Source organism: Niveispirillum sp. SYP-B3756 (assembly GCF_009495745.1).
Classification (GTDB): domain Bacteria; phylum Pseudomonadota; class Alphaproteobacteria; order Azospirillales; family Azospirillaceae; genus Niveispirillum.
In genome coordinates this window covers 1-57,671 of the sequence record NZ_WIDQ01000010.1, presented here as the reverse complement: position 1 = coordinate 57,671, position 57,671 = coordinate 1, and the positions used below count along the sequence as shown (strand labels likewise).

The following is a 57,671-nucleotide window of genomic DNA, read 5'->3' as shown; positions in this document are numbered from 1 at the left end:
ATGGAGATGCGGCGGCGTACCGGGCGGCATCAGCTTCTGCTGGGCAGCGGCATTGCCACCCGGCCGGCCGGGACGGAAAACCAGCTGGGCCATTTCGTCAATCTGCTGCCGCTGCCGCTGGCCGTGCCGGTGGGGCAGCGGCTCTGCGACATGCTGCAGGATGCCCAAGCCATATTGACCGGCGCTGTGAAGCATGGGCTCTACCCGGCCGGATCGATCATCCGCGATCTGCGCCAGCAGCAAAAGGCCCTGCGGCCGGCCGGGCGGATGGGGCTGATGGATGTGGCGCTGACCGCCAATCCCGGCCGCAGCACCGGCGACACCGGCAGCGGCGGCAGCCTGACCCCGCTGACATTGGCGGGGGACGGATCTGTCCCCGCCGCCGGGCTGGATCTCTCCTTCTCCCATGAACCAACAACCGATGGCGGCGTGCTGCTGTCCCTGGTCTGGAATGCCAGCCTGTTCCAGCCGACAACGGCAGAGGCTTGGCTGACCGCCCTGGCCGGCTGGGCCGAATGGCTGGCGGCGGATACCGCCCGGCTGGATGCCCCCCTGCCCGACCTGCTGCCGGCCGAGCGCCAATGGCTGAACGGGGTGGAACCAGGGTCGGCGCAGGCCCGCGCGCCCCTACCGGCCCACCGGCTGGTGGAAGCGATTATCGACCGGATACCGGACCAGCCCGCCATCATCACCCGTGCCGGCAGCACCAGCTATGCCCTGCTGGAGGCACAGGCCAACCGCATCGCCCAGGCCCTGCTGGCAACCGGGCTGGGTCTGGAACAGCCGGTCGGCGTGCTGGCCGATAATGGCCCCTGGCTGCCCGCGGCCACGCTTGGCATCTGGAAGGCAGGCGGGGTGCATCTGCCGCTGGCACTGGAAATGCCCGCCGAACGGGTCGCCTTCATCCTGGCCGACGCCGGCGCCCGGCATCTGCTGTTATTGCCCGGTGCTGAGGTGCCGGCCGGCCTGCCGGACGGGGTGACCCTGATCCGCCCGGCTGACCTGACGGGGGAAGCATCCCGCCCCGCCGTGCCGCTGGCCCCGACCGCCACCGCCTATATCATCTATACCTCCGGCACCACCGGTGCGCCCAAGGGAACCAAGGTGCGGCATGACGGCATGATCAATGCCATCCTGTCGACACTGGAAGCCGCAGGATGTGAGCCAGGCGACCGGGTGGCCCTGGTCGCCACCCCGGCCTTTGATGCCTCCCTGTGGGAAATGGGGCTGGGCCTGCTGCACGGGTTGCCGCTGGTGCCGGTCAGCCGGATCGAACGCGAAGATCCCTGGGGCGTGAAGGATTTATACCGCGACCTGGGCGTCACCATCGCCTTCCACGCCCCGTCATATCTGCGCGTCAGCCAGGACAAGCCCTATGCCCCCGGTATGCGCCTGCTGCTGGTGGGCGGGGAAGCCCCCAGCCATGAGGATGTCATCCACCATCCCGGCATCGCGTTCTGGAACTGCTATGGACCGACGGAAACCAGCATCATCGTTTCCCTGGGCCGGATCGCCCCGGACCATCCGGCCGATCGCCCCCTGCCGGTCGGCCGCCCGCTGCCCGGCGACGTGATCAGCATCCGCAACGCCGATGGCGCGCGGGTACCGCCCGGCTGCGCGGGGGAGGTCTGGCTGGGTGGTGTGGGTGTCGGTAGCGGTTATCTGAACAACCCGCAGCAGCAGGCCAAGGCCTTCATCGATACGGATGAAGGGCGTTTCTATCGCTCCGGCGATCTGGGGCGCTGGTCGGCGGACGGGCTGCTGGAACTGGCCGGCCGCATCGACCATCAGGTGAAGCTGCATGGGCAGCGGGTGGAACCGGCGGAAATCGAACAGCATCTGCTGGCCCATGCCGCCATCCGCCAGGCGGCTGTGATCGTGGATAAGGGGGCCGGGGACACCAAGCTGCTGCGCGGCTTCGTGCATCTGCATCCGGGGGCCACCCCGCTCAGCAACGAGGAATGGCGCGGCTTTCTGGCCGGGCGGCTGCCGCCGCACATGGTGCCGGCCACCATCATTGATGTGCCGGGCATCCCGGTAACCCCCAATGGCAAGGTGGACCGGCTGCGCCTGCTGGCCATCCTGCGGGAACGCCGACCCGAACAGGCCGGTGCCGCCAGCCGCACAGCCCCGCAAGGGGCGCTGGAACAGCGCATCGCCAGCGCCTGGGCCCGCCTGCTGAACCTGGGCAGTGACGGCCTGCCCGTGGCGCGGGAAGATAATTTCTTCGCCCTGGGCGGCACCAGCCTGCTGGCGGTCAGCCTGGCCCATCAGCTGGCCCCGGCGCTGGGCTGGCCGGTGACCCCGCGCGACCTGTTCGCCGCCCCGGTACTGGCCGATTTCGCCGCCCGGCTGACGGCGGGCAAAGGGGCCCCCCCCCTGCTGGCCGCGATGCTGGATGACCGCGCCACGGAAGGGGAGCGGGAATTCTGGGTGGCGCAGCAGGCCGGGCTGGACACGTCCGGCCATATTATTCCGGCCATCCGCCGGGTGACGGGGCCAATGCCCGACCGGGCACGCTGGGAGGCGGCATGGCAGGCCCTGGTTCAGCACCAGCCCGGTCTGCGCCTGGGTTTCAGCCCGGTCGAGGACGGGGCGCTGCGCCGGGTTTTCGCCACGGCAGCGGATTTCGGCAAGGCTGCCGGCCTGCAATGGGCCGAAGCATCGGATCTGGATGCCGCCCGAACCCACATCCGGGAACGCCAGCTGCTTGCCTTCGACATGGCAAAACCGCCTTTGTGGCGGGCGGGTCTGGTGCAGGTTAGCCAGGATGGCGGCTGGCTGTTCTGGCTGTCGCTGCACCATGCCGTTGGCGATGGCCGTTCCCTGGGCCTTATTTTCTCTGAATTGCAGGCCCTGTTGCAGGGGCAGGCGCTGACACCGCTGACGGCCGATCCGGCCATCAGTGCGGCGCGCGAACTGGCCTATCTGTCCGGGCCTGATCTGGCAGCCGATGCCGCCTGGTGGTCCGATCAGCTGGCCGCCGTTCCGGATGAGGCTTTCCTGCCCCTGCCGCTGGATTTCCCGCGCCGCCTGGGGGCCGACATCGCCACCCACCGCTTCCAGCGGGTGCTGGAACCGACTCTGGCAGAAGGCTTGCGCGGGCTGGCCCGCCAACACGCGGTCAGCCTTTATGCCCTGCTGGTCTCCCTGCTGGCGGTCGAAATGGCGCGCCGCACGGGCCGACAGCATCTGATGCTGGGCACCAGCGTCTCCACCCCTGAAAGTGCGGCCGAGGCGGCCCTGGTGCAATATGGGGTGAACATGCTGCCCCTGCCGCTGAGGCTGGACCCGGCGGCACCGCTGGCAACCCTGTTGCGCGGGGCACAGCAGGTGCTGGCCGGCGGGTTGCTGCACGCGCGCTATCCCTTCGCCCGGCTCTATGCAGATTTCTGGCGCCAGCGGCCGGCCCTGCGCGACCCGCTGCGCTTCCCGCTGTTCGATGTGGCGGTGACGGAGAACCCGCCGGCCCCCGTAACGGCTGATGGGGTGCGGCTGGAGCGGCTGGGCATCGGCGCGGATGGCTATGAACTGACGCACAGCGCCCATGGTCAGGATTTACTCCTGATCCATGAGGCGCTGGCCGATGGCGGCATCGCCCTGGAATGGCATGTCAATGCCAGCCTGTTCAGCCGTGACAGCGCCGCCGCCTGGCTGGGCGGGCTGGTGGAGCGGTTGACCCTGCTGGCCACCCGACCCGACCTGCCGGCCCTGCCGCTGGCGGGGCTGCTGGAAGGGGCGGCCCCGCCGCCGCCAGCCCCGATGGTGACGGCGACGGGCACGAAGAACCCGGCATTGCCGGGCCTGGAACAGGAGATTGCCGGACTGTGGGCGAGTTTGCTGGGCATCGCCCCGCCAGCACGGGAAGATAATTTCTTCGCCCTGGGCGGCAACAGCCTGCTGGCTATCGGCATGGCGCACAAGCTGGCCGGCCGGCTGGGCCGACCGGTCTCCGCCCGCGACCTGTTCAGCGCCCCGGTGCTGGCCGATTTCGCCGCCCGCCTGCAGCAGGGTGCCGATACGGATCGTGGCACCACCGATTTTGACGGCCGCCGTGCCACGGTGGGCGAACGGGAATTCTGGACCGCACAGCAGGCCGGGCTGGACACGGCCGGCTTCACCATGCCCCTGGTGCGCCGGGTGCGCGGGCCGGTGCCGGATATCGCCCGCTGGCGCGCCGCCTGGGTCCAGCTGGTGGCCCGCCACCCGGCCCTGCGCTGCCGCCTGCGCGAAGGGGAAGATGGTACGCTCTACCGCGACATCCTGCCGGCTCTGCCGGTTGATGCCGCGCTGGAACTGGCCGAACAGGCAGACCATGCCCAGGCCATGGCCCATATCCGCGCCCGCATCGCCGCCCCCCTGGATCTGGCGCAGGCCCCGCTATGGCGGGTGGGGCTGGTGCATGTGGCGGATAATGGCGACTGGCTGTTCTGGCTGGCCCAGCACCATGCCACCGGCGATGGCCGTTCGCTCGGCCTGTTGATGGCCGAACTGCTGGCCCTGCTGCGGGATGAGCCCTTGCCTTCCCTGACCGCCACGCCGGAAACAATCTCCAGCCGCGAACAGGCCTATCTGGCGGGCGAGGCGGCCAGCGATGCCGGCTGGTGGCGTGACCTTCTGTCCGCCCTGCCCGCTGCGGCCTTTGATGATTGGGCGCTGGACCTGCCGCGCGGCACGGCCATCACCGGCAGCCATCGTCACACCACCCGGCTGGACGCGGCCGAAACCGCCAGTCTGCTGGCCTTGGCCCGGCAGCATGGCACCAGCCTGCACGCGCTGGTGACGGCCTTGCTGGCCCAGCTTGTGCGCCAGCGCACCGGCCGGGGCGACTTCCTGATCGGCACCACCGCCACCCTGCCGGAAACCGCAGCGGAAGCAGCGGTCGTGCATTATGGCGTCAACATGCTGCCCCTGGCCTTCCGCGCCACGGGGGATGCCGGTGATTTCGCGTCCCTGTTGCGCCATACGGCGCAGGAACTGACGGCGGCTTTGGCCCATGGCCGCTATCCCTTTGCCCGGATGTATCATGATTTCTGGGCGGCCCATCCCGGCCAGCGGCAGCCGGACCGCTACCCGCTGTTCGATATCGCCATCACCGAAAACCCGGTCAGCCCGCGCCCGGTGGCGGATGACGAATTGCGGCTGGAACGGCTGCTGACCCTGCCGGCCGACGGCATCGGCTATGAGCGGATGCATAACCCGCCCGGCCAGGACATGGTGCTGACCCATGAAAGGCTGGCCGATGGCGGCCTGATGCTGGATTGGCAGACCAATGCCGCGCTTTATCACGCCGATATTTCCCGCTTCTGGCTGGAAGGGCTGGTGGAAGCTGCGCGCTGGCTGGCGGCCCATGGGGCGCAGGCGGCCATCCCCTCCCTGCCGCCGGCCCAGCAGCGGCAATTGGCCGGCTGGGAACAGGGGCCGGCGCGGCCGCGCCCGCCGCTGACCTTTGCCCGCTGGTTTGAAATGCTGGTGGACCAGCCGGGACAGGCCGAACGCCCCGCCCTGCTGACCGCTGACGGCCCGGTCAGCTATGGCCTGCTGGAACGCCAGGCCAACCGGCTGGCCCATCGGCTGATCGCCGCCGGCGTGCAGCCGGGGCAGGTGGTGGCCGCGCTGACCCGCCGGTCGGCGCAACTGCCCGCCACCCTGTTGGCCATCGGGAAGGTGGGGGCCGTCTACCTGCCGCTGACCGCCGATCTACCGGCCGACCGGCTCGGCTTCATGGCGGCCGATGCAGGGGCTGTGGCCGTGCTGGCGCTGGATGGCATTACCCCGCCACCGGGCCTTGATCTGCCGCTGGTGGAGATCACCGAACCCGCCCCGGACGACCGGCCGGCCATTGCCGGCGGGCCGGATGATCCAGCCTATATCCTCTATACCTCCGGTTCGACCGGGCAGCCCAAGGGCGTGGTGGTCAGCCATGGCAGCTATCTGAACCTGCTGCTGGGGGCGGTAGAAACCTATGGGCTGACGCCCGAAGATCGGTGCCTGGGCTTTGCCGCCCCCTCCTTTGATGTCTCGCTCTCCGATATCGGCATTCCGCTGGCCGCCGGTGCCGCCCTGTGCCCGGTTCCGGCCGACCGGATCGACCAGCCGGCCGCTGTCGCCGCCCTGATCCGGGAACAGCGGATCAGCGTCGCCGACCTGACGCCCACCTATCTGCGCCTGCTGGATACGGACAGCCTGTCGGGCCTGCGCCTGCTGGTGACCGGTGGGGAGGCGCCGCTGCCGGCCGATGTGGCCCGGCTGGCGGGGCGGGTGCGTTACCTCAACGCCTATGGCCCGACGGAAAATGCCATCACCTCCACCATGGGGCACCTGTCGGCGGCACAGCCGGACCGGCTGGATTGCGGCCGCCCGCTGCCCAATACGGGTGTGGAAATCCGCGATCCCGTCAGCGGCACCCGCCTGCCGCCGGGATCGACGGGGGAAATCTGGCTGGCGGGGGCGGGTCTGGCCCAGACCTATCTGAACCAGCCGGACCTGACGGAAAAAGCCTTTGTCCAGACCCCCGAAGGCCGCCGCTACCGCACCGGCGATCTGGGGCGCTGGCGTGGGGATGGCGGGCTGGAAGTGCTGGGCCGCATCGATCAGCAGGTGAAGCTGAACGGCATCCGCATTGAACTGGGGGAAATCGAAGCCGCGATCACCCGCCATCCCGGCATCATCCAGGCAGTTGCCGCCGTGGATGGCACGGCCGGGGAGCGTCAAAGCCTGTGGGCCTTCATCCATGCGGCCCCGGATGCGCCCTTGCCCGACAGCGCCGGCTGGCGGCTTTTCCTGGGCGACATCCTGCCAGCCTATATGATCCCGGCAGCGATCCAGCCGGTCAGCGCCATTCCCGTCACCGCGTCGGGCAAGGTGGACCGTACCGCCCTGCTGGCTGGCCTGTCGATGCAAGAGCGCCCGGCGGGCGGCACCCCACCGCAACCCGGCCTGGAACAGACCATCGCCACGCTGTGGGCCGAACTGTTGCGCAGTGGCCCGGTGCGGCGGGAGGATGATTTCTTCGGCCTGGGCGGGCACAGCCTGCTGGCCATCGCGCTTTGCCACCGGCTGGAAGGGCTGGTGTCCCGCCCGGTGCCGGCGCGGTTGCTGTTCGCCGATCCGGTGCTGGCCGGCTTTGCTGCCCGTGTGGCCGCCTATCTGGCCGAGCCTGTCCCGGTCATCCAGGCCCAGCCAAGCGACATCGCCACGGAGGGGGAGCGGGAATTCTGGACCGCCCAGCAGGCCGGACTGGAAACGCGCGGCTTCACCATCACCCTGACCCTGGCGGTGGATGGCCCCGCCCCCGCCGCCGACAAGTGGGAAGCCGCCTGGACGGGCTTGACCGCCCGTCACCCAGCCCTGCGCACCCGCTATGAACTGGATGAAGAGACGGACATCCTGAAACGGATCGTGGCGACGGACAGCCCCGGTCGCTTCACGATCAGCCGGGCGGCGGATGCCGCCACGGCACTGGCCGAAATCAGGGAGGAACAAGGCCGGCCCTTCGACATGGCCACCGGCCCGCTCTGGCGGGCGGGCTTGGCGCAGGTAACGGGGGAAAAGCCGATTTTCTGGCTGGCCCTGCATCATGCGGTGGGTGATGGCGCGTCGTTGGGGCTGCTGCTGGCGGACCTGACGGCCCTGTTGGCGGGGCAAAGCCTGCCAGCGCCCGGCGGCAGCTTTGCCGACAGTGCCGGGCGTGAACGCGCCCATCTGCTGGGCCTGGGCGGACAGGCCGATGCCGATTGGTGGCGGCAGAAACTGGCAGCGGTGGCCGCCAGCGGGGAGGATGGTTTTGCCGACTGGCCGACCGACCGCCCCCGGCCGCCGGCCCGCACCGCCGGCACCGGCCGGGGCAGCCACACGCTGCGCCTGTGCCTGACGGCGGATCAGGCCCAGGGGCTGCGCCGTCTGGCCCGCAGCCAGGGTGCCAGCCTGCACGCCCTGTTGCTGTCCCTGCTGGGGCTGGAGGTGCGGCGCCGCACCGGGCGGCAGGATTTCCTGCTGGGCACCGCCGCCAGCACCCGCGCCAGCGCAGCAGAGGCGGGCATTGTCGGCTATTACGTCACCCTGCTGCCCCTGGCCTTCCACCTGTCGGGTGTGGCGGATGTGACGGCGGCGCTGGCCGCCACCCGGTCCATGCTGGCCGATGCGCTGGCCCACAGCGCCTATCCGTTCGCCCGCATCGCCCGCGATTTCCGACAGGATCATCCGGGTCTGGTCCAGTCCGCCCGCTATCCGCTGTTCGATATGGCGGTGACGGAAAACCCCGCCGTCACCGCAACGGACAACACCCCGGATACACTGCATTTCCTGCCAGCGGAGGGTAGCACCCTGCCAGCGGCGGGCCGGATCGCCTATGATCTGCGCCACAATGCGCCCGCCCAGGATATGGTGCTGGTGCATGAAGGGTTGGCCGATGGCGGCCTCTCCCTCTCCTGGTTCGTCAAGGCCGACCTTTATGACCGGGAAACGGCGGAAGCGTGGCTGACCGGGCTGGTCGGCCAGATGCTGGCGCTGCTGGACCAGCCGCTTGATCAGCCCCTGCCCCGGCTGTTGCCGGCGGAACTGGCGCGGCTGGCGCCCTGGGAACAGGGGGAACAGCTGGTGGCCCCGGCCGACAGCGTGGCCGCCCGCTTCAGCCAGTTGGCCCGCCAGCAGCCGGACCGCCCGGCCCTGATCACCCAGGCCGGCGCCACCAGCTATGCCGCCATGGAAGGCCGCGCCAATGCGCTGGCCCACCGGCTGATCGAACAGGGATTGCGCCCCGGCCAGACGGTGGGCGTCTATACGGAGCGTTCCGCCACCCTGCCACTGGTGGTGCTGGCCATCTGGAAGGCCGGCGGCTGCTATATGCCGCTGACCCATGGGATGCCGGCGGACCGGCTGCGCTTCATGGCGGACAATGCGGGGATCGCCCTGCTGCTGGCACTGGACGGGCTGACGCCACCGCCGGCCCTGCTGGAAACCGCCCCCCTGCTGTTACGGCCGGAAGCCATGGCGCTGACGGACAGCGCCAGCCCGCCGGCCCTGGAAACGGCGCCGGACAGTCCCGCTTATATCCTGCACACATCCGGTTCCACCGGCGTGCCCAAGGGGGTGGTGCTGTCGCAGGGCGGGCTGGTCAATCTGGCCCTGGGGCTGGTGCGGATGACCGGGGCAACCCCGGATGACCGCGCCCTGCTGATCGCCTCCCCCTCCTTCGATCTGTGGATTTCCGATCTGCTGATGGTCTGGGGCGCGGGTGGCGCCATCGTGCCGGTGACCAAGGCAGAGATGGACGACATCACCGGCATGAAGGCGATGCTGGGCGGGCTGGGCATCACCATGGCCACCATGGCCCCCTCCTATCTGCGCCTGTTCGAACAGGCGGAATTCCCCGCCCTGCGCTTCCTGATGACGGTGGGTGAACCGCCGGTGGCGGCCGATGCCCGCTTCTATGCGGCGCGTCTGGCCTATTTCAACGGCTATGGCCCGACGGAAACCACCGCCGCCGCTGCCATTGGCCGGATCAATCCGGATGATGATCCGCTGCCGGCCGGGCGGCCGCTGCCCAACAGCTTCATCCTGATCCTGGATGCGCAGGGGGAACGGGTGCCCCCCGGTTCGGTGGGGGAAATCTGGGTTGGCGGGGCCGGCCTGGGCATCGGCTATCTGAACCGGCCCGACCTGACCGACCTGGCCTTCCAACAGACGCCGCACGGCCGGATGTATCGCACCGGCGATCTGGGCCGCTGGCGCCAGGATGGTCAGCTGCTGGTGCTGGGCCGGATGGATGGTCAGGTGAAGCTGCGTGGCCAGCGGGTGGAGCTGGGTGAGATTGAGCAGGCGCTGGCCGCCCATCCCGCCGTGCGCCATGCCGCCGTGCTGGTGCGCAAGGCGGCGGACGGGGCGCAAAGCCTGTGGGGCTTCGTCGTCCCCGGCCCATCGGCAGAGACGCTGCCCGACGCTGCCGGCTGGCAGGATTTCCTGGGCCGGGGGCTGCCCGGTTACATGATCCCGTCCGGCATCCTGGCCCTGCCCGCCCTGCCGGTGAATCTGGCCGGCAAGATCGACCGCAAGGCCCTGCTGGCCACGCTGGAAGAACGGCTGGCCGCCGGCGAGCTGGTCAGTAGCGGAGCCGCAGCGGCCGAACCGCCACAGGGAACGGTGGAAACGGCGGTGGCCGCCGTCTGGGCCGATATTCTGGGCCGGGCCTCCCCGTCGCGGACGGATGATTTCTTCACTCTGGGGGGCGACAGCCTGCGGGCCATCGCCACCATCACCCGGCTGCGCAAACATTACAGCGTGCGGATCAATGATCTTTACGAACATCCGGTACTGGCCGATTTCGCCCGCCAGTGCCGGCCGCGCGCCGATCACCTGCGTGACCTGATCGGGGCGGCCGGGCAGCATTGGCGGGATTATCGGGATCAACTTCCCGCCTATGAGGCGGCGCGGGACGCCGCGCTGGCGCAGGCCCGCGCCGATTATGACCGGCATAACAGCCGCTTCGCCGGCTTTGATCCGGGGCAGCGGGCCGATTACGGGCATGTGCTGCTGACCGGGGCCACCGGCTATCTCGGCACCTATCTGTTGCGCGAACTGCTGCAACGCCCCGACCGGGCGGTGACGGTGCTGGTACGGGCCGCCGACGATGGGGCGGCCCGCCAGCGGCTGCTAAACGCCGTGGCGCATTATTTCGGCCCCGATGGTGCGGCCGCCCTGCTGGGCCATGGGGGCCTGTCGGTGCGGGCGGGCAATCTGCGCCATCCTGATCTGGGTCTGGGTGAGGCCGGCTTTGCCGGGCTGGCAGCATCGGTGGATGCCATCCTGCATTCCGCCGCCAATGTCAGCCATATCGGTCATTACAGCGACTTCCAGGCCGATAATGTGGCAGCCACGGCGCATCTGGTAGAGCTTGCCGAACGGCATGGCCGCACCAGCGGCGGGCGGACGGCCGACCTGCACCTGATCTCCACCCTGTCGGTCTGCGGCCGGCCACCGGAGGACGGGTTCCGCCTGTTCAGCGAATATGACCCGGCGCCCGACGGGGAAGAGGAAAATTACTATGTCCGCAGCAAGCAGGAGGCCGAACGGCTGGTGCTGCGGGCGCGTGACCGGCTGGCCAATGCCAGCATCCACCGGGTGGGCAATGTGGTGTTCGCCGCCGATGGCGGTCCCTTGCAGCGCAATATCAAGGAAAATGCCTTCTTCCGTCTGATGGGGGCGTTGGCGCGGCTGGGGGCCGCACCCGATGACAGCCATCTCTGGCTCTGCCATGTGGATATGGTGGCAAAGGCCGTGCTGGCGCTGGCGGAAAGCCCGGCCCTGGCCAACCTGACCCACCATGTCGAACATGCCAGGCGCGATACGCTGGCGGATTTCATCACCGGGGCCGACGGCGTCGGCGAGCGGGTGGCAGCCATGGATTTCGGCCGCTTCCTGGACAAGGTGGCGGCAGCGGTCGACGAGCCCGCCCTGGAAACCGCCCTGGCCGAAATCCTTGAAGGGTTCGGTCTGCATCGCGGGATTTCCCCCCAGGCGCGCGGTCGCCGGCTGGAACTGGCCAGCGACCGCACACAGCAGTTTTTACGCCGGCTGGGGGTCGTCTGGCCCGCCGTGCCACGCGATGGCCAGGCCGCCATGGTGGCGGCCGCCCACACTCTTTTCACCGAACCAGCCGGATATCGAAGGTGATAACCATGTCGATGCCACATAACCTGCTGAGCCACTGCCGCGATCTGGGACCGGGTACGGGGGAATTCACCCTGCGTCCCTTCGCCCGCGAGCAGATTGACGCGGCCCTGGCCGTGCTGGCCGACCATTATGGTGGGGAGATCGATCCCGGCCGGTTGGTGCCGCCAGAACGGGAAACCGAATTGCGGGCCGATCTGGCCATGCAGGCCCCGGTTCTGGTCGATCTTGCGAACAGCTTTCAGGAACTGCTGGAAGGCGATTACAGCGCCCTGGTGCTGCCCCGCCTGGGGCTGGAGGGGCTGCCGCTGCCAGTGCGCTCCGCCCTGCTGTTTGCCTTGTCGGTCAGCCTGGGCCAACCCACCGCCACCGACAAGGTGGATCGCCGGGTCGTCTGGGATGTAAAGGTACGCGAGGCGAAGATGGCGACCAACAGCGTCTCCACCTTCTCCGAACATCCGTTCGAGGCGGACCTGCATACCGATACACAGTATTTCACCAACCCTGAACGCTATATGATGCTGTACTTCATCACCCCGGCGGCCTGCGGGGGTGGCATTTCCACAATGCGCGACCTGCGCTGCCTGCGCCAATCGCTGGCGGCCACATCGGAGGGACGCTGGGCGATGGACTATCTGACTGACCGCCCCCTGCCCTTCCGCATCCCGGCGGTTTTCACCGAAACCGGCACCGCCGACACGGTGGAAGTCACCTTTGCCCCGATCTTCGGCGAACGGCCGGCTGTGCGTTACCGCACCGACACGCTGCGCAAGGGGCTGGCGCTTCACCCGGAACTGGACACGCCCGAGCTGCGCTGCGCGCTGGATATCCTGAATGCGGAGGTGGCGCGGCAGGACAAGCTGGTGGCTCTGCAGATGCCAGCCGACAGTCTGCAGGTGCTGAACAACCATCAGGCCCTGCATGGCCGCACGCCCTTCAGCGATTACAACCGGCATGTGCTGCGCATCCGGGTGGCCGAAAGCGGCCAGACCGAAGCCGCCGCCCTGGTCCGGGCGGCCTGACACAATGAATCTGCTGCGCCTTCTGGGTCGATTGGGATCGCAGCCGCTGCGCCGGCTGTTGCTGGCGGCGGGTGGCTCCGCCTTGAGCAGCACCATCGTGCTGGCCATCATCAATGCCGCCGCGCAGAATATCGCCAAGGAAAAGGCGGATTTTCTGGATGCGGTCCTGGCCTTGCTGTTCCTGGCGTCGCTGGCGGGATTCTGGTTCTCCCAGGTCTGGCTGGTGCGCCGCATGGCCAGCGACCTGGAAGAGGTGGTGGATGGCCTGCGTCTGCGCCTGTTGACCCATATCCGCCATGCCGACCTGCTGAAGCTGGAGAAATTCGGCCAGACACCCCTGTTTGAAAGTATCAGCCAGGCCAGCCAGACGATTTCGCAGAATTCCCAATTTCTGGCGCTGGCCCTGCAATCCTGTCTGCTGACCCTGGCCATCCTGGTCTATATCGCGTTGAGCAATGCGCTGGCCTTCCTGCTGATCGGCGGGCTGCTGGCATTGGGCACCTGGGGTTACATGCGCCTGGGGCGGGAGCTGCAGGCCCAGCAGCAAAAATTGATGCAGCAGGAAGCCGTCCTGTTCGAGGGCGTGTCCGACCTGTTCGACGGGTTCAAGGAACAGCGGCTGAACAGCGCCCGCAGCGCTGCGCTGGGTCAGAGCTTCGCAGAAGCGTCCGAACGCACCGTGGCCGCCCGCAACATCGTGCATATGCATAGCTGGCAGCAATTCATCTTCGGCGAGATGGCCTTCAACCTGATGCTGGGTCTGGTGATCTTCGTCGCCCCCGCCTATGCCAAGGGCTTCAGTGCCCAAATGGCGCAGGTGGCGACGGCGGTGCTGTTCATGTCAGCACCCGTCTTCGGGCTGATGCAGTCCCTGGCCATCATGACGGCGGCGGAGGCTGCGGCCGGGCGGATGCTGGAACTGGAACCGGAACTGGCGGCCCTGGCCGAAGAGGGCAGCGACCAGCCGGGTGAGCCGCTACCCGCCGATTTCCAGCAACTGCAACTGGATGCCATCAGCTTCAGCTTCCCCGGCCGCGACGGGGAAAGGGGCTTTTCCGTCGGACCCTTTGATCTGACGCTGCGGCGGGGCGAGGTGGTGTTCGTCACTGGCGGCAACGGCTCCGGCAAGTCCACCTTCATCAAACTGCTGACCGGGCTCTACCGGCCAACATCGGGCCGGTTGCTGCTGGATGGCATCCCCGTCGGGCCGGACAGGCTGGCGGCATGGCGGGACAACATGGCCACCGTTTTTGCCGATTTCCACCTGTTCAGCCGGCTCTATGGCACGCCCTCGCCCGACAGGACAGAGGCCGCCCGCCTGATGGCCTGGCTGGAAATGGACAAGGTGACGGCGTTGAAGGATGACCGGTTCGACCGGCGCGACCTGTCCGCCGGGCAACGTAAACGGCTGGGGCTGGTGGCAGCCTTGCTGGAGGAAAAGCCCATCCTGATCCTGGATGAATGGGCCGCCGACCAGGATCCGCATTTTCGGCACAAATTCTACCGCGAGATCGTGCCCGCCCTGAAAGCCCGTGGATTGACCCTGATCGCCGTCACCCATGATGATCATTATTTCGATGTGGCCGACCGCCACCTGCATATGGAAGAAGGCCGGATGAGCGAAATGCCGGTCCCCCCCCCACCCGCAGGACAGGGGGACATGGCCGCATGACCCGCCCCCCCTTCAATTCCAACCTGGCCCGCGTGATTGTGCGGGAGATACCGGAAAATCTGCGGCTGGTATCCTGGATGAACGTGCTGTCGGCCATCGCCACCGCCACCTTGCTGTGGCTGGTGCAGGCCGCCACCGAGGCCACGCAGAACGATGGCCAGCCGGGCTTGCGGCTGGTGCTGATGTATGTCGTCACCATCACCCTGTTCGGGATCAGCCATAATGTCACCCTGGTAACGGCATCGCACGATGCCGAACGGCTGATCCACGGCTTCCGGCTGCGCCTGTTCGACGCCGTGCGCCGGTCCGATCTGGTGACGGTGGAAAAGATCGGCCGCGCCGCGCTGAATGGCGTGCTGGTGCAGGATACCCAGGCGCTGGGCAGCATTCTGCCGCTGCTGGTGATCGGGGCCCAGCAGGCGGTGATGCTGGTCTTTCTGGCGCTTTATCTGGCCTGGCTGTCACCCATCGCCTGCGTCATGGCCTTCGGCTTCGCCGGGCTGGCCGTGGCCGTGCGTTACGCCCGGATGCATGGCTTCCGTAAACAGCTTATGGAAACCGTCGCGGCGGAAGCCGATGTGTTTGACGGGCTGACCGACATGCTGCGCGGCTTCAAGGAAGTGCGGATGAGCCGGACGCGCGCCGATGCGCTGACCCAGGCCATCGGCAAGGCCTCGGCCCGGGCCTGCAGCGTCAATATCGCCACCAAAACCCAATGGGGGCGCAATTTCTCCCTGATTGAGGTGATGTTCTATACCCTGATCGGGCTGATGGTCTTTGTGGTCCCCCTGCTGACCACCGATTTTCATACGGTTGCCGTGCCCGTCACCACGGCAGCCCTGTTCATCGTTGGCCCCGTCAGCACCGTTTCCTTTGTCACGCCCATGCTGACCCAGGCGGAAATGTCGCTGGCCAATATCGAGGCGATGGAAAAGCGGCTGCGGGAGGCCGCTGGCCCGGCGGTGACAGAGGCGGAAGCGGAGGCGCAACAGGAGGGGGGCTTCGACAATCCCACCACCATCGCGCTGTCGGGGGCCCGCTTCGCCTATCGTGACGCGCGGGACAATCCCATTTTCAGCGTCGGCCCACTGGATGCCAGCTTCCATGCCGGGGAGATCACCTTCATCACTGGCGGCAATGGTTCGGGTAAATCCACCATGCTGCGGCTGCTGACCGGGTTGATGCCGCTGGATGAAGGGGCGCTGCAGGTTGATGGCAGGCCGGTGCCGCCGGCGGCGATGCAGCAATGGCGGGACAATATCTCCGCCATCTTTTCCGACTATCACCTGTCGCGCCGCCTCTATGGCGTGGGGCCGGTGACGGATGCGGACGCCGCCCCCCTGCTGAAGCGGCTGGAAATGCAGGACAAAGTTTCCATTGACGAGGGCTGTTTCAGTACAACCAGCCTTTCCACCGGCCAGCGCAAACGGCTGGCCCTGGTGGTGGCGCGGCTGGAGGATAAGAAGGTCATCGTGCTGGATGAGTGGGCCGCCGACCAGGATCCGCATTTCCGCAAGATATTCTATGAGGAGTTGCTGCCGGAGCTGCGGGCAATGGGCAAGATCGTCATCTGCGTCACCCATGATGACCGTTGGTTCCATCTGGCAGACCGCGCCTATCACATGAATGAAGGCCGGTTGGAGAAAATGGACCATGCCGCGCCGAACCACGCCTCGGCATATTAAGTCATCCTGTATTCATCATATGATTGGCCTATGAAAATGAGGAAAATTTTAACTATGACCCAATCATTGGTTAGCCCATTGTACGGTGTCGCTGGCCGCGAGAGCCTGCCATCCAGCGTTGACCGTCGATCAGGGGCAGGAAATCCCCGTAGCCATCCCGGATACGGGTCCGCCATCCTCACTTCTACTGGAGCGCACTGACATGGTAACCAAGAAGGATCAGACCGAGGGCATCGCTCCGGCTGCCGACGCGGCCGCTGCGGATGCTTCCGCTGCCGCCGAAACCACCGCAACGGTCGAAAACACTGCGACGGCTGAAAACACTGCGACGGCCGAAACCGCCGAAGCCACGGCGTCCAGCGATTTGGATACGGCCCGTTCAGCCCATGCCGCCACCATCATCCGCAACCATGTGCTGGCGTCTGCCGCCACGGTGGTGGTGCCGGTCTATCTGCTGGACAGCATCGCCCTGGCCGGGGTGCAGCTGAATCTGGTACGCGAACTGGCCAAGGTTTATGGTCAGGAGTTCCGCGCTGATCTGGTGCGCCCGGCCCTGGCCACGCTGCTGGCCACCATTGCACCCAAGACTGTCGCCAATTCCGGCCTCAGCGCTCTGGTCGCTACCCTGCCGGTGGTGGGTACCGCCTATCGCTGGCTGGCCCTGCCGGGCTTCAACGCTGCCTTCACCTATGCCGTCGGCCGGGTGTTCGAACAGCATTTTGCCTCTGGCGGCACCTTCCTGACCTTCGATCCGACGAAGGTGAAGGAATATTTCATGTCCCAGTACAATAAGGTGCGCGGCAAGAAGGCGGAGGAAACGGCCGAGGCCGCCGCCCCGGTCGCCGCCTGAGCCTGCTGGTGGGGGGCAGTGATGTTCCCCACCTCCTCCTTTTAGCAAAACGCCAACCCGGTGACAAAGGTTCTGGCCTCATGTTGATCATGGTCATTCTGCTTTATGGCTTGTCCTGTGGCGTCTGCGGCTTCATGGGTCGCAAGACGACCTTCGGATTCATTGGTCATTTCCTGTTGGCGATTTTCATTACCCCGCTTTTATCCTTTATCATCCAGGCCATTACCCGGCCCGGGGTCCATTTTAATATTCAGACGCGGGACTGAACGCGAATGAAACAGGTCGCGATGTCCGCCGCCCCGTCCGCCCGCGTGCGCTACTGGAATCGCGCACAGGCCTGGGTGAAAGAACATACCGTCTCCCTTTATGCCCTGACGCTGACAGTGCTGCTGGGGCTGCTGGCCATTGCCCCTCGCATGGTGGTTGAGGTGCCCGCCGGTTCTGTCGGTGTGCTGTGGAAGCGGTTTGCCGGTGGTACCGTTACAGAAGAGGTGATGCCGGAAGGCACCCATTTCATCTTCCCCTGGGATGAAAGCACACTTTACGATACCCGCCTGCGCAGCTTTACCCGCGAATATGAGGCGGTGGCCGCCAATGGTCTGGCCATCAAGGTGGAAGTCGCACTCCGCTATCGGGTCAATCCGAAAGCAGCAGGTCTGCTGCACAAGCTTGCGGGAAAAGAATATCTGGAAACCCTGGTCCAGCCAGAAATCGCCAGCCTGCTGTATAAATTTGTCTCCAAACACACGCCGGCGAATTTCTATTCGGTGAAGCGCGATGAAATTCAGGATTTCCTGGAAGAGCAGGCCAAGATCGATTTTCCCATCGGCAACGACAAAGATACTTCCGGTAATCCATTGCGCCTGGCGATGATCCATATTGATGAAGTGCTGGTCTCCAACGTCACCCTGCCCCTGACGGTGCGTCAGGCCATTGAACGTAAGGCTGAGCAGGAACAGATGATGCAGGAATATGATTTCCGCATCGCGCGGGAGGAAAAGGAAAAGGAACGCAAGCGGATCGAAGCCGAGGGCATCCGCCAATTCCAGGACATCGTCGCCCGTACCATCACGCCGGAATATCTGCGCCTGCGCGGGATTGAGGCGACGCAGAGCTTCGCCACCTCCAGCAATGCCAAGACCATCATCATTGGCGGCCGTGATGGCCTGCCCGTCATTTTGAATACGGGGGACGACGCAAAGCCGGCGGAACAGCCCGCGGCAAGCGGCGCCGAAGCGAAGCCAAACTGAAAGGATGGCTGATTTCACCGTTTGTTTAGCGGTATCTGCACTGTAGTTTATCCATCAGCACATATCAGCCGCGTGAATTGGATGCTGGCCGCGCAATGGCGCACGGGGCAGATTATTGACCCATGCGCCGTTCATCCGGCGCCGCGGCAAGTTGAGGGCAGCTTGGCACCGCGTCACCAAAGGCTTAAAGCGCCATAGCGGGAACTGCCCGCCGCCATGGCCCCGTAAGTTGGTGTGAAGACGGCGTCGATGGCAAGCACAGGGGCAGTCCCTCCGAATACAGAATTTGCCGATCCAGCAATCCCGGCCATGGTCCGGCTGACCGGCCTGCGCAAGGTTTTCGGCGGCAAGGGCAAACCTGCCGTCACCGCCCTGGACGGGGTGGACCTGGTCGCCCCCACCGGCAGCATCACCGCCATCATCGGCCCCAGCGGGGCCGGTAAAAGCAGCCTGCTGCGCGCCGTCAACCTGCTGGAACGGCCGGACAGTGGCAGCGTGATCGTCGGCGGGCAGGATCTGACCGCCCTGACGGAAGCGGATTTGCGCCGCGCCCGGCAATCCATCGGCATGATCTTCCAGCATTTCAACCTGCTGGCCAACCGCACCGTGGCGGGCAATGTGGCCCTGGCGCTGGAGCTGGCCGGCTGGCCGCGCGACCGGATCGGCCCGCGTGTGGCCGAACTGCTGGATCTGGTGGGGCTGACCGACAAGGCGGGACAATATCCGGCCGCCCTGTCCGGCGGGCAGAAACAGCGGGTGGGCATTGCCCGCGCGCTGGCCCCCAACCCGCAATTGCTGCTGTGTGACGAGGCGACCAGCGCGCTGGACCCGGAAACCACCCGGCAAATCCTCGACCTGCTGCGCCGCATCAACCGGCAGCTTGGGTTGACCGTGCTGTTGATCACCCATGAAATGTCGGTGGTGCGGGAAGTGGCCGACCATGTGGTGGTGCTGGAGGCCGGGCGCATCATCGAACAGGGTGATGTGACGCGCATCTTCACCCATCCCCAGCACCCCACCACCCGCGATTTCCTGGCTGGGGAGACGGGGACGAGGTTGCCGGCGGCACTGGCCGCCCGCCTGTCCCCCACCGCCCGGCCCGGCGATGTGGCGCTGGTGCGGCTGCACGCGCTGGGGCCGGTGGCGGCGGGGCCCGTACTGGCCGGTTTCGCCCTGGCCGGTGTCGCCGCCAGTCTGGTGGCCGGGCGGGTGCAGGCCCTGAAGGATATTCCCTTTGCTGCCCTGGTGCTGGCCCTGAAGGGCGATGCGGCAGCCATTGCGGCGGAAATCACCCATCTGCGCGCCCAGGGGGCGGATATTGAGGAGCTGGGCCATGTCGCCGCAGATGCTGTCGCTTTTAACTGACGCCACGCTGCAAACCCTGTCCATGGTGCTGGTGGCGGGGGCGCTGGCTTGTCTGGGTGGCATTCCGTTGGGCCTGTTCCTGGCGCTGTGCGGGCCGGGCGACCTGTTGCCGCGCCCGGCCCTGCATCGGTTGCTGGGGCTGGTGGTGAATGCCGCCCGCTCCACCCCCTTCATCATTCTGGTGGTGGCCATCGTGCCGCTGACCCGCGCGCTGACCGGCACCTCCATCGGCACGGCGGCAGCCACGGTACCGCTGACACTGGCCGCTATTCCCTTCATCGCGCGGGTGGTGGAAGCCGCTGTGCGGGAAGTGGACCATGGGCTGCTGGATGCCGCCCGCGCCATGGGCGCGCGGCCTGGCCAGATCATCCGCCTAGTGCTGCTGCCCGAAGCCCGCGCCGGCATTCTGCGCGGGTTGACCCTGGCCGCCGTCAATCTGGTGGGCTATTCCGCTATGGTCGGGGCTGTGGGCGGCGGCGGGCTGGGCGATCTGGGTATCCGCTATGGTTATCAGCGTTTCATGCCGGAAATGATGCTGGCCGTTGTGCTGATCCTGATCGTTCTCGTGCAAATTCTGCAATCGGGCGGCGAGGCGCTGGCCCGCAAACTTGATAAACGCCATCTGAAAGGCTGACATCCATGCGCATCCTGGCCCTGCTGGCGCTTGCCGCCACCTTCGCCCTGCCCGCCCAGGCGGAGAAAATCCGCGTCGGCGTCACCCCCGGCCCGCACGCCCAGATCATGGAAAAGGTGCGCGATCAGGCCAAGGCGACGGGGCTGGAGATCGAGATTCTGGAATTCAGCGACTATGTGGTGCCAAACGAGGCGCTGGCCAGCGGCGACCTGGATGCCAACAGCTTTCAGCACCAGCCCTATCTGGACAACCAGATTGCCGACCGGGGTTACAAGCTGGTCTCCGTCGCCAAGACGGTGACCTTCCCGCTGGGCCTGTTCTCCGCCAAGCTGAAAAGCCTGGAGGCACTGCCGACCAAGGCCAAGGTCGCCATCCCCAACGACCCGACCAATGGCGGCCGTGCCCTGATCCTGCTGGCGCACCAGGGCTTGATCAAGCTGCGCGAGGGGGCCGGTCTGGCCGCCACCCCGCTGGATATCACCGATAATCCGAAGAACCTCCGCATTGTGGAGCTGGACGCCGCCCAGCTGCCGCGCAGCCTGAATGATGTGGATATCGCCGCCATCAATGGCAATTACGCGCTGGAGGCCGGGCTGGACCCGACCAAGGATGCGCTGGCGCGTGAAGCCGCCGATGGCCCCTATGCCAATGTCATTGCCGTGAAGGCGGTGGACAAAGACAAGCCCTGGGTGAAATCCCTGATTGCAGCCTATCAGAGCCCGGCAGTGAAACAATTCGTGGTTGATACATTCAAAGGTGCTCTGGTCCCCGCCTGGTGACGCGAAGATTTAACACTTCCAACCTCACCTTAAGGATATTGTCGCCCCGGTGAATTCCCGTCCCCTGCAACATAAGGTAGGAGGATTGGGAATGGCAGAATGATCGGGCGACTGTGGCCTCTGGAACGCTCAAAAGCCTGACGATGCGTCAGGCACTGCTGATCTTGTTGAGCGCGGTCTGCATCGGTGTGGTGCTGACCGCGGCAGAGGTCGCCTTTACCGTTCACCGCAAGCAGACAGCGGCACAGAGCCAGCTGGTTCAGATCATGAACCTGCTGGAAGGGCCCAGCCGCAACGCCTTGTGGAACCTGGACCAGACCCTGGCCGACAGCATCTTTGGCGCCGCCACCGCCCTGGAATCGGTGGGGCGGGTTGAAATCCACGATGTTTCCGGCACCACGTTTGCCGCCACCGGCGAAAAGCCGGCTATGGTCAGCGATTTCCGCCGCCGTATGATCGCGCCTTATATGACCGCCGAACGGACCCTGACCCGTCCCGGCGGAACGGAGGTGATCGGCCGTCTGGTACTTTATCTGAAACCGGACAGCTTTATTCAGGATGCGCGGGCCACCATCCTGGGATCGGTCCTGCTGGGGCTGACGCGCAATCTGCTGCTGGCCCTGCTGCTGTCGGTGATTTTCCACCTGTTCCTGACCCGGCCGCTGATCAAGCTGGGCCGGGATCTGATCCGTGTGAAGCCGGACAGTCCGCTGGCCAACCCCATCCGGGTGCCCCGGTTCCATGAAAATGACGAGCTGGGCTATGTGGCCTCCCGCATCAATGAATTGCTGGCGCAGCTGCACCGGTCACAATCGGAATTGCGGCGGCTGGCCACGCGCGACCCGCTGACCAACATGCCCAACCGGGTCTTGATGACCGAGTCCCTGAATGGTGCCGTGGAACGCGCGGGACAGAGTGGCCGGGCGCTGGCGGTGATCTTCCTGGATCTCGACCGGTTCAAACATGTCAATGACAGCCTGGGCCACGCCATTGGCGATGCCCTGTTGCGGCAGGTGGCCGAGCGGTTGCAAGAAAATCTGCCCGCCGGCCATCTGGCTGGCCGGCTGGGCGGTGATGAATTCCTGATCGTGCTGGAAAATATGGACGGCGCGGACGAGGTGACCAACCTCGCCCGCCGCCTGTTGAACGCCCTGACCCGGGCATACCCCATTGACGGGCAGATTTTGCATGTCGGCGCCAGTGCCGGTATCGCCATGTATCCGGGCGATGGGGATGACAGCATTTCGCTGATGCGGCACGCCGATGTGGCCATGTATGCCGCCAAGGCGATGGGTGGCGGTACCTTCAAATTCTTCGACCGGGCGATGACCGAACGGGCGATGATCATCCTGCGCACCGAGGCCAGCCTGCGCGATGCCCTGGCTGACGATGCGCTGCATATCCATTATCAGCCCAAGATTGATCTGGAGACCGGGGCGGTCGCCGGGGCGGAGGCGCTGGTGCGCTGGAACCATGCCGGCCGCATGATCTCCCCCGCCGAGTTCATCCCCATTGCTGAAGAAACCGGCCTGATCATTGATCTGGGCTATTGGGTGCTGACGCAGGTTTGCCGCGATACCGCCTCCTGGCACCGGCGGCTGCCGGGGCTGAGCATCGCCGTCAATGTTTCCGCCCGCCAGCTGGCCGAACGGGACTTCGCCGACCGCGCCATTGCCATCGTGCGGCGGGCCGGGCTGTCGCCTTCCATGTTCACGCTGGAGGTGACGGAATCGGTGGTGATGCGCGATGTCGCCAACCAGATGGTGGTGCTGAACACCCTGCGGCTGGCCGGTTTCCGCATCGCCGTGGATGATTTCGGCACCGGCTATTCCTCCCTCTCCTATCTGCGGCAATTGCCCGTCACGATGCTGAAAATCGACCGCAGCTTCGTCAATGATGTGCCGGGTGATGCCGCCATCGCCGCCACCGTCATTGCGCTCGGCAAGAAGCTGGGCCTGACCACGGTGGCCGAAGGGGTGGAAACCCAGGAACAATATGACTGGCTGCGTCAGGAAGGCTGTGATCAGGCCCAGGGCTATCTGATCTCCCGCCCCATTCCGGCAATGCGGTTTGAAAAGGAGTTCATTGATCCCAATGCGGGGCCGTTGCTTCGGCTGGTGGGGACCGAAGATTAGAGCGGATCGCGGAAAAGCGGAATCGCTCTGTGGCACGGGGGTGACACTGCGCCTGAATGCCATAGCATGTTATTGAACGCCATTGCGGCTGATAATTATTGTCACTATACCGACACCACTTGCGAATGAATTGCATGTGGAACCCGGACCGTGCGTATCCCCCTGTCCCTGTTGCTGCTGGCTGGTGCCAGCGCCCTGTCGCTGCCGACTCTGGCGCAAGAGACCCTGTCGGTGGACGAGATCATCGTCACCGCCGCCCGCAGCAAGCTGCCGGCCAATGCCTTGCCGTTGACGGTGGATGTGATCAACAGCAAGTCCTTGGCGGAACAGGCGGCCATTGGCGGGTCGGTGGTGGATGCGGTTTCCACCCTGTTGCCCTCCTTCTCCCCCACCCGGCAGAAGCTGTCGGGTGCGGGGGAGACGCTGCGCGGCCGGTCCCCGCTTTACGCCATCAACGGCATCCCGCAATCCACCCCGCTGCGCGATGGCAGCCGCGACGGTTTCACCATCGATCCCTTCTTCGTGGATCGGGTGGAGGTGATCTATGGCTCCAATGCCCTGCAGGGCATTGGCGGCACCGGTGGCATCGTCAATCAGGTGACGGTGGGCCCGCCGCGCCAGGATGGTGTTTCCGGCAAAGTCCTGGTGCAGGGCAGCAGCGATGACGGGTTCAGCGGCGATGGCCGGGGCGGCAAGCTGGCCGGCCTGCTCGCCTATCGTGAAGGCCCGTGGGATGCCATGGTCGGCGGCGCCTATGAAAAGCGCGGTGCCTTTTATGATGCCAAGGGCCGCCGCATCGGGGTGGACAGCACCCAGGGCGAAACCCAGGATTCGCAAAGCTGGTCCGCCTTTGGCCGTTTCGGTTACGAAACGGATAATGGTGTGCGGCTGGACCTGATGCTGAATCGGTTTCAGTTGAAAGGCGATGGCGATTATCTGGTGGTGAATGGCAACCAGAAGACCGGCCTGCCGGCCAGCGCCAAGCGCGGCACCCCGCCGGGCGACCCGGCGCAGGGTCGCACCGAAAGTGCCGCCCTGACCCTGACGGCCGATGATCTGGCCGGCGGTGCCTTCACCGCCCAGGCCTTCTTCAACCGCACGCAGGACACGTTCGGCAGCGATGCCAGCCCGGTGGATACGTTCCAGGATATCCGCATCGCCCCGCTGAAAACCCTGTATGACCAGTCACAGAACCGGTCACGCAAGCTGGGGGCCAAGCTCAGCTATGAACGCGCCATGCCGGGGTTTGAGGCGCTGACCACTATTGTCGGCCTGGACACCCTGTTCGACAAGACCGAACAGCGCCTGATCAAGACCGGGCGCAAATGGGTGCCGCCGACGGATTTCCGCAGCCTGGCCCCCTTCGCCCAGTTCAACCTCTCCCTGCTGGAAGACCGGCTGCATCTGGCCGCCGGCGTGCGGCACGAAAATGGCCAGGTGAAGATCGACGATTACACCACGCTGGCCTCCACCGGTTCCCGTCGGGTCAAGGGTGGCAAGCCAACCTTCAACGACACGCTGTTCAATGGTGGCATCGTGGCGGAACCGTGGGAGGATGTGCGCCTCTATGGTTCCTATGCCCAGGGCTATACCATGGCCGATATTGGCCGCATCACCCGCGCCATCAACAAGGATGGCGTCGATCTGAACAATTTCCTGGATATCGATCCGGTGATTTCCGACAACCGCGAAATCGGTATTGAGCTGGGTCGCGGTTCGCTCACCGCCTCGGCGGCCTATTTCTGGTCCACCTCCAAGAAGGGCCAGAATCTGGTGCTGGTCGGCGGCGTCTATGAGGTGCAGCGCCAGCGGGTGGAGATTGAAGGGCTGGAGCTGAATGCAAACTGGGAAACCCCCGTCACGGGGCTGACGCTGTCAGCCGGCTATGCCCATCTGGACGGGCGCACCGACAGCAATGGTGACGGCAAGGTCGACAAGGATCTGGACGGCTCGAACATCTCCCCCGACCGGGTGAATGTCGCCGCCGCCTATGCCTATGGACCGGTCACCGCGCGGCTGCAGACCCAGTTCTACATCGCCCGCCGTTTCGATGGCGGGGTGAAGGATAGCGGCTTTGGCGGCTATAACCTGACCGATCTGCTGCTGCGCCACGCCATCGGCACGGGCGGGCTGACGCTGTCCATCAGCAACCTGTTCGACAAGCAGTATATTACCTATTACAGCGAAACGACGCGGGTGACGGATGATCAGCGCCTTTTCGCCGGGCGCGGCCGCACGTTGACGCTGGGTTGGGATTATAGTTTCTGACATGCGCACGCTTGACCTGCTGCATCGCTGGGCTGGTGGCCTGATTGGTCTGCTGCTGGCCCTGCTGGGCCTGACCGGCACCATCCTGGTGCACCGGGATGCCTGGGTCATGCTACCCGGTGCCGGAGAAGCCCTGGTCACCGACGCCGCCCAAGTGGGGCCGGTGGCGGCCGGGTTGCTGGCCGATCCGGCCGGCCGGCCGCAATCCATCATCTTTGCCGATGACGGGTTCGGCCTGCACCGGCTGCGCATGGGCGGTGGGGCCGGGGCCTATGCCGACCAGTCGGGCCACATTGTCAGCCGCTGGGACAGCGAATGGGCGCGGCCGGAACTCTGGCTGGCCGATCTGCACAAGCATCTGCTGGCCGGCGATGTGGGGGAGACGATTGGCGGCATCGCCGCGCTGATCGGCCTGTTCTTCATCATTTCCGGCATCATCCTGTGGTGGAAGCTGCGCTTCACCTTCAGTTTCCGCCTCTGGCCGGCGCGGTTGAGCCGGCCGGCCATCATCCGCCAGCACCGGGATTTCGGGGTGGTGATGGCACCCTTGCTGTTCCTGTCCTGCCTGACGGCAGTGATGCTGACCCTGCCGCCGGTCACCAACCTGCTGCTGTCGCCCGTCATTTCGCCAGCGGAACGAAAGGCCGCCATGGCGGTGCCGGCGGTAAAGGGCGGGGCTCTGGCACCGGGGCTGGATTGGGCCGCCATGCTGGCAGAGGCGCGCAGCCGCTTCCCCGACGCGCAGTTCCGCGTGCTGACCCTGCCGCGCCGTCCGGGTGAATTAATCAGCCTGCGCCTGCGCCGGCCGGTGGAATGGCTGCCCAATGGCCGCACCATGGTCTGGTTCCAGCCGGAGACGGGAGCCATGGTGGGCAGCCGCGATGCCGCCACCCTGCCGCTGGGCGCGCGCATTTTCAACCTGGCCTATCCGCTGCACACGGCCAAGGTAGGCGGGCTGGCCTTCCGGCTGGTGATGAGCGTCAGCGGGCTGGCGCTGGTCCTGCTGGGCACGCTGGCCGTCTGGAGCTTCTGGTTCCGCCGGCCCCCACCGCAACGGGCGCCTGCCGGGCGGAAGAGGAAGCCCACCCCCTAAGAGTCCGTCCAAGAACTTTCACTTCTTTTCCAATCTCTTAACCGTCATTCCCGCGAAGGCGGGAATGACGGTGGAAAAAGGTCACGGGTTCGAAAGAAGCGATAACCTTCCGGACAGACACTAAGGCCGCCCCACCCATATCCGCAACGCCTGCCACGGGTGCCGGCTGGCGGCCATATCACGGAACAGCCGGCCCCATTCAGCAAAGGCGATGCGCAGCGGATTATAGCTGACCGGCCCGCCCTGCACGCCATAGCGCAGCTTCCGCCCCGGCTCCACCGCCGCAAAGCTGCCGAACAGCCGGTCGAAGATGATCAGCATCCCGCCGAAATTGCGGTCAATGCAGTCGGCATCGGACCCATGATGCACCCGGTGATGGTTGGGCGTGTTCAGCACCCATTCCAGCGGCCCCAGCCGCCCCACCATTTCCGTGTGCAGGAACAGTTGATAGGTCAGGTTCAGGCTGAACATGCCCAGCACGGCCACCGGGTGATAGCCCAGCCAGATCAGCGGCAGCAGAAGCACCCAGCTTCCGGTCAGCAGATTGGTCCAGCCCAGCCGGAACGCCGCCGTCAGGTTCAGCCGGGTGGAGGAATGGTGCACGGCATGGTTGGCCCACATGAAGCGGACCCGGTGCGACAGCCGGTGAAACCAGTAATAGGCCAGATCCACCCCCAGGAACAGCCCGACCAGCCCCAGCCCGCTCCCGCCGTCAAGCGTGAACAGCCGCTGGTCATACAGGGCGAACATCAGCGGCGCGATCAACCCGATTCCGGCGGTGCGGATGGCGATCTGCCCCACCATGATGCCCAGCGTGGCGGCACTTTCCCGCAGGTCATAACCATCGCTGCCGCGCTGCCGGTGCCAGAGATATTCCCCCAGCGCCAGCAGGGCCACCACCGCCAGAAAGGCGGGGGAGCGGTCGACCAGGGCAACGAGATCCATCGGCGGCTTCTCCGTCCATCCCCCGGTCACCAGCAAGGGGCGACACGGAAGCCGCAAGATAAGCACATCAGCGTATGGTTGTCTGTGAACAACCTCACGTCACATTATAAGGCACCGTCCGCCGTTCATGCGCATCCACGCGCAGCGCCTTGCCGATGGGCGGGAAGGCGCGGTGGCGGCAATCTTCCCGGTCACAGACCTTGCAGTTGGACCCGATGGGCACCGCCGCATCGGCATCCTTCAAATCCAGCCCGGCGGAATAGACCAACTGGTCGGCAAAGCTGATCTCACACCCCAGCCCCACGGCGGCTTCGCGCGGGCGGGAGAGATAGCCGCTGCCACCCGCCACCACCGTGCGGGCGATACAGAGATATGTCGCCCCATCCGGCATCCGTGCCTGCTGCACCAGAATGCGCCCTGGCTGGGCAAAGGCCTGATGCACATTCCACAAAGGGCAGGCCCCGCCAAACCGGGCAAACTGAAACCGGGTGGCGCTGGACCGTTTGGCGATATTGCCGGCCATATCCACCTTCATGAAATAGAAGGGCACGCCTGGCATCCCCGGCCGCTGCATGGTGGACAGCCGGTGACAGACCTGTTCGAAGCTGACCCCGAAATAGGCGCTCAACCGGTCGATATCATAGCGCACCCGCTGCGCCTCGGTCAGAAAACGGCGGTAAGGCAGGATCAATGCGCCTGCGAAATAATTGGCCAGCCCCACCCGGGCGATGGAGCGTGCCTCCACACTGGAAAGGTTGGCCTCCGCCACCAGCCGTTCGATCTCCACCCCGTAAGACAGCAGGCCGATCTGGTGGGCGGCATAGAAAGTGCGGCTCTCCCGCGGGGCCGTTTCGGAAACGAAAAGAATCCGCTCTTCCGGTTCATAGCGCCACAGCACATCATGGCGGGCAAATCCCTGGGCCACCCGGATGGTCACACCATGCCGGTCGGCCAGAAACTGGGCCAGATGTTCCAGCAGCCGGTCCTTGGAAAAGCCCGAGGCTTCGAACAAATCCTCTGCCGCGTGGTCCAGCCCTTCAAAATGGTTGCGGCGCGACTGCACGAAATCGCGCACCTCGTCATAGGGAAAGGCCGGGCCGTTCACCGTCTCCTCGCCCCCCACCCGGTCCACCAGCGCCTGCTGTTCCTCTTCCAGCGAGCGATAGGCGCGGTAGAGTTTCAGGAAAGCGCCCATGATCTCCGGGGCCGCCCGCACCGCATCGCGGATGCCGGCGAACTTCACCGCCTGCTCGGCAAACAGCGGATCGCCCAGCGCCTCCCGCATCTCCGACGCCAGCCGCAGATCGGCATCATCGGCGAAATGGCTGGGTTCGACGGAAAAGTAAGACGACAGCCGGATCACCGCCGCGGCCGAGAGCGGCCGCTGGTTATTCTCGATCTGGTTCAGGTAGGAGGTGGAAAGCCCCACCGCCGCCGCCAGGGCAGCCTGGCTGATGCCACGCACTTCCCGCAGGCGGCGGATGCGTTCACCGGCATAGATTTTGGCGGTCATGCGTCGGCGCTCTCCATCCGTTATCCACAGGCTCGAATTTTCGCGAGATTAGCCGGACTTAGGCGTCTGCGCCTATATTTTTAACGCTTATTGTCTCATGCCAGCGTCACAGCGCCCCGGCGTATCATTTCGCCCACTGTATGGACGCCCAGCTTTTCCCGCGCTCTTTCACGATGTTTCTGCACTGTCAGCGGGCTAATGTCCAGCAGGCGGGCAATCTCTTTGCTGGTGCACCCGGCCACAACATGACGTACAATTTCAGCCTCGCGTGGACATAGCCGATCCCAGGGCAATGGGGCTGCTGCGTGCCTCTCGTTTCCAAGCCCGTGATTGGCGCAGGCGATCAACTGCGCTGTGGACCGCAACCCCGCCTTCTGCATGATGGAAGAACGATGCTTGCGGATGGTCTGCTCGGAAATTCCAAGTTGGATGGCTATCTGCGCACCGCGCAACCCCTGTGCCGTAAGCTGTAGGACCTGGCGTTCCCGCTTAGTGAGATCGCTGAACATGGTAACTGCTCCTGGTTGTATGACCGGGGCAAAATGGCAGGCGTTGGGAGCTGCGAGCACCCTGTCGGGCGTCTATAGGCGTCGGATCACGATTGAAGCTGCCTTTCCCCCTGGCATTGAAAATTCACATGACCTTGGTCCGCCCGGTTACGGCGGCATTCCTTGCTGATCTTTTTCAAGATGCAATCTCTTCTCCATTCAAGGAAACCGCAGCACCCAACGCGACCTTATTCACGCGGACGGGCTTGGCGACGGGAGTGCCCAAAAGGCAGGGCATGCAGTTGATTTGGAATCTGATAAATGCTTTTCAGATTTTTCTCAACTAAAAAATGTATATCTCACAGCTTACCTGTCGATTTGCCAGTCAACTAAGCAGAAATGCTTACTTTTTTCTGCTCCACCCATATTGCGATCTATGCATCAATTCCCATAAATCCGTAACACAACAATGTTAACAATTTAACATTGTGCGCTATCTTCTGAAAAACACCAAAGATACGCAAACTGTGGGGGTTTCATATGCTGAAGATAACTTTTAATTGTACACATGTCGGCAACAGCCGATCCGACTGAGATGACTCTCACGTCCCAGATGAATCGTGCATCGAAAAATCGCTAATGGAGAGAACTATGACTGAGAATATGATTGTGGAGAACAGTGCTCGCCGTATGACAGTAAAATGGCGTAACCAAAACGCACTGAAACTTTTGCGTCGTGAGTTGTTGTCCAAGGGTGATAGCGATTCCGTGAACTTTCTGCCCGGCGTCGAGGCCATCGGTGCTGGTTATAATCCGTTTCTGGATTACGCCTCGGCTGACAGCATCACTGTTCAGCTTTTTGACTGGAATGCAGCACCACGCAAGAATGTAACTTTCAATCAAAAATATTTGACGCCTGACGTGGTTGATGTGCTGCAAGCAGATTCTGCATCTTACTACAACGCATCTGGTAGTTCTATCAATGAGTTCCAGAGTAAGTTTGGCGCTAGTGCTAAAATATCTGGAAAATATAATTTTTTCTCTGGTAGCCTTTCCAGTGAATTCAATGAGGAATCTTTGTCAGTTAGTGAAAATGAATTCAGCCGTATTCAACACAACATCAGTCTATGGTCTCTGCGATTGCCAGTTACTGGTGGGTTGGCGAAATATCTGAAAAAAGATATTGCCGATCATTTTAACAGCTTGGAGAAGAGCCCGGAGGCGGCCCGTGACTTTTTTGACAGGTTCGGCAGCCATTTTCTGGTCGGCATTGTCATGGGTGGGTGTTCTGTCTATTCATCTTCTACCAACAAGCTGATGGTTGATCGAACATATTCGATCGAGACGGTGGCGCAAGCATCCTATGATTTCCTGACAGGCCAGATCAGCGGCGAGGCCAAAGCCAAATATGAAGGCTCCGTCAACAGCTTCAACGCCAACTCCATCTCCAGAGGTCACACTGTCGGTGGCAATGGTGTTCTGGCGGCCGGCGCCTTCGACGGCAAGGAGGGCTTTGATAAATGGAAGGAATCTGTCGCGATATCTCCTGACTTTGTGCAGTTCGTGTCCTCTTTACCCCTGGTTGGGATCTGGACATTGTTTGAGGACCAGGAAAAGGCTGCGTACTATGAAGAATATTTCAATAATAATTGGGCTCCTGAGCAGTCACATAAGAGGCAATATTATCCAGACTATGTTGATAGCTTGGTCGCGATTAATGGTGGTGACTCCAATATTCATCCGCCCGCTGGTTACACCAAAATTTATTACGACCTGAATACAGGGGCGAAAGGGGATTATATCTATTTGTGTTATCATAAAGCAACTTACCGTCCGGATCGTGTGAATAATAATTGTATCGACGATGTCAAGATCATCTATGGAAAGGATGCGCAGGCGCCTTCTGGATATGTAAAGCTGGACCTTGACCTGAATAAGGGGGCCCATGGTGAGTATGTCTATCTCTGCTACCGTCCGGTTGCATTCGACAATAATATTTCCATCAAGGACATCACTGTCATTGGCGGTAAAACCTCGAACGTGCCTGCCCCCTATGGTTTTGAACAGGTTCCAGGCGACCTGAACAAAGGTGCCCATGGCAATTTCATATATGTCTTCGTCTCCAAAACGGCTTGATTTTTCCGTTGCGGCGTCACCTTCGGGTGGCGCCGTTTCGCAATATCGCCACCTCCCGATGATTGACCTTCCGGACAAAGCAGTAAGGTCAATCTGCAAATTTGCAAAATTTGCAATCCGCACCGATCCCCTTCGCATTTATGCACCTTTCCACGCCTATCCACCACCCTGCATAATTTGCATAAACAACCCAACGAAATCGATCAGGGCGGGAACTTCCTATGCAGGATGTGCTGTTGAAGCTGGAGCAGATGCGTGCCGGCGCCCGGCTGGGCGGCGGTGAAAAGCGTATCGCGGGCCAGCATTCCAGGGGCAAGCTGACGGCACGCGAACGGATCGACATTCTGCTGGACGAAGGTTCCTTCGAAGAATGGGACATGTTTGTCGAACATCGCTGCAGCGATTTCGGCATGGAAGCACAGAAGGTGCCGGGCGACGGTGTGGTCACCGGCCATGGCACCATCAATGGCCGTCTGGTCTTCGTCTTTTCCCAGGATTTCACCGTCTTCGGCGGCTCCCTGTCGGAAGCGCACGCAGAGAAGATCTGCAAGATCATGGATCAGGCAATGAAGGTGGGTGCCCCCGTCATCGGCCTGAATGACAGTGGCGGCGCCCGCATCCAGGAAGGTGTCGCCTCACTGGGCGGTTATGCCGAAGTGTTCCAGCGCAATGTGCTGGCCTCTGGTGTGGTGCCGCAGATCAGCCTGATCATGGGGCCGTGCGCCGGTGGGGCCGTCTATTCGCCGGCCATGACCGACTTCATCTTCATGGTGAAGGATAGTTCTTACATGTTCGTCACCGGCCCCGATGTGGTGAAGACGGTGACGCATGAGGTGGTGACGGCGGAGGAACTGGGCGGGGCCGTGACCCATACGGCCAAATCCGGCGTGGCCGATCTGGCCTTTGAAAATGACGTGCAGGCTTTGCTGGAAACCCGCCGCTTTGTGGATTTCCTGCCGCTGTCGAACCGGGAAAAGCCGCCCGTGCGCCCCACGCCGGATGAGGCCGACCGCCCGGAAATGAGCCTGGATACGCTGGTTCCGGCCAATCCCAACAAGCCCTACGATATGAAGGAACTGATCTCGAAGATCGTGGATGAGGGTGATTTTTTTGAAATCCAGCCGGATTATGCCAAGAACATCATCACCGGCTTTGGGCGGATGCAGGGATCGACGGTCGGTTTCGTCGCCAACCAGCCGATGGTGCTGGCCGGCTGCCTGGATATTGACAGCGCCATCAAGGGTGCGCGCTTCGTGCGGTTCTGCGATGCCTTCAACATCCCCATCGTCACCCTGGTGGATGTGCCGGGCTTCCTGCCGGGCACGGCGCAGGAATTCAACGGCATCATCAAACACGGCGCCAAGCTGCTGTTCGCCTATGGCGAGGCGACGGTGCCCAAGGTGACGCTGATCACCCGCAAGGCCTATGGCGGTGCCTATGACGTGATGGCGTCCAAGCATCTGCGCGGCGATGTGAACTATGCCTGGCCCAGTGCGGAAATCGCCGTGATGGGGCCGAAGGGGGCGGTGGAGATCATTTTCCGTGGCGATATTGGCGATCAGGCCAAGATTGAGGCGCGGACCGAGGAATATCGCCAGAAATTCGCCAATCCCTTTGTGGCGGCGGGCCGTGGCTATATCGACGACGTGATCATGCCCCACGGCACCCGCCGCCGCCTGTGCAAGGCCTTGGCGATGCTGAAGAACAAGCAGCTCCAGAACCCCTGGAAGAAGCACGATAATCTGCCGTTGTGAGGCCCTTCGTCTGCTGCCTCTCTCCCGTCACCCCGGCGAAGGCCGGGGTCCAGGATCGTAGAGTGCGGCGTCGCCAATCTGGACCCCGGCCTTCGCCGGGGTGACGGTTGGTGGAGAGGAACCCTGTTCAGTTCGGCAACCAACAGCGCCCAGCCCCAAGAGGCAGCACCCATGTTCAAGAAGATCCTCATCGCCAACCGTGGTGAAATCGCCTGCCGCGTCATCAAGACTGCCCGGCGCATGGGCATCAAGACGGTGGCGGTTTATTCCGATGCCGATGCCGGCGCGCTGCATGTGGAGATGGCGGATGAGGCGGTGCATATCGGCCCCGCCCCGTCCGCCCAATCCTATCTGCTGGCCGACAAGATCATTGAGGCCTGCCTGAAGACGGGGGCCGAGGCTGTGCATCCCGGCTATGGCTTCCTGTCGGAAAAGGCCGCCTTCTGCGAGGCGCTGAAGGCGGCGGGCATCGTGTTTATCGGTCCCGATGTCCATGCCATCGGCGCGATGGGCGACAAGATCGAGAGCAAGAAGCTGGCCAAGGCGGCCGGCGTGTCCACCGTGCCGGGCTATCTGGGCGTCATCAAGGATGATGAGGAAGCCATCCGCATTGCGCGGGAAATCGGCTTCCCGGTGATGATCAAGGCATCCGCCGGCGGTGGCGGCAAGGGCATGCGCGTGGCCTGGAACGAAGGGGAGGTGGCCGACGGCTTCCGCTCCGCCACCAACGAGGCGCGTTCCAGCTTCGCCGATGACCGCGTCTTCATCGAAAAATACATCACCGAGCCGCGCCACATCGAAATCCAGTTGCTGGCCGACAGCCATGGCAACGCCGTTTATCTGAACGAGCGTGAATGCTCCATCCAGCGTCGTCACCAGAAGGTGATCGAGGAAGCGCCGTCGCCCTTCCTGGATGAAGCCACCCGTCGCGCCATGGGCGAACAGTCGGTGGCGCTGGCCAAGGCGGTGCAATATCGCTCCGCCGGCACGGTGGAATTCATCGTCGATAAGGACCGGAATTTCTATTTCCTGGAGATGAACACCCGCCTTCAGGTGGAACATCCCGTTACCGAAATGATCACCGGCCTGGATCTGGTGGAACTGATGATCCGCGTGGCGGCGGGGGAAAAGCTGCCGCTGACCCAGGCGGATATCGGCATCAACGGCTGGTCACTGGAAGCGCGCGTTTATGCTGAAGAGCCGACGCGTGGCTTCCTGCCCTCCACCGGCCGCGTCACCCGCTACCGTCCCCCGGCGGAGGGCACGCGCCCCGATGGCGCCATCGTCCGCGTCGATACCGGCGTGTATGAGGGCGGCGAGATCAGCATGTATTACGATCCGATGATCGCCAAGCTGATCACCTGGGCCCCCAGCCGCGAGCAGGCCACCGACGCCATGTCGGATGCGCTGGACGGGTTCCAGATCCGGGGTGTCGGGCACAATATCTCCTTCCTCGCCTCCCTGATGCAGAAGCAGCGCTTCCGCGATGGTCGCCTGACCACCAATTTCATCGCGGAGGAATATCCCGACGGCTTCCACGGCCTGTCCCCGGACGAGGGTGCCCGTGACCGCCTGCTGGCGCTCGCCACCCTGTTCCAGCAGCGGGTTGCGGCCCGTGATGGCATGGTCTCCGGCCAGGTGCCATCCCATGGCCGCCGCACCGCCCGCGACTGGGTAGCGCGCGCCGAGCGCACCAACCACCCGTCCCATGTGACGCTCACCGACGAAGGCGCCACCGTCACCCTGGGCGGGCGCGACCTCAGCGTCGTCGGCCCGTGGGAGATCAGCCAGAGCCTCTGGCAGGGCCATATCGACAATGTACCGATGAGCGTGCAGGTCGACCGCAAGGGCCTGTCCTGGGTGCTGATCCATGGTGGGGCGGCCCTGGTGGTGGACGTGCTGACCGCGCGTGCGGCGGAACTGGCTGACCTGATGCCGGTGAAACTGCCGCCCGACATGTCCAAATACCTGCTGTCCCCCATGCCGGGCCTGCTGGTCTCGGTGGCCGTGAAGGAAGGCGAGGCGGTGAAGGCCGGCCAGGAACTGGCCGTGGTGGAGGCGATGAAGATGGAAAACATCCTGCGTGCCGAAGCCGACGGCACAGTGAAGAAAATCCACGCCGCCAAGGGCGCCTCGCTGGCGGTGGATGAGAAGATTATTGAGTTTGAGTGAGGGTTGTTTCCTCGTCGATTTTCCGTCCCTTCTTTTTTCCGTCACCCCGGCGAAGGCCGGGGTCCAGTATCGTAGAGTGCAACATCGCCGAACCGTCTCCTGGACCCCGGCCTTCGCCGGGGTGACGGTTGGGTGACATGCCCCGGAGACCCCCCATGACCCAGTTCCCGCCCAAGACTCTCGCCGACTGGGAAGCCCTTGCCGCCAAGGATGTGGGGGCCGGTGCCTCTCTCTCCGACCTCACCCGCACCACGGCGGAAGGCCTGTCGGTCAAGCCGCTCTACACCGCCGAAGATCTCGCCGATCTGGAAAGCACCGGCACCCTGCCGGGTTTCGCGCCCTTCACCCGGGGCCCCCGCGCCACCATGTACGCTTTCCGGCCCTGGACCATCCGCCAGTATGCGGGTTTCTCCACGGCGGAAGAGTCCAACCGCTTCTACCGCGCCAACCTCGCCGCAGGCCAGATGGGCCTGTCGGTGGCCTTCGATCTGGCCACCCATCGCGGCTATGACAGCGACCATCCCCGCGTGGTGGGCGATGTCGGCAAGGCCGGCGTGGCGATTGACTCGGTGGAGGATATGAAAATCCTCTTCGACGGCATCCCGCTGGATAAGATGTCCGTCTCCATGACCATGAACGGCGCCGTGCTGCCCATCCTGGCCATGTATATCGTGGCCGGTGAGGAACAGGGTGTAGCGACGGAGAAGCTCTCCGGCACCATTCAGAATGACATTCTGAAGGAGTTCATGGTCCGCAACACCTATATCTACCCGCCCGAACCCAGTATGCGGATCATCGCCGATATCATCGAATACACGGCGAACCATATGCCCAAGTTCAATTCCATCTCCATTTCCGGCTATCACATGCAGGAAGCCGGGGCCACGGCGGTGCAGGAACTGGCCTTCACCCTGGCCGATGGGCTGGAATATGTCCGCGCCGCCCTGGCCAAGGGCCTGAACGTGGACAAGTTCGCCCCGCGCCTGTCCTTCTTCTTCGCCATCGGCATGGATTTCTTCATGGAGGTGGCGAAGCTGCGCGCCGCCCGCCTGCTCTGGGCCAAGCTGATGGACAAGCATTTCCAGCCCAAGGATGCCCGGTCGCTGGCGCTGCGCACCCATTGCCAGACGTCGGGCGTCTCGCTCACCGAGCAAGACCCCTATAACAACGTCATCCGCACGACGATTGAGGCGATGGCCGCCATCATGGGCGGCACCCAGTCCCTGCACACCAACAGCTTTGACGAGGCTTTGGGCCTGCCCACCCCGTTCAGCGCCCGCATCGCCCGCAACACCCAGTTGATCATCGCGGAGGAAACCCGCATCCCCCATGTGGTCGATCCGCTGGGCGGTTCCTATTATGTGGAACATCTCACCGCCTCCCTGGCCGAAGCGGCGGAAAAGCTGATCGATCAGGTGGAAGAAATGGGCGGCATGACCAAGGCCGTGGAAAGCGGCCTGCCCAAACTGATGATCGAGGAAGCCGCCGCCCGGCGTCAGGCCCGCATCGACCGGGGCGAGGAAGTCATTGTCGGCGTCAACAAATACCGCCCGCAGAACCCGGAAAAGGTTGACGTTCTCGACATCGACAATACCGCCGTGCGCGAAGCCCAGGTCGCCCTGCTGCAGCGCATCCGGGCCACCCGCGACGATGCAAAGGTCCGCGAAACCCTGGCCGCCTTGACCAAGGCGGCGGCTGAGAAATCCGGCAACCTGCTGGCGCTGGCCGTGGATGCCGCCCGCGCCCGCGCCACCGTGGGGGAGATTTCCGACGCCATGGAAGAGGTTTTCACCCGTCACCGCGCCGTCATCCGTTCCGTCTCCGGCGTCTATGGTGCCGCTTACGAGGGCGACGAGGGCTTCAAACGCATCCAGCAGGATGTGGAAGCCTTCGCCGAGGCCGAAGGCCGCCGCCCGCGTATGCTGGTGGTGAAGATGGGCCAGGACGGGCACGACCGGGGTGCGAAGGTCATCGCCACCGCCTTTGCCGATATCGGCTTTGACGTCGATGTCGGCGCCCTGTTCCAGACGCCGGAGGAGGCTGCCCGCCAGGCCATTGAAAACGACGTGCATGTCGTCGGCGTCTCCAGCCTGGCCGCCGGTCACAAGACCCTGGTGCCGCAACTGGCCGCCGCTTTGAAGGAACAGGGGGCCGGCGACATCCTGATCGTCTGCGGCGGCGTCATCCCGCCCCAGGATTATGATTTCCTGCTGAACGCGGGGGCGGCGGCCATCTACGGGCCGGGCACCAACATTCCCAAGGCGGCGGCGGAGATCATGGAGATGATCAAGGCGAAGCGAGGGGCGTAAGGGCGGGGGGCTTCGGCCCCCTCCACTTCACTCTTAATTCATCTCATGAAATAACCCTAATCCCCGCCATCTTATGTGTTAGCTTAACTTATTTTAAATATCCCAGACTTAACCACGCGCTCTAACGCTTCTTGTCTGCTTTGCTGATTTTTTTTATCAATGAACGAATATACTGTGGCTCCACCTAGGTTAGAACTTGTTAAGCGAGAACTAGGGCTCGAATCGATACTTCCAAAATCAAGTGCCAACTGCTCCCTGTTTGTCAAGTTCTTCCTATCCATATTCCCCTCCACCAAGCGATAACCGAATCACAATGGCCCAAAATTATACGACTTTCGCTAAGAGGTCCGCAACAACCTTGTCCTCATATTTTGAAAAGGAGTCTAACTGAGTGCGGAAAATAGGGTAAGCGGTTTCGGAGTTTGGGCGTGCAAGTCGGCCATTAGATTTTCTGTCTCTAACGGACTTAAAAGCGCGGATAAAATTCCTTGGAGCAACTCCATCGTACTGACGGAAAATTACCCTTCCTGTATCGTCTTGCAGTTCGCTAATCGCATCTCCGTGCAATTCTATTGCCAAACTCTTCTGATAGGGTTGAATATATACAACTTCCTTTATGCCCGCCGCAACAATATGGCGAGCACAATTATGACAGGGATAAGTGGTTGTGTACATAGTTGATTTTAATAGTGAATTTTTTCCCTCTCTAGCAACAGAAAGTATGGCTTCCATCTCTGCATGTATTGAGCGAGAGTATTCGATTATAGAATCAATTTCAGTTCCAGAAAGAATGCGAATTACATCTGATTTTCCGATCTCCTTCTTAAAAAGTTTTCCTGATATCATCTTTTCGACCACTTTTTCAATAATTCCCCTTCGTTTTATCTCATTGTGGCATATATTTCCTTTATATTTAAAGCATCTATTGTCTGAGTCAATAATTTTTCCTTCCTTCATTGTCATTTGATCCCCCTCATTATATAGACCTCCTCCAAATTTAGGGACATCGTTCCAGCCAATTGCAATAAGTTCACCTGAATCTGAGACAATAGAGGCGCCAACTTGTCTCGACATGCATGCAGAGTTCATAGCAGCTGCCTCTGCTTCATACATTGCAGATTCCGCGCGCGTAGGAGTGTGGATGTTTACATCAAAAATGATATCAAGTAATCTCCGAACCTTTCTATCTAGCTCCTCAAGTTTTTGATCATTACATATGTAAAAATCAGATTCGATAAAGGTTTTTCTGGTCATTTGTCCAAATGTTGGTATATCTGCTTGATCTCTGTCTATTATATTTTTTGTCTCACTTGATGCCGCACCATTACTTGAAAGTCGTTTTTCTCTCAATTGGTCAGGAGCAAAAACACCGAATAGAACTAATATGTCTCCATAAACTTGTTTCAGAAGTTTATATTCTTCAATGTTTTTAATAGAATCTATTATATATGCGATTCTCTTCGGTTGGATAATGCGCTCTCCCGCTGATTCAGAATAACCACTATTTTTCTCTCTTATATTAACAATTTTCTCTACGGCACGTGCCGCTAAGTAATTTGCTCCGAATTTCTCTCTCAACTTATTCCCGGCATCCTGCATGGTCGTAATATACCTATCTAGTTTATCCCTTTCTGCAACAGTAATAGAAACCTTATTTGCATCATTAGCTATAAATTCGCTCATTCTTATAATTTCTGGCACGGTGTATTTGAATTGAGATTGAAGAATGCTACGAATTTTTTCCGCTGTCGTGCTAACACCAGAGCCAACAGGGCCAACAAGGACAAATATTATTTCTTGAGACATCCTATCTGACAGATTATTTGCGAGGTGGTTGGTCTCTGGCGTTTCTTTTTCTGTAAACAAAGGGGCTGATTTCAACATTCTAACGCTCCACCATTTTTTAATTACTTGCCGAGTATTGCGCTGATGTGTCATTTTTTGACGCTTCGATCATAAATTTTCTAGATAAAAATTTCTACAAAAAATTAAAAAATCTCTCATCTCGCTCCTTATTGGGTTCTCCTACCTTTATCACCGTCCTGTGCCGTTGCATCTTCCCCCTAAGCTGATCACCACCTGTCCCACCCCCAATAAGGCCGGTAAAGCACGCGCCAGGAGCAGTACCGACAGCGCCACTGGCGCTTGGGTTATCCTGGGTAGATTATTCAACTATTCAAGCTTCATGGACACCACACAGCGCCCGCTCTCGGTAAGAACCTCGAGGCGTTGGACAACAACGCCGTCCGTACCATATCGCAGAGCAAAAAAATAGGGAATCTTAACTTGACCGTTCTGATATAGCGTCATGGGGCTCTCTCCTGTGACCTTGGCTGTATTCTGTGCCCCCATTACTGGGGTTATGGGTAAATTGATCTGATCCTTTCAGCCATTTACCGCCACCGTGCCTTCGCGGCGGTAATGGTGCGCTCAATATCAAATGCGGCTGTGCCGCCGCTCGCCTTGCCCTCATTCCAGGCGTGGCGCAGCCGGGCCTGTTCTTCTTGCCGCTGGGCGCGCTTCATCTGCCAGTCCCGCACGGCCTCCCGCACCACCTCGCTGGTGGTGGCATAATCACCGGTTTCCACCGCCTCGCGCATGGCGGCCAGTTGGTCGCTGGTCACAGCAATGCTGATTTTCTGAATATCCGGCATGACGGGTGCTTCCTGGTAAGACCAAGTAGCAAAAATTACCCCAATCCCCATGCCCCGTCCACCCCATCTTGCCCCGGAACCCCAAGTATGATAGGAATAAATACCCCAACCCATCACCCCGGAGCCTCCCATGCCGCGCGACACCAAGCCCACTATCCATTCCCTGGACCCGGCCCAGTTGGACCCCGCCCATGCCGCCCTGCCCAAGGATGAACAGCGGGAGGCCTGGTGGCGTGGGTCGGAGGATAAGGAGGCGTGGCGCAATGGGGAGGATGTGGAATATGCCTATGAACATATGTTCACCGAGGGGCTGAACAACCGCAGCCGCAGCGATGAACAATGGGCGCGCATCGCCTATTATCTGGCGTCTGGCGTGACGGTGACAGAGGTGGCGCGCCATTTCACCCTGTCGCGCAGCACCATCTGGCGGGCGCTGCAACGCTCCCCAGGCCTGCGCCGCCGCATCGCGGCGGAATGGGAAATGCTGCGCCGGGAAAGCGACAGCCGTTTCGTCGCCATGCGTCATGCCGTGGTGGAAGGGCTGTCGCGGGCCATCAATGCCGGCAATATCCGCGCCATCCTCTGGGCGGCGGAGCGGCTGGAACTGGGTGGGCCATTGCTGGTGGCCAAGGAATGCCAGCCTGAACCGGAACGTCGTCCTATCCGCCGCCCCATGCCCCGCCGGCCCCGGCCGCAACCTGCCGAGGCCGCCGCCCCGGCGACCAGCGCCGCCGCCGCTGCCACGGAACCGGAACCGCTGGCGGCAATGCCCGATCCGGCGCCCGTACCCTCGCCCGTCCCCGGCGATGCCTCCCCCGCCACCGGCCCCCTTCCAGCGGCGGCCCCTGCCGCTGCCGAACCGCCCGCGCGTCCCCCGCACCGTCCGGTGCCGGCTCGCCCCGACGGGGTGATGCGGCCATCCGCCGACCGGGCGGTGCGCCCGCCGGTGCGTCTCCTGGTCTATCGGCTGCGGGCCATGCTGCAGCTGGCCAACCATGTCGATGAACGGCTGCTGCCCTTTCCCGCCGGGGCAGAGGCACGCATGAACCCCTGGCTGGCGCGCACGGCGGGGGAGGAGCTGAATATCTACCGCCCCGCCACCCAGCCCCGTTACTGATCCCGACCGGCCGGGCGGCTGCGCACCATCAGCGCTTAAACTGTTGCGCAGCGTTGCGCAGGGAAGGACGGGTGATCAGGTGCAGAAGCATGGGTTTGATCTGCCAGACACGCTCACCGAACCGAGTGGGAAACGAAAAGGGCAAAGGGATAGTTGCGAAAATCAGGACAATATTTTCCAATCTTGCTGAATTGTTTCACACCCCGGCTGGCGATAGCTTTCTCCCATCAGCGGACGACGCCGCACACGGCCCCGCCCCTCCACCCCGGAAAAAGGATCGCCATCATGATCGGCTTCAACAAATTCTCCGATTTCATCCCCGTCATCGGCCGCGTTCTGCTGTCGGCCATTTTTCTCACCAGCGGCTTGGGCAAGCTGCTGGCCTGGGATGCATCGGTTGGCTATGTTGCCACGGCGGGCCTGCCGTTGCCGTCCGACCTGTTGCTGGCGGCCGCAGCGATAACGGAGATTGTCGGCGGCACAATGGTGCTGCTGGGTTTCCAGGCGCGGCTGGGTGCCCTGGCCCTGGCCGGTTTCTCCATCCTGACGGCCTTGCTGTTCCATAATTACTGGGCGCTGGCCGATGCCCAGGCTGCCTATGTTCAGCAGATCATGTTCTGGAAGAATATCGCCATGGCCGGCGGTTTCCTGCAGATCGTCGCCTTCGGTGCCGGCCCCTTTGCGCTGGATAATGCCGAGCCGGTCAATCCGCACCAGACCGCCACCATCTGAACCGTCGAAAACCAAGAAGGGGGGATACGGCCTTGACCGCATCCCCCCTTCTCGCTGTGTCACGATCCATCCAGGCCCGGATCAGGCGGCGCGCACCGTGGAAATGAAATTCTCAACCTCATGGCGCAGGGTTTCTGCCTCCTTAGACAGGCCGTTGGCGGCACCCAGCACCTGGGTGGCCGCCGATCCTGCCTCTGCCGCGGCCTGGCTCACCCCAGTAATGTTGGAATTCACCTCATAGGTACCATGGGCAGCCTGCTGCACATTGGAAGAGATTTCCCGCGTTGCCGCCCCCTGCTGCTCAATCGCTGCCGCGATATTGCCCGCAATCTCATTCAGACGGGTGATGGTTTTCTCCACCCCTTCCACAGCAGACTTGGCGCCCCCCGTGGCCGTCTGAATTTCGTTGACCTTCGCCTGAATATCCTCGGTGGCACGGGCGGTCTGGGTGGCCAGTGCCTTCACCTCCGACGCCACCACAGCAAACCCCTTGCCGGCATCACCGGCGCGCGCCGCCTCGATGGTGGCATTCAGGGCCAACAGGTTGGTCTGGCTGGCAATTTCGTTGATCAGCTTGATGATGTCACCAATCTGCTGGGCGGCGAGCACCAGCGCACTCATCGTATCGGAGGTGCGCTTGGTCTCCGCCACCGCCTGATTGGCGATCTGGGTGGAACTGGTCACCTGCCGCCCGATCTCCTGGATGGAGGAGGAAAGTTCTTCCGTCGCACTGGCCACCGTCTGAACATTGGCAGATGCCTGCTCAGAGGCCGACGCCACCACCATGGCCTGTCGGCTGGTTTCTTCCGCCGTACCCGACATGGCCGAGGCCGTGGCCTGCATCTCCGTCGCGGCAGAGGCCACGGTCTCCACCACGCCCTTCACCCGGGCTTCGAACGCATCGGCAAGCTTCAACATGCCTGCCCGACGTTCCGCCTCAGCAGTGGCCTTCAGCTTTTCCTGTTCGGCCTGCAGCCGGTCCATCTCAATGGCGTTTTCCTTGAACACCTGCACGGCCAGCGCCATCTTGCCAATCTCATCCCCCCGCTCACGATAAGGCACCTGCACGGATTTGTCGTTGGCAGCCAGCGCGCGCATCACATCGGAGATACCCGTGATGGGCAGGCTGACACCACGCGCCAGCAGGAAGCCCAGCAAGGCCGAGAGAAGAGCCGCCGCGATCACGCCCACCCAGGTCGCTGTGCTTGATGCCGAGATCGCGCCATCCTGTTCCGCCGACCTTGTCTTCAGCAGGTCGCTTTCGACGCTTCGTGTTTCTGCGGCGATACGGCGCAACGCGTCGAACGAAACCTTGCCGGCCCCACTGGCTACCATATCACGCGCCGCTTGAATGGTGGCAGTATCACCCATCAGCGCAATTTCCCGCTCGGCAACTTTATTCTGCCATTGGTCGATGGCAGCCTTCAGATCGTCCAGGCGCCGCTGCTGAGCGGCATTGTCCGCCGTCAGTTCCTTCGCCTGCTGCCAGGCCTCCGCCGTCCGCTTGCGTCCGCCATTATAGGGTTCCAGAAACTCTTTCTTGCCTGACAACAGATAACCGCGCAGGCCGGTTTCCTGATTCACCATGCCAGCCACAATATCATCGATGCTTGCCAGAACCTTGTACGTGTGCGTGTTCCATTGGCTGGTCTTCGCCACCACCGCAATCTGCGTGTTGAGGTAAAGCCCCATCAAAATGATGACAACCAGGACGCCTGCGAAGGAAAGGCCAATCCTGGTTTTGACTGACATATTGTTTGCGAATGAGAACATCACCCACCCTTTGGGTTTTCTAACCGACGACAACAGGACAAGCGCAGTCAAAAGGTAGGTCATTTTCATCAGAAAATAACCGCACCGCTCGCTCTTAAAAAATCCTACGTTCGTATTCCCAATAAGGTCAACATGACCTTATGCATACAAATATCGCCCACTCAAATTACAATGATGATTTATAATACTTTTACCGTATTTTTGCCCGATGGAAGCATTATGGAAATGGCTGACAAACCCCTGTTCTCGCCTATTTTTTTTAAGATGTGCTTTCCCCGGCACCGGCCATGGCTATGCCATGGCCGGTATCATCACTCCCCCTGTAACCTGTTGGATAAATAGGACTTCTTCTCAGACCGAGACGCCATCGCCAGATGACAAGGCGCGCAACCGGGCGGTGAGGGGCATCAATAATGCCCGTCGCTGCCTTGCTTCTTTTCAACCCGCAACTGACCTTCCGCCCCCAGATAGATCGCCAGAATCCTCACCGGCTCCCGCCCCTCATTGCGACCATTGTGCCAGACGGAGGTTTCCACGAAGGCCTCACCCGCCTTGAATACCCGGGGTGCCATGCCCTCAGCAGAGACCGTTACCTCTCCGGAAACGATGTAGCCCACCACCGGCATCGGGTGACGGTGTAAACCGGTTTCACCGCCGGGAGCCAGTTCCACCATAAGCGCGGTCAGATGGGCGTCACCCGGAGGATAGCGCAGCGGCAGCCCATCCCCCAATGTCTTCGTGTCCAGCAGCGATGTCGCCGTCAGCCCCGTTGCGTCGCCCGCAAAGGCCGGAAACGAGACCAACAGCAAACCGGCAGCGGCGATAACACAAGGCGACCTCATCATTCCCCTCCCCTATTCTTTGTGGGAGAGAATGAACCAACCCCTATGGATTGCAACCCCTGCTGTAATACGAAGCAGTTTCCTGCCATTATCGAGCGATCGGCAAAGCCACCCTAGGCCATCCCAAACCGTTCAAGCATAGGGAACCGCTATCAGGTATCAGGTAGTTCCAGAAAGCGTATCCGGTTGCCGAACGGATCCGTGACCTGGACCATCAGCATATCGTCCAGCATTTCCAGATCCGGCTTCATATAGCGGTAGTCCTGGGCCGCCAGTTCCTGCTGAAAGGCCTGGATACCCGTCATATAGACAACCATGTTCCCGCCCGGCGTGGCATCGCCGGCATGTTCGGACAGGTGCAGCCGCAGGGGGCCGCGCGACACTTGGCAATAAAGCGGAAAATTGTCGCCGAACCGATGTTCCCAATCCAGCGCAAAGCCCAGAAAATCCAGATAAAACTCCCGTGCCTTTGCCACATCAAAAATGCGGACAATCGGCACGGCCGGTTCAAAAAGGATGGGTTCCGGGCTCTCTGTCATGGTTCCCCCAATGCCTGGAAGAACCGGTCGAAGAACGCAGCCGGATCGGGCACGCGCAGCATGACGCGCACAGCCCCCGCCGGGTCCGGCACGCGCAGGCAGGCGCCGGACCCGACACCCGTTGTGGCTATGGTCACCTGCGACTGTTCCCCTTCAAACAATTCCGGGTGCAGCAGAGTGGCCAGCACCGTCATGTCATGCTGGAAGGCGCCATTGGCGCCGAATTTCGGCCGGTCTAGATGGGCGGCGGCGTCCAGCATCAGCGCCACCTCCTCCCCATAGCGCGGCAGTGCGCGGGCGCGGGCCAGCCGGTCGGGCGTACTGACAAGCTGGTGGGTCAGATCCAGCGGCATCAGGGTGATGGGGATGCCGCTGTTCAGCACCTGCTGGGCCGCCAGCGGGTCCATGTAGAAATTGAACTCAGCCCATTCGGTGATATTGCCCCGCCGCACATGGTTGGGCGGCAGCAGATCGCAGGAACCACCCATCACCGCCAGATGGCCGATACGGGCAAAGGCATCCGGCGCGCGCTCCAGCAGTCGGGCCAGATTGGTCAGCGGGCCGGTGGCGCAGATGGTCACGCTGCGCGGCGGATGGCTGCGCAGCGTATCCGCCATCCAACCCACCGCGTCATAAGAGGCCGGCTTGCGCGTGGCCGGTGCCAGCACCAAGGCCCCCAAGCCGCTTTCGGCAAAGGCGCCATCGCCGGCCGGCGGTTCCGCCCGGCCTAAGGGTGCCTTTTCTCCGGCATGAACGGGAATGACAGGGGCATTAAGATGGTCCAGCAGGGCCAGGGCATTTTCCGTAGTGCGGGACAGGGCCACATTGCCATGCACGGTGCAGATGCCCAGCACCTTCACCCGGTCCGGCACAGCCAGTGCCCACATCCAGGTCAACAAGTCATCGGTGCCGGGATCGCCATCAAGGATCAGGGGAAGCGGATTGGTCATGGTGCCGGTGTCCGGTTGCGGATCAGTCCTCGACACCATAGAACGGGCGGCAATCAGAACTCAATCAGCATGGTTTTGGATTTCCGGTTGGCCTCATAGGCTTCCCGCCCCAGATCCTTGCCGATGCCGGATTTCTTGAAACCGCCGGTGGGCAGGATGAAATCATTGGAACGGCCATAGCGGTTGACCCAAACCGTTCCCGCCTCCAGTGCGCGTAAGGCCCGCAGCGCGCGGGAAACGTCGCCCGTGTGCACGCCCGCCGCCAGCCCGAAGCCGCTGTCATTGGCCAGGGCAAAGGCCTCCTCTTCCTCACCGAAGGTCTGCACGGTCAGCACGGGGCCAAAAATCTCCTCCCGCACCGCCTCATGCTCCCGCGTCAACCCGGCCAGCATGGTGGGCTGATAAAACGCCCCATCCTGCGGGCCGGCGGCCCGGCCGCCCCCGGTCAGCACCTCCGCCCCCGCCGCCTTGGTGCGACTGACAATGCCGTCGATCCGCTCGGCCTGGGGATGGGAGATGATGGGCGACAGGCTGGTCCCCGCCTCCCAGGTCGGGCCGGGGCGCAGGGCCTGGAACCGGTCACAGATGGCTGACACCACCCGGTCGGCCACCTGTTCCTGCACCAGCAGGCGGGAACCGGCAACACAGACCTGCCCGGCATTCAGCGTGATGGCCCGGGCGACGATGCCGGCTGTCTTGTCCAGGTCGCTGGCATCAGCAAAGACCAGTTGCGGGCTCTTGCCACCCAGCTCCAGCGTCACCGGCTTCGGCCCCGTCTCTGCACAGGCCTGCATGATGGCGATGCCGGTGCGGGTGGAGCCGGTGAAGGTCACCTTGGATACCAGCGGATGCCGGCACAGCCGGTCCCCCACCTGGCGCCCGTCACCCTGCACGATATTGAACAGGCCCGGCGGCAACCCCGCCTCTATCGCCAGTTCAGCCAGCCGCACCACGCTGAAGGGCGTCATCTCGCTGGGCTTCAGCACCACAGCATTGCCCGCCGCCAGCGCCGGGGCGACCTTCCAGCCGGCCATGACCAGGGGCAGGTTCCAAGGTGCTACAGCGGCAATCACGCCATAGGGTTCGGTGATGGTCAGGCCCAGCTTGTCATGGCTGGTGGCGGCGACATCGCCGCCCACCTTGTCGGCAAATTCCGCAAAGAAGCGGAGGGTTTCAGCCGTATACCAGACGTCCCAGGCCCGTGTCTCCGCGATGGTGCGGGTGGAGCCGGCAGCCTCCAGCGGCGCCAGCACATCCATATCGGCTTCAATCAGATCGGCCCAGCGGCGCAGCACCTTCATGCGTTGGCGCGGTTCGACGCGGGCCCAGTCGCTCTGCTTGAAGGCGCGGGCGGCATCTTCCACCGCCTGATCCACCTGATCGGCGCTGGCCGTATCCAGATCAGCAAAAGGGCGCGCATCAGACGGGCGCAGCACCGTCAGCGCCGGCCCCTGGCCCAGCACACGGCGCCCGCCGATGATGTTGGAACCGGGGATCGGGGCGATCTGATCGGGATTGAAGCTGACCACGGGTAAGGCTCCTGTCGGCGCTGGCGTACAATGCCCGCCAGATTATGCGCCTGTGACGGCATTTGTTCGGGATCACGCCGAAGCAGGACATTAGATTCTTCCGAATAAACCGACAGGGCGGCAGCGAATGCCACGCGAGCCAGCTTAATGTCTCACCAGTCGTTCAGGAGCGGCACGGCAGATGCTGCGGCAGACCATGCCGTCACCGCTCCCTATCAAGGAGTACATGGCATGGAGAAGGGAACGCCACCCGCCATTCAATTACGGGCGATGCACCTGGATGATCTGCCCCAGGCGCACGCGCTTTCCCGGGAGTTGAACTGGCCGCACCTGCTGGAAGACTGGAGCTTCTTCCTGGAAATCGGTGAAGGCGTGGTGGCTGAGCGCGACGGCGAGGTGGTGGGGACGGCCATGTGCTGGCCGTTCGGGCCGGAAACGGCTACGCTGGGCATGGTCATCGTCTCCCCCTTCTGCCAGGGCGTCGGCCTGGGTCGCAAGCTGATGCAGGCGGTGATGGACAAGCTGGGCGACCGCACCATCATCCTGCACGCCACGACAGAAGGCGCGCCGCTGTACCGCAGCCTGGGTTTCGATGCCGATGGCGAGGTGCTGCAACATCAGGGCACGGCCTTTTCCGTGCCGGTGCCCGACCTGATCACCGATGAACGCGTACGCCCGATGGGGCAGAGCGACTGGCCCGTGATTACCGCCATGGATGCCCGCGCCACCGGCATGGACCGCAGCCACCTGATCAGCACCCTGGATAAAAGCGCTGTCGGCGTGATGCTGACCCGTGCGCATGAACCGGCGGGCTTCGCCCTGTTCCGCCGCTTCGGGCGGGGCTATGTCGTCGGCCCCACCGTGGCACCGGATGAAGGCGGGGCCAAGGCGCTGATCTCCCACTGGCTGGGGGCCAATGCCGGCATGTTCTGCCGTGTCGATATCCCGGAAGATAGCGGCCTGTCGCCCTGGCTGGATGGGCTGGGCCTGCAATGTGTCGGTCGCGTCACCCGTATGGTGCGCGGCCCGAAACCCAAGCGCGACAGCGAGTTGCGCACCTTCTCCCTTGTCACCCAAGCCCTTGGATGATCATGAAGCCGACCCTTGCCGATCCCACCTTGTTCATCCAGGCCAACCTGATCGGTGGCCAGTGGGTGGGTGCTGCCACCGGCCGCACCCTGGATGTGGATAATCCCGCCACCGGCGCCATCATCGGCACCGTGCCGGACGCGGATGAGGCGGACACAAATGCCGCCATCGCCGCCGCCCATGCCGCCTGGCCGGCCTGGCGGGCGCTGCCAGCGGCGGCGCGGGCCGATATGCTGGAACGCTGGCACGCGCTGATGCTGGCCAATAGCGATGATCTGGCCCGCATCATGACCACCGAGCAGGGCAAGCCCCTGGCGGAAGCGGCGGGCGAGGTGCGCTATGCGGCCAGCTTCGTGAAATGGTTTGCCGGTGAGGCACGGCGCGTTCTGGGCGGCATGGTGCCAGCACCGGAAGCCGACCGCCGCATCCTGGTGATGAAGGAACCGGTGGGCGTTTCGGCCATCATCACGCCCTGGAACTTCCCCGCCGCCATGATCACCCGCAAATGCGGGGCAGCCCTGGCCGCCGGCTGCCCGGTGGTGGTGAAGCCGTCGGAAATGACGCCGTTCACCGCGCTCGCCCTGGCCAAGCTGGCGGAGCAGGCCGGCATTCCGCCGGGCGTGTTCAATGTCGTCACCGGGCGGCCACAGGGGATTGGCGCCGCCTTGACCGGCAGCCCGCTGGTGCGCAAGCTCTCCTTCACCGGGTCCACCCGGGTGGGCAGCCTGCTGATGGCGCAATGCGCCGACACGGTGAAGCGCCTGTCACTGGAACTGGGCGGCAATGCGCCGCTGATCGTGTTCGACGATGCCGATCTGGATGTGGCGGTGGCCGCCACCATGGCCAGCAAGTTCCGCAATGCCGGGCAAACCTGCGTCTGCGCCAATCGCATCCTGGTGCAGGACGGCATCCATGATGCCTTTGTGGAAAAGCTGGGCCGCGCCGTGGCGGCGCTGAAGGTGGGGCCGGGCGACCAACCGGGCGTCACCACCGGCCCGCTGATCAACAAGGCTGCTGTCGACAAGGTGCAGGCCCATGTGGATGATGCGCTGTCGCGCGGCGCCCGCCTGACCGCGCAGACCAGCGGCTATCAGGGGGAACGGTTTGCCACCCCGGTGCTGCTGACCGGGGCCGATCCGTCCATGCGGTTGGCATCAGAGGAAACCTTCGGCCCCGTTGCCCCGATCTTCCGCTTCCAGGCGGAGGAAGAGGCGATCCGCATTGCCAATGACACGCCCTTCGGGCTTGCCAGCTACTTCTATACCGAGAACCTGCACCGCGCCTTCCGGGTGGCGGAGGCGCTGGAAACCGGCATGGTGGCACTGAATACCGGCTCCATCGCCATGGAAATGTCGCCCTTCGGCGGCATCAAGCAATCCGGTCTGGGCCGCGAGGGCGGGCCGACCGGCATTGACGAATATCTGGAAACCAAGACCTTCCATATTGCCGGTCTGAAGCTGGGGCACGGAGCATGAGCAGCAAGCGCAGCTATAACATTGCCGTCATCCCCGGCGATGGGATCGGCAAGGAAGTAATGCCGGAGGGCGTGCGCGTACTGGAACGCGCCGCCAGCCTCTATGGCTTCACCATCAATCAACAATGGCATGATTTTGCCAATTGCGATTACTACGCCCGCCATGGCCGGATGATGCCGGAGGATTGGAAGGCGCAGATCGGCCAGCCGGACGCCATTTTCTTCGGCGCCGTCGGCTGGCCCGCCACAGTGCCGGACCATATCTCGCTCTGGGGTTCGCTGCTACAGTTTCGCCGCGAATATGACCAATATATCAATCTGCGCCCGGTGCGGCTGATGCCAGGCGTGCCCTGCCCGCTGGCCGGCCGCCAGCCGGGCGACATTGATTTCTGGATCGTGCGGGAGAACACGGAGGGGGAATATTCCTCCATCGGCGGCCATATGTTCCCCGGCACTGACCGGGAAATCGTCATCCAGGAAACGGTGATGACCCGCCATGGCGTGGACCGGGTGCTGCGCTATGCGTTTGAACTGGCCAACCGCCGGCCCAACCGGCACCTGACATCCGCCACCAAGTCCAACGGCATCTCCATTTCCATGCCTTTCTGGGATGCGCGGGTGGAGGCGATGGCGGCACAGTACCCGGATGTGCGTTGGGACAAGTACCATATCGACATTCTGACCGCCCAGTTCGTGCTGAACCCGGACCGGTTCGATGTGGTGGTGGGGTCCAACCTGTTCGGCGATATCCTGTCCGATCTGGGGCCGGCCTGCACCGGCACCATCGGCATTGCCCCTTCCGGCAATATCAACCCGGAAGGCACCGGCCCTTCCCTGTTTGAGCCGGTACATGGTTCCGCCCCCGATATTGCCGGCAAGGGCATCGCCAACCCGATCGGCCAGATCTGGTCGGCTGCCATGATGCTGGACCATCTGGGCGAGGCGGAGGCCGCCGCCGGCATCATGCGCGCAGTGGAAAGCGTGCTGGCCGAACCGGCCCTGCGCACCGGCGACCTGAAGGGCAAAGCCGATACCCTCACCTGCGGCAAGGCGGTGGAAGCGGCGCTGGAGTGATTGTTTCCAGACATATCTACCCACCCCTTGATCGACCCGCAAACAGACGGATACCAACCCGCCTAAAGATTGACCTTTAGGCAGGTTGGTTTCATTGGCGCTGCGTGGTGAACAGGGGGCATCAATTGCCGCCGAAAACGCCTGATCAGCGAGCCGGCAACAACTGATCTGCCAATTGCCCCAACATCGGGGAGACCAGGGCCCCCGCCGGCTGGCGGGGCAGGTTGAAGCAGGGGATGCCGGGGAAATGTCGGGCCACCGCCTGTTTCACCGCGCCCAGCGCTACCGTGGCGCCCGCCGTTTCGCTGACCACCAGCCCCGCCACGCTCTGGCCCCGGTCAGCCAGCACAGTCAGCGCCGTCAGCGTGTGGCTGATGCTGCCCAGATAGGAGCCGGCGACCAGCAGCACCGGCAATTCCAGGGCGCGCAGCCAGTCCAGCACCGTGCGATCATCATCCACCGGGGCCATCGCTCCGCCCACCCCTTCCACCAGCAAAGGCGCGGTCGGGCTGGCGGCAGCGACGCGGGTGCGGCAGGCAGTGAGCAGCCCGGCATAATCCACCGCCTTGCCTTCCAAAGCTGCCGCCATATTGGGGGCCAGGGACGCACGGAATCGCCAAGGGGAAATCGCGTCCAGCGCGGCCGGCGTGACATCCTGCCCCATGGCCGCCAGCAAGGCGGCCGGGTCGCTGCCGGCAGGGTCGGCATCGTCAATGCCGCTGACCAGCGGCTTGAAAGCCTGCGCCATCAATCCCTTGGCCCGCCAGTGGCGGATCAGACCGGCGCAAACGAAGGTTTTCCCGATATCCGTTCCGGTAGCGGTAACGAAAAAAGCGGACATGGCGGCATACTCCCGAAGGCATTCTTTGCTTGACCGGATATGCGCTTGGCGCCAGTCATGTGGCAATGATTTGACAAGCGACAAAGAGGAACAGCAATGCCGGATAATGTCGTGATGGAGGGAACCCTGGCCCAAGCCGCAGCCCCCGCCGCCATCCGCAATGACTGGACGCGCGAACAGGTGGCCGACCTGTTCGCCATGCCCTTCATGGACCTGCTGTTCAAAGCCCAGACCCTGCACCGGCACTATTTCGATGCCAATGAGGTGCAGATCTCCACGCTGCTGTCGATCAAGACCGGCGGCTGCCCGGAGGATTGCGGCTATTGCCCGCAGAGCGCCAGCTTCGATACCGGCCTGAAGGCGTCAAAGCTGATGGAAGTGGAGAAGGTGCTGGAAGAAGCCCGCGCCGCCAAGGAGCGCGGGGCCAGCCGCTTCTGCATGGGGGCCGCCTGGCGCTCGCCTAAGGACCGCGACCTGGATACGGTCTGCGCCATGATCGAGGGCGTGAAGTCACTGGGCATGGAAAGCTGCGTCACCCTGGGGATGCTGCGCCCGGAACAGGCGGCCCGGCTGAAGGATGCGGGGCTGGATTACTATAACCACAACCTCGACACCTCGCCGGAGCATTACAACAACATCATCACCACCCGGACCTATCAGGAGCGGCTGGATACGCTGGATAATGTGCGCAATGCCGGCATCAATGTCTGCTGCGGTGGTATTCTGGGCCTGGGCGAAGACCGGGAAGACCGGGTGGGTCTGATCCAGACCCTGGCCAGCCTGCCCAAGCACCCGGAAAGCGTGCCAATCAACCTGCTGGTCAAGGTCAAGGGCACCTCCCTGGACAAAGCCGAGGAAGTCGACCCGATCGAGTTCGTGCGCACCATTGCGGTGGCCCGCATCACCATGCCGTCCAGCGCCGTCCGCCTGTCGGCAGGGCGGGAGGATATGAGCGATGAGATGCAGGCGCTCTGCTTCCTGGCCGGTGCCAATTCCATCTTCTATGGCGAGCGGCTGCTGACCACGGTGAACCCGGCACAGGAACGCGACATGAAGCTGTTCGGCCGGCTGGGTCTGCGCCCGATGCAGGTGGAAGTGCGCGAATGAGCGATGCGCCTGGCTGGCTGACGGAAGGGCTGGGGCATATCTGGTTGCCCTATACCCAGATGCGCACAGCCGGCCCACCCCTGCCGGTGGTCTCCACCAGCGGCACCCGCCTGCGGCTGGCGGATGGGCGGGAACTGGTGGATGGCATCGCGTCCTGGTGGACGGCCTGCCATGGCTATAACCACCCGCATCTGCTGGCAGCGTTACAAACCCAGGCCCATTCCATGCCGCATGTCATGTTCGGCGGGCTGGGACATGAGCCCGCTTACCGGCTGGCCACACGGCTGGCGGGGATGCTGCCGGGTGATCTGACACGGGTGTTCCTGGCGGAATCCGGTTCGGTGTCGGTGGAAGTCGCCATGAAAATGGCGGTGCAATATTGGCTGAACAAGGGGGAGCGGGGCCGGTCCAAGATCCTGGCCTTCACCGGCGGCTATCATGGCGACACCATCGCCACCATGGCCGTCTGCGACCCGGAAGAAGGGATGCACGCCAAATTCCGTGGCCTGCTGCCCGAACACCCCGTGCTGCCCCTGCCGCGTGACGCGGAAAGCCTGGAGACGCTGGACCAGTTCCTGGCCCAGCAGGGCCACCGCATCGCCGCCATGCTGGTGGAACCGCTGGTGCAGGGCGCCGGCGGGATGCTGTTCCATGATGCGGCCGTGCTGCGGCGGCTGCGTGAACTGGCCGACCGTTACGGCATCCTGTTGATTTTCGATGAGATTTTCACCGGTTTCGGTCGCACCGGCAGCCTGTTCGCGTGCGAGACGGCCGGCGTGGTGCCGGATATCGTCACCCTGTCCAAGGCGCTGACCGGCGGTGTTCTGCCCCTGTCTGCCGCCATTGCCAGCGCGCGGGTGTTCGATGCCTTCTGGTCGGAAGAGCCCAGCGCCGCCCTAATGCATGGCCCCACCTATATGGGCCACGCGCTGGCCTGTGCTGTGGCCAATGCCTCGCTGGACCTGTTTGAAACGGAGCCGCGCCTGCAACAGGTAACCGCTATCTCCACCGCCTTGTGCCGGGGCCTGGAACCCTGCCGCGACATGCCGGCGGTGGCCGATGTGCGCGTGCTGGGCGCCATCGGCGTGGTGGAACTGAAACAGGCCCCGGCGGACCTGCGCGGGTTGAAGGAAAAGCTGGTGGAACAGGGTGTATGGATAAGGCCCTTTGGTCGCATCCTCTATCTGACGCCCGCCTTCACCATCGGGGAGGATGATCTGCAACGGCTGATGGCCGCCATCCGCACCGTGACGGCGGGTTTGCCGGGATGAATGGCCTATTGGATGAACGGGCAGCCAGCGCCCTGGCCGGCCTGTCCGCCGCCAGCCGTCGCCGCAGCCTGCGGCCCCTGGTGCGCGACGGGATACGGCTGCAATTGCCGGATGGACGCTGGCTGATCGACGCGGCATCGAATGATTATCTAGGGCTGGCGCATGATCCGCGCGTGGCCGCCCGCGCCGCCGATTATGCCACCCGCTATGGTGCCGGCTCTGCCGCGTCGCGCTTGGTGGCCGGTACGCTGGCCATCCACCGCGAGGTGGAGGAAAAGCTGGCAGCGTTCCTGGGGGTGGAGGCTGCCTTGCTGCTGGGCACCGGCTTCCAGGCCAATGCCACGCTGCTGCCAGCGCTGGCGGAACTGCTGGGGCCGGGGACCGAACTGTTGGTGGACCGCCTGGCCCATGCCAGCCTGATCCAGGGTAGCTTCGCTGCCGGATTGAAAGCCAAGCGCTTCCGCCATAATGACCTGGGGCATCTGGAAAGCCTGCTGCGGGAACGGGCGAATGCGGCCCCGCCGCTGGTGGTGACGGAATCCGTCTTCTCCATGGATGGGGACCGTTGCGACCTGCCAGCCCTGCTGGACCTGTGTGAGCGGTTTGGCGCGCCTTTGTACCTGGACGAGGCCCATGCGGTCGGCGTGCTGGGGCCGGGCGGGCGGGGGCTGGCGGCTGGGGTGCCGGGCCGTGTCTCCATCAATATGGGTACCTTCGGCAAGGCGTTTGGCGGTTTTGGTGCCTATGTTGCCGGGTCGCGCCAATTGATCGATTACCTGATCAACCGCTGCGCTGGCTTCATCTACACCACCGCCCTGCCCCCCGCCGTGCTGGGGGCGCTGGAGGCCGCCCTGGATTTGCTGCCGGCATTAGATGGCGCACGGGCACGGCTGGCCGATATGGGTGAACGGGTCCGCGCAGCGGTCCGCGCCGCCGGCTACGATGTGCTCGACAGCAGCACCCAAATCATCCCGCTGGTGGCGGGGCCGGATGCGACGGCGCTGGAACTGGCGGCAAAGCTGGAACAGGCGGGATATCTGGTGGTAGCGATCCGCCCGCCCACCGTCCCTCCCGGCACCGCCCGCCTGCGCCTCAGCCTGTCCAGCGCCCTGTCGGCTGCGGACATTGCCGGCCTGCTGGCCGCCATCGCCGCCCTGCCCAGGGGGCCGCTGGAATGAGCAAACCCCTTTTCCTGCTGGCCCATGGCTGGGCTGGTGCCCCCGGCATCTGGACGGCGCTGGTGGGTCATCTGCGGGATGCCGGCATCCCGGCAGATAATATCCAGCACTGGGATCAGGGCTATTTCGGCACTGCCGATGAACCCGTGCTGCCCCCTGGCCAGCCCGTCATTGGCATCGGTCATTCGCTGGGGGTGGCGCTGTTGCTGGGGCGGGATGGGCTGGCGGGGTTGCTGGCGATCAATGGATTCAGCCGCTTCACGGCACAGGCGGATTTTCCCGCCGGCACCCCACCTCGCCTGCTGACCCAGATGCGCCGCCGCTTTGCTGCCGATCCCGCCGCCGTGTTGGCGGATTTCACCACCCGTGCCGGCCTGCCCCTGCCCAGCGGGGCGGCGAACAGGGATCGGCTGGGCCAGGGGCTGGAGCTTCTGGCAGAAATCGATCAGCGCAGCGCCCCCCTGCCCCCGCTTTTCAGCGCGCTGGCCGGGTTGGATGACCCGATTGTTTCGCCGTCGCACAGCCAAGCCTGTTTTCCTGACCGGGTGGACTGGCTGCCGGGCGGCCATGCCCTGCCCCTGACGGCGGCACAGGCCTGCGCCGCCGCCGCCCTTCAGCTAGCCGCTTCGTGCTGAGCCCGGCCGACAAGCGCGCCGTGGCGCGGCAGTTTGGCCGTGCCGCCGCCTCTTATGATGCCAATGCCCGTATCCAGGCCCAGGTGGCGGGGGAGCTGGCGGCGCTGCTGCCCAGCCTGGAACTTCCCGCCGGGGCGCGGGTGCTGGAAATTGGCTGCGGTACCGGGCTGCTGACGCGCCGGGCCTTGCCGCTGCTGCCCGATATCGGCCAATGGCTGGCCAGCGACCTCTCCCCCGCCATGGCCGGCCGCTGCCGGCTGGCCTGTGGCGATGATCCGCGCCTGCGCTTCGCCGCCATGGATGGGGAGGCCCCGGCCTTGGCCCCCGGCAGCGTCGATCTGGTCTGTTCCAGCCTAGCCCTGCAATGGTTCGCCGATCCGGCGGCTTCCTTGGCGGCCTGGTGCCGGCTGCTGCGCCCCGGCGGGCGGCTGCTGGTGGCCACGCTGGCCGATGGCACCTTCCGGGAATGGCAAGCCGCCCTGGCGGCGGCGGGGGCCGGGCCGGTGGGCCTGTCCTATCCGACGCTTCCTGAGATGCGCGGCTGGCTGCCGGGCCTCACCGTCACCAGCCGGGCGCTAGTGGAAACCCATCCCGATTCGCGGCATTTCCTGTTGGGCTTGCGCGATATTGGCGCCGGTTTCGCCGCCCTCCGGCTGGATGCGGCCCGGCTGCGACGGGCCATGCGGGCGCTGGAAGCGGCGGGACCGGTGCAGATCACCTATCAGCTGGCCATTCTGCGGGCAGCGACGGAATGCCACCCATGAGCGGGGCAGACTAAACAGCCGCTTCATGCCATGATACTAAGAGTAATTATTAGTGACTCTTGGTTTGGGGGCGGAATAATGGCGGATCAGACGATGGCGGGGTTCTATTTCCCCGACAGTTCGCCAACGCATGGATCGGGTGCTGCCCGGCTGTCGGCCGGGCCGCTCTCCTCCCGGATGTTTTCCGTCGCCTGTGTGGTGGCCCTGCATCTGGCGGTGGGCAGCCTGATCGTCATGCAGCACCGGGAAGTGCCGTTCCTGCCGGAAGAGCCCCTGCATGTCTCCCTGGTAGAGGAGGTGGTTGAACCGATGGTGCCGCTGCCGATGACGCCTACCTGCGTCACAGGGCGCGGCTTGGCATCGCC

At 63.4% G+C, this 57,671-nt stretch carries 40 protein-coding genes (1 of these 40 running past the window's edge); 29 read left to right on the top strand and 11 right to left on the bottom strand.

The features are described from left to right. The 13 genes from GE253_RS18115 to GE253_RS18055 all read left to right on the top strand — a co-directional run. Positions 1-11,670, top strand: the 3' portion of a protein-coding gene (locus GE253_RS18115; RefSeq protein ID WP_173012712.1) for a non-ribosomal peptide synthetase. It extends 2,613 nt beyond the left edge of the window; only the last 11,670 of its 14,283 coding nucleotides appear in the window; its start codon lies beyond the left edge, outside the window; its stop codon occupies positions 11,668-11,670. 5 nt (positions 11,671-11,675) lie between these two features. Then, positions 11,676-12,689: a TauD/TfdA family dioxygenase gene (locus GE253_RS18110; RefSeq protein WP_247878731.1), complete on the top strand. Its 1,014-nt coding sequence runs from the start codon at positions 11,676-11,678 to the stop codon at positions 12,687-12,689. Positions 12,690-12,693: 4 nt separating this feature from the next. Next, positions 12,694-14,361: a cyclic peptide export ABC transporter gene (locus GE253_RS18105; RefSeq protein WP_153205555.1), complete on the top strand. Its 1,668-nt coding sequence runs from the start codon at positions 12,694-12,696 to the stop codon at positions 14,359-14,361. Continuing rightward, a complete protein-coding gene (locus GE253_RS18100; protein ID WP_153205554.1) occupies positions 14,358-16,046 on the top strand; it encodes a cyclic peptide export ABC transporter in 1,689 nt (562 codons plus the stop codon). Before GE253_RS18105 ends, GE253_RS18100 begins: the two co-directional genes overlap by 4 nt. A 202-nt stretch (positions 16,047-16,248) precedes the next feature. Next, on the top strand, positions 16,249-16,896 hold the full coding sequence (locus GE253_RS18095; protein WP_153205553.1) for a DUF697 domain-containing protein: 648 nt from the start codon (positions 16,249-16,251) through the stop codon (positions 16,894-16,896). A gap of 80 nt (positions 16,897-16,976) precedes the next feature. Beyond that, positions 16,977-17,162: a hypothetical protein gene (locus GE253_RS18090; protein ID WP_153205552.1), complete on the top strand. Its 186-nt coding sequence runs from the start codon at positions 16,977-16,979 to the stop codon at positions 17,160-17,162. Positions 17,163-17,168: 6 nt separating this feature from the next. Further along, entirely contained in the window at positions 17,169-18,146 is a 978-nt protein-coding gene (locus tag GE253_RS18085) for a prohibitin family protein (protein ID WP_153205551.1), read from the top strand. A gap of 309 nt (positions 18,147-18,455) precedes the next feature. Further along, complete coding sequence (locus GE253_RS18080) at positions 18,456-19,511, top strand: ATP-binding cassette domain-containing protein (protein ID WP_153205550.1); 1,056 nt, start codon at positions 18,456-18,458, stop codon at positions 19,509-19,511. Next, positions 19,480-20,145, top strand: coding sequence for a methionine ABC transporter permease (locus GE253_RS18075; RefSeq protein ID WP_153205549.1), 666 nt, complete (start codon positions 19,480-19,482; stop codon positions 20,143-20,145). The genes GE253_RS18080 and GE253_RS18075 overlap by 32 nt, the downstream gene beginning before the upstream one ends. A gap of 5 nt (positions 20,146-20,150) precedes the next feature. Next, positions 20,151-20,924, top strand: a complete 774-nt coding sequence (locus GE253_RS18070; RefSeq protein WP_153205548.1) for a MetQ/NlpA family ABC transporter substrate-binding protein — start codon at positions 20,151-20,153, stop codon at positions 20,922-20,924. A 143-nt stretch (positions 20,925-21,067) separates the two neighbouring features. Beyond that, positions 21,068-23,059 (top strand): EAL domain-containing protein, encoded by a 1,992-nt coding sequence (locus tag GE253_RS18065; RefSeq protein WP_153205547.1) that lies wholly within the window; start codon positions 21,068-21,070, stop codon positions 23,057-23,059. 150 nt (positions 23,060-23,209) lie between these two features. Beyond that, on the top strand, positions 23,210-25,327 hold the full coding sequence (locus GE253_RS18060) for a TonB-dependent receptor (protein ID WP_211101506.1): 2,118 nt from the start codon (positions 23,210-23,212) through the stop codon (positions 25,325-25,327). A gap of 1 nt (position 25,328) precedes the next feature. Continuing rightward, a complete protein-coding gene (locus GE253_RS18055) occupies positions 25,329-26,420 on the top strand; it encodes a PepSY-associated TM helix domain-containing protein (protein WP_153205546.1) in 1,092 nt (363 codons plus the stop codon). 120 nt (positions 26,421-26,540) lie between these two features. Here the strand turns inward: GE253_RS18055 and GE253_RS18050 are convergent, their stop codons facing one another. The 3 genes from GE253_RS18050 to GE253_RS18040 all read right to left on the bottom strand — a co-directional run bounded on the left by GE253_RS18050 (position 26,541) and on the right by GE253_RS18040 (position 29,387). Then, positions 26,541-27,365, bottom strand: a complete 825-nt coding sequence (locus GE253_RS18050; RefSeq protein ID WP_153205545.1) for a sterol desaturase family protein — start codon at positions 27,363-27,365, stop codon at positions 26,541-26,543. A 94-nt stretch (positions 27,366-27,459) separates the two neighbouring features. Beyond that, complete coding sequence (locus GE253_RS18045; RefSeq protein WP_153205544.1) at positions 27,460-28,878, bottom strand: short-chain fatty acyl-CoA regulator family protein; 1,419 nt, start codon at positions 28,876-28,878, stop codon at positions 27,460-27,462. Between the two features lie 95 nt (positions 28,879-28,973). Next, positions 28,974-29,387 carry a helix-turn-helix transcriptional regulator gene (locus tag GE253_RS18040; RefSeq protein ID WP_153205543.1) on the bottom strand — a complete coding sequence of 138 codons (414 nt, stop codon included), beginning with the start codon at positions 29,385-29,387 and terminating at the stop codon, positions 28,974-28,976. A 92-nt stretch (positions 29,388-29,479) separates the two neighbouring features. Here GE253_RS18040 and GE253_RS18035 point away from each other — a divergent pair, with 92 nt between their 5' ends. From GE253_RS18035 to scpA, 5 genes are all read left to right on the top strand, one after another. Then, positions 29,480-29,713, top strand: coding sequence for a hypothetical protein (locus tag GE253_RS18035; RefSeq protein ID WP_153205542.1), 234 nt, complete (start codon positions 29,480-29,482; stop codon positions 29,711-29,713). Positions 29,714-30,017: 304 nt separating this feature from the next. Beyond that, entirely contained in the window at positions 30,018-31,502 is a 1,485-nt protein-coding gene (locus GE253_RS18030; protein WP_173012711.1) for an MAC/perforin domain-containing protein, read from the top strand. Between the two features lie 221 nt (positions 31,503-31,723). Next, positions 31,724-33,256 (top strand): acyl-CoA carboxylase subunit beta, encoded by a 1,533-nt coding sequence (locus GE253_RS18025; RefSeq protein WP_153205540.1) that lies wholly within the window; start codon positions 31,724-31,726, stop codon positions 33,254-33,256. A gap of 171 nt (positions 33,257-33,427) precedes the next feature. Continuing rightward, positions 33,428-35,428 (top strand): acetyl/propionyl/methylcrotonyl-CoA carboxylase subunit alpha, encoded by a 2,001-nt coding sequence (locus tag GE253_RS18020; protein ID WP_153205539.1) that lies wholly within the window; start codon positions 33,428-33,430, stop codon positions 35,426-35,428. A gap of 155 nt (positions 35,429-35,583) precedes the next feature. Further along, complete coding sequence (gene scpA, locus GE253_RS18015; RefSeq protein ID WP_153205538.1) at positions 35,584-37,737, top strand: methylmalonyl-CoA mutase; 2,154 nt, start codon at positions 35,584-35,586, stop codon at positions 37,735-37,737. Between the two features lie 324 nt (positions 37,738-38,061). On the opposite strand, the gene GE253_RS18010 is transcribed toward scpA, so the two are convergent. Beyond that, entirely contained in the window at positions 38,062-39,621 is a 1,560-nt protein-coding gene (locus GE253_RS18010) for an anti-phage dCTP deaminase (RefSeq protein ID WP_173012710.1), read from the bottom strand. Positions 39,622-40,130: 509 nt separating this feature from the next. Beyond that, positions 40,131-40,391 (bottom strand): type II toxin-antitoxin system ParD family antitoxin, encoded by a 261-nt coding sequence (locus tag GE253_RS18005; RefSeq protein WP_153205536.1) that lies wholly within the window; start codon positions 40,389-40,391, stop codon positions 40,131-40,133. A 130-nt stretch (positions 40,392-40,521) separates the two neighbouring features. Between GE253_RS18005 and GE253_RS18000 the strand changes: the two genes are divergently transcribed. Together GE253_RS18000 and GE253_RS17995 are read left to right on the top strand one after the other, a co-directional pair. Next, positions 40,522-41,508, top strand: coding sequence for a helix-turn-helix domain-containing protein (locus tag GE253_RS18000; RefSeq protein WP_153205535.1), 987 nt, complete (start codon positions 40,522-40,524; stop codon positions 41,506-41,508). A gap of 285 nt (positions 41,509-41,793) precedes the next feature. Then, the gene (locus GE253_RS17995; RefSeq protein ID WP_153205534.1) at positions 41,794-42,240 is read left to right on the top strand and encodes a DoxX family protein; all 447 of its coding nucleotides are present in this window, start codon (positions 41,794-41,796) and stop codon (positions 42,238-42,240) included. 81 nt (positions 42,241-42,321) lie between these two features. Here the strand turns inward: GE253_RS17995 and GE253_RS17990 are convergent, their stop codons facing one another. The 5 genes from GE253_RS17990 to GE253_RS17970 form a co-directional block, all read right to left on the bottom strand. Beyond that, positions 42,322-43,932: a CHASE3 domain-containing protein gene (locus GE253_RS17990; RefSeq protein WP_247878735.1), complete on the bottom strand. Its 1,611-nt coding sequence runs from the start codon at positions 43,930-43,932 to the stop codon at positions 42,322-42,324. A gap of 488 nt (positions 43,933-44,420) precedes the next feature. Continuing rightward, positions 44,421-44,858 (bottom strand): cupin domain-containing protein, encoded by a 438-nt coding sequence (locus GE253_RS17985; protein WP_153205532.1) that lies wholly within the window; start codon positions 44,856-44,858, stop codon positions 44,421-44,423. 149 nt (positions 44,859-45,007) lie between these two features. After that, positions 45,008-45,394, bottom strand: a complete 387-nt coding sequence (locus tag GE253_RS17980; RefSeq protein WP_153205531.1) for a glyoxalase superfamily protein — start codon at positions 45,392-45,394, stop codon at positions 45,008-45,010. Then, on the bottom strand, positions 45,391-46,344 hold the full coding sequence (locus GE253_RS17975) for a nucleoside hydrolase (RefSeq protein WP_173012709.1): 954 nt from the start codon (positions 46,342-46,344) through the stop codon (positions 45,391-45,393). Before GE253_RS17975 ends, GE253_RS17980 begins: the two co-directional genes overlap by 4 nt. Positions 46,345-46,397: 53 nt before the next feature. Then, positions 46,398-47,873 (bottom strand): aldehyde dehydrogenase family protein, encoded by a 1,476-nt coding sequence (locus GE253_RS17970; protein ID WP_348770892.1) that lies wholly within the window; start codon positions 47,871-47,873, stop codon positions 46,398-46,400. Between the two features lie 231 nt (positions 47,874-48,104). Between GE253_RS17970 and GE253_RS17965 the strand changes: the two genes are divergently transcribed. The 3 genes from GE253_RS17965 to GE253_RS17955 are packed head-to-tail and all read left to right on the top strand — an operon-like array spanning position 48,105 to position 51,510. Beyond that, a complete protein-coding gene (locus GE253_RS17965) occupies positions 48,105-48,962 on the top strand; it encodes a GNAT family N-acetyltransferase (RefSeq protein ID WP_153205529.1) in 858 nt (285 codons plus the stop codon). A gap of 2 nt (positions 48,963-48,964) precedes the next feature. Further along, the gene (locus GE253_RS17960; RefSeq protein WP_153205528.1) at positions 48,965-50,437 is read left to right on the top strand and encodes an NAD-dependent succinate-semialdehyde dehydrogenase; all 1,473 of its coding nucleotides are present in this window, start codon (positions 48,965-48,967) and stop codon (positions 50,435-50,437) included. Next, the gene (locus tag GE253_RS17955; protein WP_153205527.1) at positions 50,434-51,510 is read left to right on the top strand and encodes a tartrate dehydrogenase; all 1,077 of its coding nucleotides are present in this window, start codon (positions 50,434-50,436) and stop codon (positions 51,508-51,510) included. The genes GE253_RS17960 and GE253_RS17955 overlap by 4 nt, the downstream gene beginning before the upstream one ends. 145 nt (positions 51,511-51,655) lie before the next feature. Here GE253_RS17955 and bioD read toward each other — a convergent pair whose 3' ends face one another. Continuing rightward, a complete protein-coding gene (gene bioD / locus GE253_RS17950; protein WP_153205526.1) occupies positions 51,656-52,351 on the bottom strand; it encodes a dethiobiotin synthase in 696 nt (231 codons plus the stop codon). A 96-nt stretch (positions 52,352-52,447) separates the two neighbouring features. On the opposite strand from bioD, the gene bioB reads away from it, so the two are divergent. The 6 genes from bioB to GE253_RS17920 all read left to right on the top strand — a co-directional run. Next, entirely contained in the window at positions 52,448-53,458 is a 1,011-nt protein-coding gene (gene bioB, locus GE253_RS17945; protein WP_153205525.1) for a biotin synthase BioB, read from the top strand. Next, positions 53,455-54,729: an adenosylmethionine--8-amino-7-oxononanoate transaminase gene (locus GE253_RS17940; RefSeq protein ID WP_153205524.1), complete on the top strand. Its 1,275-nt coding sequence runs from the start codon at positions 53,455-53,457 to the stop codon at positions 54,727-54,729. Before bioB ends, GE253_RS17940 begins: the two co-directional genes overlap by 4 nt. Then, positions 54,726-55,907, top strand: a complete 1,182-nt coding sequence (locus tag GE253_RS17935; RefSeq protein ID WP_153205523.1) for an 8-amino-7-oxononanoate synthase — start codon at positions 54,726-54,728, stop codon at positions 55,905-55,907. The genes GE253_RS17940 and GE253_RS17935 overlap by 4 nt, the downstream gene beginning before the upstream one ends. Continuing rightward, positions 55,904-56,542, top strand: a complete 639-nt coding sequence (locus GE253_RS17930) for a hypothetical protein (protein WP_153205522.1) — start codon at positions 55,904-55,906, stop codon at positions 56,540-56,542. The genes GE253_RS17935 and GE253_RS17930 overlap by 4 nt, the downstream gene beginning before the upstream one ends. Then, positions 56,536-57,306 (top strand): methyltransferase domain-containing protein, encoded by a 771-nt coding sequence (locus GE253_RS17925; RefSeq protein ID WP_173012708.1) that lies wholly within the window; start codon positions 56,536-56,538, stop codon positions 57,304-57,306. The genes GE253_RS17930 and GE253_RS17925 overlap by 7 nt, the downstream gene beginning before the upstream one ends. Before the next feature lie 78 nt (positions 57,307-57,384). Further along, the coding region (locus tag GE253_RS17920) for a hypothetical protein (protein WP_153205520.1) at positions 57,385-57,671 on the top strand (287 nt) is incomplete at its 3' end.

What these genes read in the sequence shown, in the direction of transcription:
- bioB (WP_153205525.1), top strand. Translation starts at nt 52,448, where the DNA reads ATGCCGGATAATGTCGTGATGGAGGGAACCCTGGCCCAAGCCGCAGCC.
- GE253_RS18080 (WP_153205550.1), top strand. Translation starts at nt 18,456, where the DNA reads ATGGTCCGGCTGACCGGCCTGCGCAAGGTTTTCGGCGGCAAGGGCAAA.
- GE253_RS18090 (WP_153205552.1), top strand. Translation starts at nt 16,977, where the DNA reads ATGTTGATCATGGTCATTCTGCTTTATGGCTTGTCCTGTGGCGTCTGC.
- GE253_RS18110 (WP_247878731.1), top strand. Translation starts at nt 11,676, where the DNA reads ATGTCGATGCCACATAACCTGCTGAGCCACTGCCGCGATCTGGGACCG.
- GE253_RS18065 (WP_153205547.1), top strand. Translation starts at nt 21,068, where the DNA reads ATGCGTCAGGCACTGCTGATCTTGTTGAGCGCGGTCTGCATCGGTGTG.
- GE253_RS17975 (WP_173012709.1), bottom strand. Translation starts at nt 46,344, where the DNA reads ATGACCAATCCGCTTCCCCTGATCCTTGATGGCGATCCCGGCACCGAT.
- GE253_RS18100 (WP_153205554.1), top strand. Translation starts at nt 14,358, where the DNA reads ATGACCCGCCCCCCCTTCAATTCCAACCTGGCCCGCGTGATTGTGCGG.
- GE253_RS17955 (WP_153205527.1), top strand. Translation starts at nt 50,434, where the DNA reads ATGAGCAGCAAGCGCAGCTATAACATTGCCGTCATCCCCGGCGATGGG.
- bioD (WP_153205526.1), bottom strand. Translation starts at nt 52,351, where the DNA reads ATGTCCGCTTTTTTCGTTACCGCTACCGGAACGGATATCGGGAAAACC.
- GE253_RS18010 (WP_173012710.1), bottom strand. Translation starts at nt 39,621, where the DNA reads ATGTTGAAATCAGCCCCTTTGTTTACAGAAAAAGAAACGCCAGAGACC.
- GE253_RS17990 (WP_247878735.1), bottom strand. Translation starts at nt 43,932, where the DNA reads ATGGGGCTTTACCTCAACACGCAGATTGCGGTGGTGGCGAAGACCAGC.
- GE253_RS18040 (WP_153205543.1), bottom strand. Translation starts at nt 29,387, where the DNA reads ATGTTCAGCGATCTCACTAAGCGGGAACGCCAGGTCCTACAGCTTACG.
- GE253_RS18025 (WP_153205540.1), top strand. Translation starts at nt 31,724, where the DNA reads ATGCAGGATGTGCTGTTGAAGCTGGAGCAGATGCGTGCCGGCGCCCGG.
- GE253_RS18075 (WP_153205549.1), top strand. Translation starts at nt 19,480, where the DNA reads ATGTCGCCGCAGATGCTGTCGCTTTTAACTGACGCCACGCTGCAAACC.
- GE253_RS18085 (WP_153205551.1), top strand. Translation starts at nt 17,169, where the DNA reads ATGAAACAGGTCGCGATGTCCGCCGCCCCGTCCGCCCGCGTGCGCTAC.
- GE253_RS17965 (WP_153205529.1), top strand. Translation starts at nt 48,105, where the DNA reads ATGGAGAAGGGAACGCCACCCGCCATTCAATTACGGGCGATGCACCTG.
- GE253_RS18050 (WP_153205545.1), bottom strand. Translation starts at nt 27,365, where the DNA reads ATGGATCTCGTTGCCCTGGTCGACCGCTCCCCCGCCTTTCTGGCGGTG.
- GE253_RS17985 (WP_153205532.1), bottom strand. Translation starts at nt 44,858, where the DNA reads ATGATGAGGTCGCCTTGTGTTATCGCCGCTGCCGGTTTGCTGTTGGTC.
- GE253_RS17980 (WP_153205531.1), bottom strand. Translation starts at nt 45,394, where the DNA reads ATGACAGAGAGCCCGGAACCCATCCTTTTTGAACCGGCCGTGCCGATT.
- GE253_RS17960 (WP_153205528.1), top strand. Translation starts at nt 48,965, where the DNA reads ATGAAGCCGACCCTTGCCGATCCCACCTTGTTCATCCAGGCCAACCTG.
- GE253_RS18070 (WP_153205548.1), top strand. Translation starts at nt 20,151, where the DNA reads ATGCGCATCCTGGCCCTGCTGGCGCTTGCCGCCACCTTCGCCCTGCCC.
- GE253_RS17935 (WP_153205523.1), top strand. Translation starts at nt 54,726, where the DNA reads ATGAATGGCCTATTGGATGAACGGGCAGCCAGCGCCCTGGCCGGCCTG.
- GE253_RS17995 (WP_153205534.1), top strand. Translation starts at nt 41,794, where the DNA reads ATGATCGGCTTCAACAAATTCTCCGATTTCATCCCCGTCATCGGCCGC.
- scpA (WP_153205538.1), top strand. Translation starts at nt 35,584, where the DNA reads ATGACCCAGTTCCCGCCCAAGACTCTCGCCGACTGGGAAGCCCTTGCC.
- GE253_RS17930 (WP_153205522.1), top strand. Translation starts at nt 55,904, where the DNA reads ATGAGCAAACCCCTTTTCCTGCTGGCCCATGGCTGGGCTGGTGCCCCC.
- GE253_RS18005 (WP_153205536.1), bottom strand. Translation starts at nt 40,391, where the DNA reads ATGCCGGATATTCAGAAAATCAGCATTGCTGTGACCAGCGACCAACTG.
- GE253_RS18000 (WP_153205535.1), top strand. Translation starts at nt 40,522, where the DNA reads ATGCCGCGCGACACCAAGCCCACTATCCATTCCCTGGACCCGGCCCAG.
- GE253_RS18045 (WP_153205544.1), bottom strand. Translation starts at nt 28,878, where the DNA reads ATGACCGCCAAAATCTATGCCGGTGAACGCATCCGCCGCCTGCGGGAA.
- GE253_RS17940 (WP_153205524.1), top strand. Translation starts at nt 53,455, where the DNA reads ATGAGCGATGCGCCTGGCTGGCTGACGGAAGGGCTGGGGCATATCTGG.
- GE253_RS18020 (WP_153205539.1), top strand. Translation starts at nt 33,428, where the DNA reads ATGTTCAAGAAGATCCTCATCGCCAACCGTGGTGAAATCGCCTGCCGC.
- GE253_RS18030 (WP_173012711.1), top strand. Translation starts at nt 30,018, where the DNA reads ATGACTGAGAATATGATTGTGGAGAACAGTGCTCGCCGTATGACAGTA.
- GE253_RS18055 (WP_153205546.1), top strand. Translation starts at nt 25,329, where the DNA reads ATGCGCACGCTTGACCTGCTGCATCGCTGGGCTGGTGGCCTGATTGGT.
- GE253_RS18105 (WP_153205555.1), top strand. Translation starts at nt 12,694, where the DNA reads ATGAATCTGCTGCGCCTTCTGGGTCGATTGGGATCGCAGCCGCTGCGC.
- GE253_RS18095 (WP_153205553.1), top strand. Translation starts at nt 16,249, where the DNA reads ATGGTAACCAAGAAGGATCAGACCGAGGGCATCGCTCCGGCTGCCGAC.